General features: G+C 39.4%; 59 protein-coding genes (1 of these 59 running past the window's edge). 56 read left to right on the top strand and 3 right to left on the bottom strand.

The window, feature by feature from the left end:
- From NFR29_RS07400 to NFR29_RS07345, 12 genes are all read left to right on the top strand, one after another.
- Positions 1–1,458, top strand: partial view of a WG repeat-containing protein gene (locus tag NFR29_RS07400; protein ID WP_251425088.1) — the 3' portion only. The gene continues 168 nt to the left of window position 1, outside the view; only the last 1,458 of its 1,626 coding nucleotides appear in the window; its start codon lies beyond the left edge, outside the window; the stop codon is at positions 1,456–1,458.
- A 132-nt stretch (positions 1,459–1,590) separates the two neighbouring features.
- Complete coding sequence (locus NFR29_RS07395) at positions 1,591–2,082, top strand: YajQ family cyclic di-GMP-binding protein (RefSeq protein ID WP_251425085.1); 492 nt, start codon at positions 1,591–1,593, stop codon at positions 2,080–2,082.
- 70 nt (positions 2,083–2,152) lie between these two features.
- Positions 2,153–3,271 carry a cobalt-precorrin-5B (C(1))-methyltransferase CbiD gene (gene cbiD / locus NFR29_RS07390; protein ID WP_251425082.1) on the top strand — a complete coding sequence of 373 codons (1,119 nt, stop codon included), beginning with the start codon at positions 2,153–2,155 and terminating at the stop codon, positions 3,269–3,271.
- The gene (gene cbiE, locus NFR29_RS07385; protein ID WP_251425078.1) at positions 3,247–3,873 is read left to right on the top strand and encodes a precorrin-6y C5,15-methyltransferase (decarboxylating) subunit CbiE; all 627 of its coding nucleotides are present in this window, start codon (positions 3,247–3,249) and stop codon (positions 3,871–3,873) included. The genes cbiD and cbiE overlap by 25 nt, the downstream gene beginning before the upstream one ends.
- Positions 3,870–4,466 carry a precorrin-6Y C5,15-methyltransferase (decarboxylating) subunit CbiT gene (cbiT, locus tag NFR29_RS07380; RefSeq protein ID WP_251425075.1) on the top strand — a complete coding sequence of 199 codons (597 nt, stop codon included), beginning with the start codon at positions 3,870–3,872 and terminating at the stop codon, positions 4,464–4,466. The genes cbiE and cbiT overlap by 4 nt, the downstream gene beginning before the upstream one ends.
- A complete protein-coding gene (gene cobM / locus NFR29_RS07375) occupies positions 4,459–5,220 on the top strand; it encodes a precorrin-4 C(11)-methyltransferase (protein ID WP_251425072.1) in 762 nt (253 codons plus the stop codon). The genes cbiT and cobM overlap by 8 nt, the downstream gene beginning before the upstream one ends.
- Positions 5,220–6,413 carry a cobalt-precorrin 5A hydrolase gene (locus NFR29_RS07370; protein ID WP_251425069.1) on the top strand — a complete coding sequence of 398 codons (1,194 nt, stop codon included), beginning with the start codon at positions 5,220–5,222 and terminating at the stop codon, positions 6,411–6,413. The genes cobM and NFR29_RS07370 overlap by 1 nt, the downstream gene beginning before the upstream one ends.
- Before the next feature lie 29 nt (positions 6,414–6,442).
- A complete protein-coding gene (cobJ, locus tag NFR29_RS07365; RefSeq protein ID WP_338146908.1) occupies positions 6,443–7,132 on the top strand; it encodes a precorrin-3B C(17)-methyltransferase in 690 nt (229 codons plus the stop codon).
- Positions 7,129–7,917, top strand: a complete 789-nt coding sequence (gene cobK / locus NFR29_RS07360) for a precorrin-6A reductase (protein ID WP_251425062.1) — start codon at positions 7,129–7,131, stop codon at positions 7,915–7,917. The genes cobJ and cobK overlap by 4 nt, the downstream gene beginning before the upstream one ends.
- Positions 7,904–8,581 carry a precorrin-8X methylmutase gene (locus tag NFR29_RS07355; protein WP_251425060.1) on the top strand — a complete coding sequence of 226 codons (678 nt, stop codon included), beginning with the start codon at positions 7,904–7,906 and terminating at the stop codon, positions 8,579–8,581. The genes cobK and NFR29_RS07355 overlap by 14 nt, the downstream gene beginning before the upstream one ends.
- On the top strand, positions 8,565–9,560 hold the full coding sequence (locus NFR29_RS07350; RefSeq protein WP_251425057.1) for a FecCD family ABC transporter permease: 996 nt from the start codon (positions 8,565–8,567) through the stop codon (positions 9,558–9,560). The genes NFR29_RS07355 and NFR29_RS07350 overlap by 17 nt, the downstream gene beginning before the upstream one ends.
- Positions 9,560–10,402, top strand: coding sequence for an ABC transporter ATP-binding protein (locus NFR29_RS07345; RefSeq protein WP_251425054.1), 843 nt, complete (start codon positions 9,560–9,562; stop codon positions 10,400–10,402). Before NFR29_RS07350 ends, NFR29_RS07345 begins: the two co-directional genes overlap by 1 nt.
- Before the next feature lie 116 nt (positions 10,403–10,518).
- Here NFR29_RS07345 and NFR29_RS07340 read toward each other — a convergent pair whose 3' ends face one another.
- Together NFR29_RS07340 and NFR29_RS07335 are read right to left on the bottom strand one after the other, a co-directional pair.
- Entirely contained in the window at positions 10,519–11,460 is a 942-nt protein-coding gene (locus NFR29_RS07340) for an ABC transporter substrate-binding protein (protein WP_251425051.1), read from the bottom strand.
- Between the two features lie 38 nt (positions 11,461–11,498).
- Entirely contained in the window at positions 11,499–12,494 is a 996-nt protein-coding gene (locus NFR29_RS07335; protein ID WP_251425048.1) for a sirohydrochlorin cobaltochelatase, read from the bottom strand.
- 287 nt (positions 12,495–12,781) lie between these two features.
- Here NFR29_RS07335 and NFR29_RS07330 point away from each other — a divergent pair, with 287 nt between their 5' ends.
- The 26 genes from NFR29_RS07330 (at position 12,782) to NFR29_RS07205 (ending at position 40,130) form a co-directional block, all read left to right on the top strand.
- Positions 12,782–13,663 (top strand): sirohydrochlorin cobaltochelatase, encoded by an 882-nt coding sequence (locus NFR29_RS07330; protein ID WP_251425045.1) that lies wholly within the window; start codon positions 12,782–12,784, stop codon positions 13,661–13,663.
- Between the two features lie 130 nt (positions 13,664–13,793).
- Positions 13,794–14,648 (top strand): sirohydrochlorin cobaltochelatase, encoded by an 855-nt coding sequence (locus tag NFR29_RS07325; RefSeq protein WP_251425042.1) that lies wholly within the window; start codon positions 13,794–13,796, stop codon positions 14,646–14,648.
- A gap of 218 nt (positions 14,649–14,866) precedes the next feature.
- Positions 14,867–15,574 (top strand): precorrin-2 C(20)-methyltransferase, encoded by a 708-nt coding sequence (cobI, locus tag NFR29_RS07320; RefSeq protein ID WP_251425039.1) that lies wholly within the window; start codon positions 14,867–14,869, stop codon positions 15,572–15,574.
- Positions 15,575–15,654: 80 nt separating this feature from the next.
- Entirely contained in the window at positions 15,655–17,031 is a 1,377-nt protein-coding gene (locus NFR29_RS07315) for a cobyrinic acid a,c-diamide synthase CobB (protein ID WP_251425037.1), read from the top strand.
- A 20-nt stretch (positions 17,032–17,051) separates the two neighbouring features.
- Positions 17,052–17,594 (top strand): cob(I)yrinic acid a,c-diamide adenosyltransferase, encoded by a 543-nt coding sequence (cobO, locus tag NFR29_RS07310; RefSeq protein WP_251425034.1) that lies wholly within the window; start codon positions 17,052–17,054, stop codon positions 17,592–17,594.
- Between the two features lie 113 nt (positions 17,595–17,707).
- A complete protein-coding gene (locus NFR29_RS07305; protein WP_251425031.1) occupies positions 17,708–18,097 on the top strand; it encodes a class II SORL domain-containing protein in 390 nt (129 codons plus the stop codon).
- Between the two features lie 182 nt (positions 18,098–18,279).
- Positions 18,280–19,509: an aspartate kinase gene (locus NFR29_RS07300; protein WP_251425027.1), complete on the top strand. Its 1,230-nt coding sequence runs from the start codon at positions 18,280–18,282 to the stop codon at positions 19,507–19,509.
- An 8-nt stretch (positions 19,510–19,517) separates the two neighbouring features.
- Positions 19,518–19,835: a hypothetical protein gene (locus NFR29_RS07295; protein WP_251425024.1), complete on the top strand. Its 318-nt coding sequence runs from the start codon at positions 19,518–19,520 to the stop codon at positions 19,833–19,835.
- Positions 19,836–20,114: 279 nt separating this feature from the next.
- The gene (locus NFR29_RS07290; RefSeq protein ID WP_251425021.1) at positions 20,115–23,018 is read left to right on the top strand and encodes an insulinase family protein; all 2,904 of its coding nucleotides are present in this window, start codon (positions 20,115–20,117) and stop codon (positions 23,016–23,018) included.
- Between the two features lie 112 nt (positions 23,019–23,130).
- Positions 23,131–24,078, top strand: a complete 948-nt coding sequence (gene gluQRS, locus NFR29_RS07285) for a tRNA glutamyl-Q(34) synthetase GluQRS (RefSeq protein ID WP_251425018.1) — start codon at positions 23,131–23,133, stop codon at positions 24,076–24,078.
- Between the two features lie 82 nt (positions 24,079–24,160).
- Positions 24,161–24,535, top strand: coding sequence for a CoA-binding protein (locus tag NFR29_RS07280; protein ID WP_251425016.1), 375 nt, complete (start codon positions 24,161–24,163; stop codon positions 24,533–24,535).
- An 11-nt stretch (positions 24,536–24,546) separates the two neighbouring features.
- Positions 24,547–24,867 (top strand): thioredoxin, encoded by a 321-nt coding sequence (gene trxA, locus NFR29_RS07275; protein ID WP_251425013.1) that lies wholly within the window; start codon positions 24,547–24,549, stop codon positions 24,865–24,867.
- A gap of 402 nt (positions 24,868–25,269) precedes the next feature.
- The gene (mraZ, locus tag NFR29_RS07270) at positions 25,270–25,701 is read left to right on the top strand and encodes a division/cell wall cluster transcriptional repressor MraZ (RefSeq protein WP_251425010.1); all 432 of its coding nucleotides are present in this window, start codon (positions 25,270–25,272) and stop codon (positions 25,699–25,701) included.
- Between the two features lie 11 nt (positions 25,702–25,712).
- A complete protein-coding gene (gene rsmH / locus NFR29_RS07265) occupies positions 25,713–26,645 on the top strand; it encodes a 16S rRNA (cytosine(1402)-N(4))-methyltransferase RsmH (protein WP_251425007.1) in 933 nt (310 codons plus the stop codon).
- 21 nt (positions 26,646–26,666) lie between these two features.
- A complete protein-coding gene (locus tag NFR29_RS07260) occupies positions 26,667–27,071 on the top strand; it encodes a septum formation initiator family protein (RefSeq protein WP_251425004.1) in 405 nt (134 codons plus the stop codon).
- 59 nt (positions 27,072–27,130) lie between these two features.
- Positions 27,131–28,615, top strand: coding sequence for a UDP-N-acetylmuramoyl-L-alanyl-D-glutamate--2,6-diaminopimelate ligase (locus NFR29_RS07255; RefSeq protein ID WP_251425002.1), 1,485 nt, complete (start codon positions 27,131–27,133; stop codon positions 28,613–28,615).
- Between the two features lies 1 nt (position 28,616).
- On the top strand, positions 28,617–29,975 hold the full coding sequence (locus NFR29_RS07250; protein WP_251424999.1) for a UDP-N-acetylmuramoyl-tripeptide--D-alanyl-D-alanine ligase: 1,359 nt from the start codon (positions 28,617–28,619) through the stop codon (positions 29,973–29,975).
- Positions 29,976–30,040: 65 nt separating this feature from the next.
- Positions 30,041–31,027: a phospho-N-acetylmuramoyl-pentapeptide-transferase gene (gene mraY, locus NFR29_RS07245; protein ID WP_251424996.1), complete on the top strand. Its 987-nt coding sequence runs from the start codon at positions 30,041–30,043 to the stop codon at positions 31,025–31,027.
- An 88-nt stretch (positions 31,028–31,115) separates the two neighbouring features.
- Positions 31,116–32,480 carry a UDP-N-acetylmuramoyl-L-alanine--D-glutamate ligase gene (murD, locus tag NFR29_RS07240; protein ID WP_251424993.1) on the top strand — a complete coding sequence of 455 codons (1,365 nt, stop codon included), beginning with the start codon at positions 31,116–31,118 and terminating at the stop codon, positions 32,478–32,480.
- A gap of 4 nt (positions 32,481–32,484) precedes the next feature.
- Positions 32,485–33,594: an undecaprenyldiphospho-muramoylpentapeptide beta-N-acetylglucosaminyltransferase gene (murG, locus tag NFR29_RS07235; RefSeq protein ID WP_251424990.1), complete on the top strand. Its 1,110-nt coding sequence runs from the start codon at positions 32,485–32,487 to the stop codon at positions 33,592–33,594.
- 13 nt (positions 33,595–33,607) lie between these two features.
- Positions 33,608–34,990 carry a UDP-N-acetylmuramate--L-alanine ligase gene (gene murC, locus NFR29_RS07230; RefSeq protein ID WP_251424987.1) on the top strand — a complete coding sequence of 461 codons (1,383 nt, stop codon included), beginning with the start codon at positions 33,608–33,610 and terminating at the stop codon, positions 34,988–34,990.
- A complete protein-coding gene (locus NFR29_RS07225) occupies positions 34,987–35,919 on the top strand; it encodes a D-alanine--D-alanine ligase family protein (RefSeq protein ID WP_251424984.1) in 933 nt (310 codons plus the stop codon). The genes murC and NFR29_RS07225 overlap by 4 nt, the downstream gene beginning before the upstream one ends.
- 27 nt (positions 35,920–35,946) lie before the next feature.
- Positions 35,947–36,813, top strand: coding sequence for a cell division protein FtsQ/DivIB (locus NFR29_RS07220; RefSeq protein WP_251424981.1), 867 nt, complete (start codon positions 35,947–35,949; stop codon positions 36,811–36,813).
- Between the two features lie 147 nt (positions 36,814–36,960).
- A complete protein-coding gene (gene ftsZ, locus NFR29_RS07215) occupies positions 36,961–37,989 on the top strand; it encodes a cell division protein FtsZ (RefSeq protein ID WP_251424978.1) in 1,029 nt (342 codons plus the stop codon).
- Between the two features lie 149 nt (positions 37,990–38,138).
- Complete coding sequence (locus NFR29_RS07210; protein WP_251424976.1) at positions 38,139–38,711, top strand: porin family protein; 573 nt, start codon at positions 38,139–38,141, stop codon at positions 38,709–38,711.
- A gap of 171 nt (positions 38,712–38,882) precedes the next feature.
- Entirely contained in the window at positions 38,883–40,130 is a 1,248-nt protein-coding gene (locus NFR29_RS07205; RefSeq protein ID WP_251424973.1) for an aminotransferase class I/II-fold pyridoxal phosphate-dependent enzyme, read from the top strand.
- An 88-nt stretch (positions 40,131–40,218) separates the two neighbouring features.
- On the opposite strand, the gene NFR29_RS07200 is transcribed toward NFR29_RS07205, so the two are convergent.
- Complete coding sequence (locus NFR29_RS07200; RefSeq protein ID WP_251424971.1) at positions 40,219–40,488, bottom strand: DUF896 domain-containing protein; 270 nt, start codon at positions 40,486–40,488, stop codon at positions 40,219–40,221.
- A 111-nt stretch (positions 40,489–40,599) separates the two neighbouring features.
- Here NFR29_RS07200 and nth point away from each other — a divergent pair, with 111 nt between their 5' ends.
- From nth to eno, 18 genes are all read left to right on the top strand, one after another.
- Positions 40,600–41,235: an endonuclease III gene (nth, locus tag NFR29_RS07195; protein ID WP_251424969.1), complete on the top strand. Its 636-nt coding sequence runs from the start codon at positions 40,600–40,602 to the stop codon at positions 41,233–41,235.
- A 3-nt stretch (positions 41,236–41,238) separates the two neighbouring features.
- On the top strand, positions 41,239–42,681 hold the full coding sequence (locus NFR29_RS07190; protein WP_251424968.1) for a hypothetical protein: 1,443 nt from the start codon (positions 41,239–41,241) through the stop codon (positions 42,679–42,681).
- Positions 42,682–42,789: 108 nt separating this feature from the next.
- Positions 42,790–43,059 (top strand): YdbC family protein, encoded by a 270-nt coding sequence (locus NFR29_RS07185; RefSeq protein WP_251424966.1) that lies wholly within the window; start codon positions 42,790–42,792, stop codon positions 43,057–43,059.
- A 73-nt stretch (positions 43,060–43,132) separates the two neighbouring features.
- Positions 43,133–43,330, top strand: coding sequence for a 50S ribosomal protein L31 (rpmE, locus tag NFR29_RS07180; RefSeq protein WP_251424964.1), 198 nt, complete (start codon positions 43,133–43,135; stop codon positions 43,328–43,330).
- 56 nt (positions 43,331–43,386) lie between these two features.
- Positions 43,387–44,298 (top strand): DUF1385 domain-containing protein, encoded by a 912-nt coding sequence (locus NFR29_RS07175; protein ID WP_251424962.1) that lies wholly within the window; start codon positions 43,387–43,389, stop codon positions 44,296–44,298.
- A gap of 19 nt (positions 44,299–44,317) precedes the next feature.
- Positions 44,318–45,400, top strand: a complete 1,083-nt coding sequence (gene prfA, locus NFR29_RS07170) for a peptide chain release factor 1 (RefSeq protein ID WP_251424960.1) — start codon at positions 44,318–44,320, stop codon at positions 45,398–45,400.
- A complete protein-coding gene (prmC, locus tag NFR29_RS07165) occupies positions 45,393–46,265 on the top strand; it encodes a peptide chain release factor N(5)-glutamine methyltransferase (protein ID WP_251424958.1) in 873 nt (290 codons plus the stop codon). The genes prfA and prmC overlap by 8 nt, the downstream gene beginning before the upstream one ends.
- Positions 46,266–47,318 (top strand): L-threonylcarbamoyladenylate synthase, encoded by a 1,053-nt coding sequence (locus NFR29_RS07160; RefSeq protein WP_251424956.1) that lies wholly within the window; start codon positions 46,266–46,268, stop codon positions 47,316–47,318. It abuts the gene before it with no gap.
- Positions 47,319–47,424: 106 nt separating this feature from the next.
- A complete protein-coding gene (locus NFR29_RS07155; protein WP_251424954.1) occupies positions 47,425–47,865 on the top strand; it encodes a low molecular weight protein arginine phosphatase in 441 nt (146 codons plus the stop codon).
- Between the two features lie 11 nt (positions 47,866–47,876).
- Positions 47,877–48,314, top strand: coding sequence for a ribose 5-phosphate isomerase B (gene rpiB, locus NFR29_RS07150; protein ID WP_251424952.1), 438 nt, complete (start codon positions 47,877–47,879; stop codon positions 48,312–48,314).
- A gap of 60 nt (positions 48,315–48,374) precedes the next feature.
- Entirely contained in the window at positions 48,375–49,616 is a 1,242-nt protein-coding gene (locus NFR29_RS07145; protein ID WP_251424950.1) for a serine hydroxymethyltransferase, read from the top strand.
- 82 nt (positions 49,617–49,698) lie between these two features.
- A complete protein-coding gene (gene upp, locus NFR29_RS07140; RefSeq protein ID WP_251424948.1) occupies positions 49,699–50,325 on the top strand; it encodes a uracil phosphoribosyltransferase in 627 nt (208 codons plus the stop codon).
- Between the two features lie 288 nt (positions 50,326–50,613).
- A complete protein-coding gene (locus NFR29_RS07135) occupies positions 50,614–51,639 on the top strand; it encodes a sugar-binding transcriptional regulator (protein ID WP_251424947.1) in 1,026 nt (341 codons plus the stop codon).
- A 52-nt stretch (positions 51,640–51,691) separates the two neighbouring features.
- Complete coding sequence (gene gap / locus NFR29_RS07130; RefSeq protein ID WP_251424945.1) at positions 51,692–52,702, top strand: type I glyceraldehyde-3-phosphate dehydrogenase; 1,011 nt, start codon at positions 51,692–51,694, stop codon at positions 52,700–52,702.
- A 13-nt stretch (positions 52,703–52,715) separates the two neighbouring features.
- Positions 52,716–53,894 (top strand): phosphoglycerate kinase, encoded by a 1,179-nt coding sequence (locus tag NFR29_RS07125; RefSeq protein ID WP_251424944.1) that lies wholly within the window; start codon positions 52,716–52,718, stop codon positions 53,892–53,894.
- A gap of 1 nt (position 53,895) precedes the next feature.
- Positions 53,896–54,684, top strand: a complete 789-nt coding sequence (gene tpiA, locus NFR29_RS07120; protein WP_251424942.1) for a triose-phosphate isomerase — start codon at positions 53,896–53,898, stop codon at positions 54,682–54,684.
- A 19-nt stretch (positions 54,685–54,703) separates the two neighbouring features.
- A complete protein-coding gene (gene gpmI / locus NFR29_RS07115; protein ID WP_251424940.1) occupies positions 54,704–56,230 on the top strand; it encodes a 2,3-bisphosphoglycerate-independent phosphoglycerate mutase in 1,527 nt (508 codons plus the stop codon).
- Between the two features lie 20 nt (positions 56,231–56,250).
- On the top strand, positions 56,251–57,540 hold the full coding sequence (eno, locus tag NFR29_RS07110) for a phosphopyruvate hydratase (RefSeq protein ID WP_251424938.1): 1,290 nt from the start codon (positions 56,251–56,253) through the stop codon (positions 57,538–57,540).
- The last annotated feature ends 131 nt before the right edge of the window (positions 57,541–57,671 follow it).

The raw sequence follows: 57,671 nt of genomic DNA, 5'->3' as shown, positions 1-57,671 counted from the left end.
GTATCGACTGAATCTACATCATACTCGACGTCCTCATCTAGCAGCAGTACTCATGTAGGTGTTGGCGTTGGTATAGGCCGCGTTGGATATGGTAGTGCTATAGATGTATTTATGCCTGTTGCAGGAGCTGTAAAAGCGCCACCAGCAGCGGTGAAAAAGACATTGTCTATATTGTCTGATGATACATTGAATAAGCAAGGATATTTAGGTCTTGTTAAAGAAAAAGGTAAATGGGGTATTGTAGGAACGAATGGAGACGTTTTATTGCCGCCGACGTACCAAAGTTTAGAAGCTTCTTTCGATTATGATGGTACATTCTTTGGTAAAGAAGGAAAAAATAAATACGTTCATATTAAAGGTGATGGAACAGTTTTAACATCTGGTCAAGAGGCAGAAGTAGAAGTATATACTAATGTAGCGATGAGAAAAAGCTTAGTTGATGCGACTATGGACTTTGATTCGAAAGGTGTAGCACAAACCTATGATAGTGATAATTATGTAGCCTTTTTAGAAGGTAGTAAATATGGATTTAAAGATCGTTCTGGAGCGGTTGTGATTGCCCCTCAATTTAAAGAGGTATACAATGGCTTTTCAGAAGATAGAGCTTTTGTAAAACTCAATGGTGAAACGGTGGCTATTGACGGTTCTGGAACAGTTCTCTTTAAAGCACCATCTAATGAAGTGTATCCATATCATAATGGTTTGGCTGAGTATCGTCGCAAAGTGAGACGTTTTGGTCTTGGGAATTTAATCGGATTGGTAGGCATTGGATATTGGGGACATCACTATGGTGGTGGTTTATACCTAGGAGAAGGTATTAGCTTTACTGAAGATGGGCAAAAACGTGGGTACATTGACCGTAATGGTGCAATCGTTATAGATAGTAAAAATGACTATGTATATCCAATGGAAAAGCATGGTACATTAGTACGAAATGAGGGAAAACTTGGCTTTGTAAATCGAAAAGGCCAATATATTATTGAACCTGGTAATTATACAGCTAGCACTATTGATATGAATAATGTTTTGCTTACGTTGAAAAATAAAGATACGAACAAGTACGGTATTTTTGATATGGAAACAGGTAAACAAGAAGTGCCGTTTTCCTATGACTCCATCGATTTTGTAGGTCCTCATCATATGGCTGTTACGAAAGATAATAAAGCACATGTTGTAGATATGATCGATGGTCGTGTTATTTATACTGGTCCAGCAGATACAAAAGTGACTGTTTTTGCAGGGGATACGTATTCTTGGATTCACAGTAAAGCCGATGGATACCGTATTTTATCCTTAGACGGCACTGTTGTAACAACTCCGATTATGAAAGATATTAGCGGTATTTCTGCTTTCACTCATGGCTATAGTGGGGTTAAAATTAAAGGTAAATGGGGGATTATTAATACAAAAGGAGAACTTGCAGTGCAACCGTCATATGATGAAGTGAAAGTATTATAAGTTCCTGGAAGTATAGAAAATATCTGTAGTTTACGGTATAATTAAAAAGATATATTCCGATTTAATATATGGAATATAAGGATGATGATAATACACTATTAATGCCCATAGTTCATATATAGGAGGTATACAATGGCTAAAGATTTTTCTTTTGATGTCGTATCTGAAGTAGATATGCAAGAAGTAGATAATGCTGTTAATCAAGCGAAAAAAGAAATCGGCACTCGTTACGATTTTCGCGGTTCTAAAGCAGAAATTAGCCTTGAAGGAGACACCATCAAAATCATCGGTGATGATGAATACAAATTGACCGCTATCATCGATGTGTTGAAAGGCAAAATGGTAAAACGCAATGTAGCAGTAAAAAACTTAGACTACGGTAAAGTGGAACCGGCAGCAGGAGCTACGGTACGCCAAATCATTACTATCAAAAAAGGCATTACTAAAGAAAATGCTAAAGAAGTAGTAAAAGCTATTAAAAATATGAAATTGAAAGTACAGCCTTCCATTCAAGAAGATCAAGTACGCGTTTCTGGCAAAGATAAAGACGATTTGCAAGCTGTTATTCAAATGCTCAAACAATTGGATATTCCTGTAGAATTGCAATTCGTTAACTTCCGTTAATTACATAGGATTATAAAATAGGGTTAGGCAGATGATAATTATCGCTAACCCTATTGGTATAGGAGGCCCTATGAATGTAGAGGACATGAAAGGTGGATATACTACCGGTTCTTGTGCTACGGCAGGTGTGAAAGCAGGTCTCTTAGCTCTTTTGGAGCAGAACATAGTCGATACGGTCATTATTGAAAATCCACAAGGCCAATATATTGAAGTGCCTATCAAAGAGGTGATTCGTATATCTGATGTAGAGGCACAGGTGACGGTGGTCAAAGATGGCGGTGATGACCCTGATGTGACGCATGGTAATGCTGTAGTTACAACGGTAGTGCTGACGGATTCGGGGACTCTGTCTTTCCATGCTGGTCATGGTGTGGGGACGGTGACGAAACCAGGCTTGGCATTGCCTGTAGGGGAGCCGGCTATCAATCCGGGACCAAGAAAAATGATGCAAATTGTTTTCGAAGAATTCTGTGTCAAAGGAGAAGGTGTAGATGTTACTGTTACTGTACCTAACGGCTTAGACTTGGCAAAGAAAACGTTAAATCACACATTAGGTATTGAAGGTGGCATTTCTATCATCGGCACTACAGGCATTGTGAAACCTATGAGTGAAGAGGGGTTTAAGAACTCCTTAGTGCCTCAATTGGAAGTAATGAAAGCAAACGGCATTGAGACCGCTGTTTTAGTTCCTGGCCGCATCGGTCAAGAATTGGCTGAGCAAGTATTAGGCATTCATAAAAACCAGATGGCAGAAACGAGTAATTTCATTGGTTTTATGTTGGAACAAGCTGTACGGATTGGCTTTAAGCAGATTTTGATTATTGGCCATATTGGTAAATTAGTGAAACTCGCTAATGGAAGCTTTCACACTCATAATCGTATGAGTGATGGTCGTATGGAAACTATTGTGGCCTATGCGGCCCTTGAAGGGGCTAGCCAAGCCGTTTGTGAAGAGCTATTTCAGTGTCAAACGACAGAATCTACGTTCCCTATTTTAGAGAGAGAAGGATTGACTGGTGTATACCAACGCATTGTGGATCGAGCGGCGCTTCGCAGTGAACGATACATTGCCAAGGAAGCACAAGTGGGCATTATTATTACGACCTTACAAGGCGATATTCTAGCAATTGACGAGAATGCTAAAGACATAGGAGAACGGGAAACATGGCGCATACCTTATATATCGTAGGCATTGGACCAGGTAATCCAGAGTATGTAGTGCCAAAGGGATTGGATATTATTCGCCAAGCTACTGTATTGGTGGGGAGTGAACGAGCTCTGGAAGATTTCCAAGAACCGCATCAAAAGACTTATGCCATAACGGGTAAATTGAGTTTGTTAGCAGATCAAATTGAAGCTGAATTAGCAGAGCATGATGTAGTCGTTATGGTTAGCGGTGATACTGGTTACTACAGTTTATTGCCTTATTTGAAAAAGAAATTTCCTACTTATCCCATCGAAGTCATTGCAGGCATTAGTTCTATGACTTTTGCTTTTGCGCGCCTCGGCGAAGTATGGCATGATGCGGATTTGATGAGCTTTCACGGCCGCCAACCAGAGCCGGAACAACTCATTTATAAAGAGGGAAAGAAAATGGGATTTTTAACAGATCCTGACTATAATCCAGCTCGTATTGCGAGTATTTTAATAGAAGCAGGATGGCCTAAGGACACTCGAGCGGCTGCGTTGGAACGATTAAGCTATGATGATGAACGCATCGTAGACTCTACGTTAGCGGTCTTAACAGAGTTGGACGGATTTGGTCATTCTGTGATGGTGGTATTAGGATGAGACATTTTTTTGGTATTCCTGATGACGAATTTATTCGCGGCGACGTGCCGATGACGAAATGCGAAATCAGAAAAGCTGTTATGAACGAAGCTCGCATCGATGAAGACAGTGTAGTCCTCGATGTAGGGGCTGGTACAGGGTCTATATCAATCGAAGCTGCATTAGGCGCTCCGAAGGGCCATGTATACGCCATTGAACGCTTTGATAAAGGCATTGAATTGATCTATCAAAATATGGAGAAATTCAATGTGTCGAATATGACTGTCATTAAATCGAAGGCTCCAGAAGGGATGGAGGACTTGCCGCCTCTCGATGCTGTCATCATTGGTGGTAGCGCCGGTGGTATGGGGGCTATTGTTGACGAAGCGCAGCGTCTCTTGAAAGTGGGAGGTCGCCTCGTTGTAACAGCAGTTACGATGGAAACGGGATACACAATTTTGAAAGAATTAAAAGGTCGCCCTTTTAGTTATGATGGCTATCAAATGTCTATCAGTCGGTATCGCAAAGCGGGCCCCTATCATTTGTTAGATCCATTGAGTCCTATTTTTATCGTAGCAGCAACGAAATTAGAAGAAGGAGAGCAGCATGGTTAATGTACATATTGTAGGAGCCGGTCCTGGTGATCCAGAGTTGATTACGCGTAAAGGCTATCGTCTTGTGGAAGAAGCAGACGTAGTTATTTATGCTGGTTCTTTAGTGAATCCTGCTATTTTGGAAGCTTGTAAAGCAGGATGTGAAATTCACAATAGTGCCACTATGAATTTAGATGAAGTATTGGCAGTAATGAAGAAAGCTGTTGAAGAAGGTAAGTCGGTAGTTCGCCTTCATACAGGGGACCCTGCGATTTACGGCGCCATTCAAGAACAAATGGATGCTCTAGATACAATGGGCATTACTTATGATGTAGTGCCTGGCGTTAGTTCCTTCCTCGCTACAGCAGCGGCGTTGAAACAAGAATATACATTGCCGAATGTATCGCAAACGGTAATTATCACTCGTATGGAAGGGCGTACACCGATGCCGCCAAAAGAAAAATTGCGCATGCTCGCTGCACATGAAGCGACGATGTGTATTTTCCTTAGCGTACAAATGCTTGATAAGGTGGTAGAAGAGCTTATTGAAGGTGGTTACGACAAAACGACGCCAGTAGCTATCGTTGTGAAAGCATCTTGGCCGGATCAACGCATTATTCGTGGCACCTTGGAAACCATTGCTGATATGGTGGCTAAAGAAGGTGTGTTGCGACAAGCTATGATTGTCGTAAGCCATGTATTAGATAGTGAATATGAACTATCTAAACTATATGATAAAGGATTTGCGCACATGTATCGTAGCGCGAAGGACTAATGATGGATAGCCGTACTATGTATCAAACGATAGATAATGGTAGTACTGATCATAATAAAGTTATAGATACTAGTATTGCCAATAGCATTGAAACCGCTAGGGAGGCTGAGCCAACATCGGTAAGAACAGCTATTATTTCTGTGTCTACCAAGGGAGCTCGATTGGGGCAACGCGTAAAAGCCTTAGTAGTGCCTCATGGTGAGTGCTATGAAAAAATAGGTCGTCAATCAGGTGGAGAGGCGATGTATTTTGAATCTCTTAAGCCTCATATAGAACGTATCATGCGAGAGTATGACCAAGTGCTCTTCATTATGGCTATAGGCATTGTAGTACGCATGATTGCCCCTTATATTGAACATAAATCGAAAGATCCAGCCATCGTTGTTATGGACGAAGCTGGTTACCATACGATTAGCTTATTATCCGGTCACTTAGGGGGGGCCAATGAATGGACCCAAACTATCGCCTTAGCCATTGATTCTGACCCAGTGATTACGACAGCTACCGATGTGAACGGCTTGCCAGCGCCTGATGTGTGGGCCCGTAAAGAAGGCTTTGTAGTGGATGATTTTCAAACGCTCATTGCTGTGAATGCCGCTATCGTAGCTGGTGAAAGGGTTACGTATTACATCGATGATAGTTTGCCTCATTGGGAGCGACTGGTAGCATCTGGAAAAGACCATGTAGGGGGATATAGTGATGTGCGAACTTTTAATAGTTCTAACGCTATTGATAATGAAGCCCCTCGTGTGGTCGTAACCGATACAGTTATTGCTACAGCGCCAAATCAGCTCATATTACGTCCTAAAACATATACTGTGGGTATCGGTTGTCGCCGAGACACGCCGAAAGAGTTGATTTTAGATGCCATTATACAATCTTTGGACCGATGGAAACTTTCACCTAAAAGTGTATTAACGGCTGCGTCAGTGGTAGTTAAATCAGATGAAGTAGGATTGTTAGGGGCTGTCCAAGAATTAGGTTGGCCTATCGTATTTTTTGAACAAGAAGAATTGGCTCAGGTCATTGAAACATATCATTTAAAAGAATCTACATTTGTAAAAGGAACTATAGGAGTAGGAAACGTATGCGAAACAACAGCGTTACTAGCGGCCAAGAGCCACACATTAATACAGGAGAAAACAGTGTATCCCAAAACAACAATCGCCATAGCGCAGGTTACATCAAAGTAATCGGCATTGGCCCTGGCGACGAAGAGTTTATGACGCCGCAAGCTCGTGAAGCCATTCTCGACGCGGATCGTGTAGTAGGATATTTGACATATCTTGATTTGATTAAAGATCTCATTGATGGTAAAGAAACAGTAGGAACGGCTATGATGCAAGAAGTTGAGCGGTGTCAAAAAGCCGTTGACCTCGCGGTAGAAGGTCATAAAGTGGTTGTCGTATCTTCCGGTGATTCTGGCATTTATGGCATGGCTGGTCTCGTGTTGGAGTTGGCCAACAAAGTGCCTGCAGAACAGAGACCACAAGTAGATATCATCCCTGGCTTAAGTGCTGTTAATGTGGCGGCTGCTGTATTGGGCGCACCATTGATGCACGATTTTGCCGTCATTTCTTTAAGCGATTTGATGACGCCATGGGATCTTATTAAAAAGAGAGCTGATTTCTGTGCCCAAGGGGATATGGTTATTTCTTTATATAACCCAAGAAGTAAAAAACGTGTTACACACCTTGATGAAGTGAGAGACATTGTATTGAAATACAGGGACCCTAAAACGCCAGTAGGCATTGTGCAAAAGGCGGGGCGCCCAGGTCAGCATATGATAATTTCTGATTTAGAAAATTTTACAAAAGAAGAAGTAGACATGCAAACATTAGTAATCATCGGAAATAGCCAAACGTATGTAGAAAATGGTCGCATGATTACACCACGCGGTTACAAACTATGATTTGGGTCATTGCAGGCACCCTTGATGGACGTACCTTAGCTGTAGATATTCAAGAACGAACTGGTGAAGAAGTTCTCGTTACTGTTGTTAGTCAATATGGTGCACAGCTAGCTGCTCATGAAGGGATTACTGTCCATACAGGGCGCCTTGATGCAGAGGCTATGAAAGACTTAGTGCAAGAGTATGATGTACGAGCTTTGATTGATGCTAGTCATCCTTATGCGGCTGTCGTCACTGCTACAGCGCAAGAAGTAGCACAAGCTATGGAGATTCCTTTCGTTCGTTTTGAACGGAAGGAAGTGCCTTTGCCAGCCTATGATAAATTGCATATTGTAGCTGATGAAGTAGAAGCAGCAATTTTGGCAGGTCAACTGGCAAAAGAACAGAATGGTCATGTATATCTCACAACGGGGAGTAAGACCATGCATATCTTTGCTCGTGCAGAGGCTTTGCAAGATTGTGATGTATGGACTCGCATCTTACCTACTGCTGAAGTGTTGACTATGATGGAAGACCTTAAAATCAGTCCAAAGCGTATTGTCGCCGTACAGGGCCCTTTTTCTTACGATATGAATCGCATTATGTTTAAAGATACAGATGCTAGCGTTGTGGTGATGAAAAACTCTGGCCTCGTAGGCGGCGCTGATACTAAATTACAAGCTGCTATGGATTTAGGTATTCATATTGTTGTTATCGATCGACCACGGGTATCTATTGCAGGCCCTATGGTTTCGTCGAATGACGAATTTTTTGCATTATGGGAGGAAACAAATGGATTACATTAAAAATCCGAAAGCCATTGAAGATAAAAGTATGGAAATCATTTATGATTACGTAAAAGATTTAGGTCTTACAGATGATGAAGTACGCGTTGTATCTCGTACTATTCACGCTTCTGGGGACGTTGAATATGCTCAATTAGTGCGCATGAGTCCAGAGGCTGTACAGAAAGGTATTGAAGCTTTAGATGCAGGGGCTCATATCTATACTGATGTGGAAATGGTGCGCACTGGCATTAGTAAGCCAGCCTTAGCCATTCGTGGCAATGAAGTCCATTGCTTAATTAAAGATGAAAATGTAGCAAAAATGGCTAAAGAAGAAGGCATCACTCGTTCTATTGCAGCGATGCGCACCTTCGGCAAACAATTGGAAGGACAAATCGTAGCTATCGGCAATGCGCCAACAGCTTTATATGAAGTATTGCGCCTCGCTTTTGAAGAAGGTATCAAACCAGCTTTGATCATCGGTATTCCAGTAGGTTTCGTGGGGGCAGCAGAATCAAAAGATTATTTAATGGAAGTATCGCCAGTACCTTATATTACTGTAAAAGGCAATAAAGGGGGCAGCCCAATTGCTGCATCTGTTTGTAACGCATTGCTTTACACTGATGTAAAACGCAATGATATGCTATTTGTAGAAGGTAAATCTTCTAATGAAACAAGTAAGTAATAGAAAGGTATATCGTTTTTCTGTTCTTATCATCTTATGTGCCCTCTTGTTAGGGAGTATGATTATATCTCTTGTCTTTGGTTCTACCTCGGTATCGTTAGTTGATATTTGGCATACCTTGTGGAGTGATGAACTGACTGATGCAGGGGCACAAATCATATGGAATATTAGACTGCCTCGTAATATTGTAGCTGCTTTAGTAGGGGCGTGTCTTGCCGTATCAGGGGCTATTTTGCAGGCAGTTATGAAAAATCCTCTTGCAGATCCTCAAATTGTCGGCGTTTCTTCAGGGGCTGGTTTAATGGGAGTTATCATTTTAATCCTCTTTCCAGGATACGACTATTTAGTGCCTATGGTCGCCTTTTTAGGAGCTATGGGAGCGGCCCTTATGGTGTATGCGTTGGCCTGGAAAAATGGCATTCGACCGAGTCGCATTATTTTAGCTGGTGTCGCTGTATCCGCTTTTCTAGGTTCAGGTATTTCGGCTCTTCTCGTCTTCTTTGGGGATCGTGTGCAAGGCGCTCTCTTGTGGATGGTAGGAGGCTTGGCAGCGCGTAGTTGGCCACAAGTAGAAGTGCTTTTCCCCTATGCGATGGTAGGGCTCGCATTAGCTTGCTTGGGGGCGAAACGTCTTACCATCCTCAGCCTTGGCGATGAAACGGCAAAAGGGCTAGGTCTTAACGTGGAACAAACGCGTTTTAGTATGACTGCCGTAGCTGCTTTGTTAGCTGCTGGTGCTGTTAGTATTGCTGGACTCATCGGTTTTGTTGGGCTCGTTATTCCTCACATTTTGCGTCTCATTATTGGAAATGATTATGCGTATTTATTGCCTGGCTCAGCTTTGTTAGGTGCCTTTGTACTCGTCATTAGCGATACAGTTGGTCGGGTAGCGATGAGTCCTATCGAAATTCCAGTAGGTATCATTATGGCTTTCTTTGGGGCGCCATTCTTTTTATACTTGTTAAGGAGGGATGGATAATGGATCAACATAATTCGTCGCCCTTAACGCATAGTAGCGAGAATCGTTCTACTATTTCTGAAAGCCCTGCTGTAACAGTGAAACATGTATCGATTACTTTAGGGGAACGTCAAATTCTTCACGACATTTCCTTAGCTATTCCGAAAGGAAAGATTACTACTCTTATTGGTCCTAATGGATGTGGTAAAAGTACATTATTGCGGACTATGATTGGTCATATTTGGGCACATGGTAGAGATAATATATCTATTTTTGATAAATCCTTAAACAGATATAAAGCTGATGATTTAGCTAAGGTGATGGCCTTTTTACCTCAGTCTCCAGATATACCGAAAGACATGACTGTAGAGGAATTAGTTTACTGTGGCCGTTATCCGTACCAACGATGGTGGCAAAATACGGCTGAAGAAGATAGAACCGTGGTAGATCGTGTCTTAGATATTACGAAGACGAACCATTTACGAGACCAATTAATTCCATCTTTGTCAGGCGGTGAACGGCAGCGTGTATGGATTGCGATGGCTCTTGCGCAAGAACCAAAATTACTTGTCCTAGACGAGCCTACTACATATTTAGATATTAATCATCAGTTGGAGATTATGGAATTATTGAAGAGGCTCAACGAAGAAGAAGGGCTAACGGTTCTTATGGTGCTTCACGATTTGACACAAGCCTTGCAATATTCTGATTATATGGCTGTTTTGCAAGATGGCCGTCTTATTACAAGTGGTTATCCGCAAGATGTCATGACAGAAGATTTATTACAAGACGTCTTCCGAGTTCATGGCTCTGTAGACGTGTCAGACAAAAAAGGATATGTAAAGATTACGGGTTTACTATAATCATTAGAATATAAAAATAACCGATACCCTTAGGGTATCGGTTATTTTTATTCTTTAGCATATCTCACATCGCGTTAAGTAATACTACATTGTTTCATTAACTAGATGATGAGTCATTACAATGCGACATCTATGTTGTACGTCTCTTTTACTAATCGAGCCATCGCTTCTGGCGTTTGTAATCCTGGATTGAGCAAGAAGAGTTTAGACGGTAAATAGACGACGCGATTGTTAGTGACCGCTTGCAAATGACTCCACGCAGGATTATCTGTCATAGCTTGTTTCATAGCTCTTGTAATTTCTTCTTCTTTGCCCATAGTAACGATAAAAATAATGTCTGGATCATCCGCTGCTAATGTCTCAAGGGAATAAGGAATTGTTTTATCTGTTGTAGTATCCGTCAAATGAGCAGTGACTACATTAGTCATACCTAATTCTTTTATCATAGAAGCAGTGATGGCATTTTCTGTTTCTGCCGTTACACCTTTACCGGTCGCTCGTAAAACGGCTACACGAGCTGGTTTCTGATTAGCAACGGCATCTTTTACAGTTTGCACTTTTCTTTTATATGTAGCTACTACGTCTTTAGCTTTGTCTTCGTGGTTTGTGAGAGAACCTAAAAATGTGAGTAACGGTACATTGTCGTTGATGCCATCATAGGTGATAAATATGTTTGGAATTTTGCTAGATTGCAGTTGTGGCTCATATTTTTTGTGTTGATTTTCAAGGCCTAACACTACATCTGGTTGTAAGCCAATCAGCTCTTCCATATTAATATTGGTGGTATGTCCTAAAGAGGGGAGTGATTCCATTGCTTCTGGCAAGGTGTCGTTTGTAGTAACTCGGCTTATAGCCGTTCCATCGACTGCGTAGAGCATAGCTAACAGCGAATTAGAGAGTACAGCTATGCGTTGTGGATCCTTCGGCACTGTATAGGTTGCACCATCAAAGGTAATATCTTTTGTTGTTGATGAAGAGGTGGATATGGATTTAGTACATCCTGCTACAATAATGAGGATTAAGACTAATAGAAGTGACGTTATATATCCTTTTTTCACAATAACTCCTTATTACTATTTATTGCTTAGGTAGTACATTATTTTTGCAATGCATCCCATGCTTCATTAGCACGTTCTACAAAGATTTGACGAATTTGCTCATTTTCACCGAGACCGCGTAAATATGTGTTGACTTTGAAGCCTTCCGCCATGAGCATCGATTTATGGGAATCTTCTTCGTCACCAGCCATATCATTAGTAGCATGATCGCCGGCTACCATCATAAATGGCATTAATGTTACTTCTTTGATGCCTTTTGCTTTTAATTGACCTAATACATCTTCAAAGTTTGGTGTGCCCTCTACAGTGTAGATAAAAACATTGTTCAAACCAGCTGCATCAATGCGGTCTTGAATGACAGCGTAGTACGCATTGGATGGATCTGGTGTACCGTGAGCCATTACGAGGATGGCGTGGTCCTTGCTTTGGTTAGGGAATTGAGAGGAAAGGGCTTTCACCGTTTCCATCACTTCATCAGTTTGCCCTTCTTGGCCCATCCAGTACATCAATGGTGTGCCAAGAGACATAGCTTTAAATTCGTTTTTATATAGATTATATACGCCTACATTATAATTGTATTCCATACCAGGAATGATGTTCAATGTAGTGAGGGCTACGCGCGTATAACCATCTGCTTTCAATTGCTCTAGCGCTTCTTCTGGCGTAGGATAGGTAATGCCTTCATTTTCTTGGATGCGATCACGAATAATATGACTTGTGAAAGCTGTTACTACTTTTGTATTGGGATGGGCTGCTTGGATAGCTTTTACAGTGGCGTCAATTGTTTTTTTGCGAGTCTCTTTGAAGGTTGTACCAAAGCTCATGACTACGATAGCATCTTTATTCTCTAATTGTTGCAACGCTGCTGTATGATGACTACGAACGCCAATAGTAGAGGCTTCTTTCAAAGCTTGCGTAGGATTTTTAACGTCTTCGCTCAATTGGAAGGCCGCATCGCTCACTGTAGGAGCACCTACGCAGAATAGACAAGCTAATGTAGCAGATAGGGCTAATGATTTTTTTACGCTGTACATAGGGATCACCTCATATAATCTACAGAGAAAATTGATAGCTACAGATGTAAATATATCTGTATATAAATTCATCCTAGCAAAGGGGCATAGGTATGTCAATAAACCCTATACCCGTAGGTGTATAGAAATATTGGTATTTCATGCAAATATGATAATATTTCTCATTGACTTATACAAATGGGTCATGTATGATTATTACAACTAGTATTTGATAATAATTTTCATTTATAGAAGGCGATACGTACTGTATATGAGGTCTTGCGTATGAGACGCCATGGAGGTCACTTATGAAAGGTATAATCATTGCATCCTTTGGATCAATTTATAAAGAAGCAGTAGATACGTCGATTTCCGTTATTGAAAGAAAAGTGCGGGAATTGTACAAAGGTTTTGAAGTGCGCCGCGTATTTTTATCTGATGCATTAGTAGAGAAGTGGAATGGCAAATACGATGAGCCAGTATCTTCTTTAGCGGAGGTTATGAAAGAATTCCAAAAGCTAGGTATTACCGAAGTATACATTCAGCCGATTACATTAGTGGCCGATCAATGTTATCAACAAATGCGTAAACAAGCGTTGAAATATTTACATAGCAATGACTATAACTTTACTCATATTAATATTGGCAAACCATTGCTCACATCATTAGGGGTAAAAAATTATTCTGACGATTACGAAGCTACTTTAGATGGCATCCTCCGCCATTTAAATACAAAAGCATTGAATAAATCTATCCTTTTAATGGCTAATGGTCAAAATCAATTGGAATATTCTACATTACAATTGAAAGCTATTTATGGTTCTACACCGAATGTGGTTGTATTCACTACCAATGGCTTCCCCACATTTAAACAAGCCCTTACATTAGTGGAGCACATGGGCCACAAAGATGTTATCGTAGTACCGCTTGCTTTGATTGGATCCACACACTTAATGGATTATCTCGGTGGAGACCGCTCCGATTCCATTTATACACTGCTAGTGGAAGAGGGCTATAATGTGAGGATTTGGAACGAAGGCTTAGGGGAAAACCCATATATTCAAGATTTATTCTTGAAACATTTAAGCCAAGCTATCCGTATGGCAGAGAGAAAACGAGTATCTCCACAAGACTCCATAAAGCCAGCTCCTGCAGCAGTTCGCGTAGGGATTAGTAAAATGATTTCTTAATAATAGGACGTACCTTCTAATCTAATACAGAGGGTACGTTTTTTGTGTTTATATACCTATAGAGGTATCCTCATTGGTTAATCTCTATGGTATGATAAGAATAATCATGTATTAATAGAAGGAGTTTTATATGAAACAAGCCATTTTAGTAGTAGCCTTTGGGTCTACTGTAGATATAGCTCGAGAGAAACATATTGAACCTGTTGTGGCTCGCATTAAAGAACAGTTTGCAGATTATGAAGTTCGCTTAGCCTTTTCTTCTCGTATCGTCGTGAAACGATTGCGCGATCGAGGCCTCGATTATCCAACCGAAGCGGGTGCTTTAGAATCATTAGTAGCAGATGGTTACACACATGTGTATGTCCAAACCCTTCACTTCACTGGTGGAGAAGAGTTTGATAAATTGAAGCGCAATATTTTAGAACACGAAGTAGCCCATAAGCTAGAAGTGCTCCGTGTAGGTCGCCCACTAGTATACTATATGGGTCAAGACGAACATCCTAATGATTACCAAATCTTTATCGATGAATTTATCAAACCATTAGGGGTTAAAGAAAGTGATGGTATGCTCTTCGTTGGTCATGGTGGATTAAGTTCTGGCAATTCTAGTTATGGTCATTTACAGTATCAATTAATTCGGAATGGCTTAGGTCATATACGAGTAGCTACGCTAGAAAATGCTCCTTTTGTGGAAGACGTAGCTCTTCCATGGGAATGGTTTGATGGGAAGAAACCAAATACGATTTACGTACATCCTTTATTATTAGTATTGGGCGACCATGCGCAAAATGATTTGCTCGGTGATGAAGAGGACAGTGTAGTGAATGTATTGCAAGACGCTGGCTATACAGTAGAGGGCGTTCATAAAGCACTCGGTGAATACGAGTCAGTTCAAGCTATTTTCTGCCAACACCTGCAAGACTGCATCGACGATATATATGGCAAACGGAGCCATGAGCGTCCAGCCATTCCTAATATTAAATAGATCTATTATCTTTTGAATAGACTAAAGAATAATTCTATCATATCGAACTATTGCAGAGTTTATAAAGATTAGAAAAGAAGATTTATAATAAATCCTTTTGTATATAGTGTATAAAAGACCGTTAGTTTGGTATAATAGAGATGTTTGTATCGTATGTATAGATAATTACGTATGTATTGATGAAACTGTAATACGTACGCGTAGATAGGAGTATGACCATGAAAGGTAAATTATACGGCATCGGCGTAGGCCCAGGAGACCCAGAATTAATGACTGTGAAAGCAGCACGTATTGTAGGAGAAGCAGATATCATTATTACTCCTAAAACAGAAAAGAAAGACGGATCCGTGGCACTAGATATTGCCCGTCCTTATATTCAAGACCATACAGAAATCGTACCTGTTGTGTTTCCTATGGTTCTCGATGAATCGACACAACAAGAAGGTTGGAATGAAGCGAAACAAATCATTCTATCTTATTTAGAAGCAGGTAAAAACGTTGTGTTCCTTACTTTAGGAGATCCAATGTTCTACAGTACTTATATGTATGTATATCGCCTCATCGAAAATAGCGGCTTCGATATTGAAACGATTCCTGGTATTACTGCCTTCTGCGCTATTGGTTCTCATTTGGGCTATCCGATTGTAGAAAAAGAAGAAGTACTAGCTATCGTTCCTGCTACAGCACCAAAAGAAAAAATCGATGCTGTTTTGGCTGTGGCTGATGATGCGGTTATTATGAAAGTGTATAAAAACTTCGACGAAGTACAAGAAACGTTGATGAAACATAATATGGCAGATGATGCAGTTATGATTAGTCGCGTTGGCTTACCTGATGAACAAGTATTTAGAGGATTAGATACGATTCCAAAAGATACGAAATTAAATTATCTATCTACGATTTTAGCAAAACGTAAAGATCGGTAATGAAGAACAATATAAAGATTGTTAAGCTATACATAAGGATTCTCTAGCGTAACACAGTACACCCTAAATGGAGATTATATATGAATACTATACCTATTCCACGCGTTGTCATTGGTGGCACTAATTCTGGTGTGGGGAAGACCACAATTGTTGCAGGTCTTCTTGCAGCATATCGCGCAAGTGGTCATGAGGTGCAATCTTTTAAAGTCGGCCCGGATTATATTGATCCGGGCTTTCATAAAATTGCCTCTGGCCGCGATAGTTATAATTTAGATACTTGGCTCGTACCACCTAGTACGATGCCATCATTTTTTGCATCTACTGCAGAAGGAGCTGATTTGGCAATCATTGAAGGTGTTATGGGCCTTTATGATGGAGGTCGAGAAGGCGTGAGTAGCACTGCAGAAGTGGCGAAACAATTAGGTGCCCCTGTAGTCCTCGTTATTGACTGCAAGGCGATGGGTGAAAGTGCAGCTGCCATTGCGCTTGGTTTTAGAGAGTATGATAAAGACGTCGATTTCAGAGGTGTTATTTTAAATCGACTAGGTTCTGATAATCATGAACGAATGGTTCGAGAAGGAATGGCAAAAATCGGTGTACCTGTGCTTGGTGCTATCCGCCGAGACGATCGCATGCATTCTCCTGAACGTCACTTAGGTTTGACGCCTGTTACAGAAGTAGACCCTACAAAGTCTATTGCAACTATTCAAGCTGCTGTAGAATCTATGGTGGATTTACAAGGATTATTAGAGCTGGCGATAAGTGCACAACCTCTTACATTGCCATTGGAAGAAGATATAGAATCCACTGAAAAAATTGCTAAAATCGGCGTTGCTTATGATGAAGCGTTTTCTTTTTACTATCCTGCTAGTTTACATGCCTTAGAAAAAGCTGGTGCTGAATTAGTCTATTTTAGTCCTTTACGAGACAAAGCAATCCCCGATGTGGATGGCTTAGTGTTCGGAGGTGGATTCCCAGAAATGTTTTTGGAACAACTGAGCCAGAACAAGACGATGAGAGACTCTATTGGCGTCGCTAATAAAATGGGTATGCCTATTTACGCAGAGTGCGGCGGACTTATGTATTTATGTGAACATATCCGCGACTTTGAAGGCAAGGATTACGAAACTGTAGGTATCGTTCCTGCTAATTGTATTATGCAACAGTCCTTGCAAAAGGTAGGCTATGTGACCGCTACGGCTCATCGTGAAACTCTGTTAGGTGATACGGGGACAGTTTTACGGGGCCATGAGTTTCATTTCTCTACTATGGAACCAACAGTAAAAGACTTCCCTTGGGCGTTCCATTTAGAAGGAGGCCGTACTCCTCAATCCTATGATGGTGGTTATGCATCGGATAATGTGTTGGCATCGTATTTACATTTGAATTTTGCCGGATCTATCGAAGGGGCTCAACACTTTGTGAATCGTTGTGCCTCTTATGAGAGACAACGTTAAACATAAGAGGAAAGAATACTATGAGTGAACGAGGACTGATTCTCGTCAATACGGGAAATGGAAAAGGAAAAACTACCGCTGCCTTAGGCGTTGTGTTGCGTGCTGTAGGTCAAGGGTTAAAGGTATTGGTGTTACAGTTTATTAAAAGCGGTCATGGTTATGGAGAACTCAAAGGCTTAGAAGCATTAGGGGAAGCAGTTACAATTCGGTCCATGGGAAAAGGTTTTATTTATTATAAAAAAGATGAAGTGTCTCCTGAAGAATTTGATAGGCATAAAGCGGCTGCCCAGGAAGGATGGCATACATTACTCGAGGAAGTCAATTCTGACAAATGGGATCTCATCGTTATGGACGAAATTAATAATGCTATTCACTATGATTTGATTAGTGTCCACGATGTAGTCCATATGCTCGCCCATAAGCCAGAGCGACTTCATCTTATATTGACGGGTCGATACGCTAAGCCTGAAATTATCGATATGGCAGATACAGTGACGGAAATGAATGTAGTGAAGCATGCTTATGAGAAGGGCATTAAGGCAGCGAAAGGGATTGAATTTTAAATCTAAAAGTTTCGAAAACACCTTGCGCAAACTATATCGAAAATGTATAATATAGTTAGAAAATATGTTTTTAACATACATAGGTATATATGATTTTAACCAGGAGGTTAACTATGGCTATTCATGATTACATTAAATCTGGCGACTTCGCTAGTGAAAAACACGTTCCAGTTATTGAAACTGTAGACACTGTAAAAGCAGGTGAAACATTCCACGTTACTTTGTCCGTAGGTAAAGATATTGCACATCCAAACACTGTAGAACATCACATTGATTGGATTAAATTGTACTTCGTAGCAGAAGGTACTCAATTGCCTTACGAAATCGGCGCTGTAAACTTCAATATCCATGGCGATGGTGCTACAGCTAACGAAGGCCCTGCACATGCTATCTCCGAAGGTACATTGGCAGTGTCCTTGAAAAAATCTGGCAAATTGATTGCTGTATCTCTTTGCAATATCCACGGCTTGTGGGAATCTGAAAAAGAAATCACTGTTCAATAATGAACGATATAAAGCCAGCCTTAGGGTTGGCTTTTTTTCTTGTAAATTTGTCTTTTACAAATGGAATTTTGTTTTTCTTAACTGGATGTTCACCGCTATATCCCTTTACAGTGCTGTTTATTTTATGGTAAAGTATATGCAGATTATTTTTTAGTTTATTGTGGTGAAAATGAGGGATTATTGTGGCCTTAATCGTTAAGAAATTTGGTGGTAGTTCTGTTGCTACTCCAGAAAAAATATTTAATATCGTCGATCGCGTCCTTCGTGAAAAGAAAGAAGACGATCGAGTGGTCATAGTTGTATCTGCGATGGGGGATACAACAGATGATCTAGTAGATTTAGCAAAACAAGTAACGTCTAAGCCATATGGTCGCGAAATGGACCGCTTGTTGTCTACTGGTGAACAAGTAACGATTGCATTAATGGCAATGGCTTTTAATGAACGTGGTCAAAAATCGATTTCTTTAACTGGCGACCAAGCAGGGATTACAAGTAGTGATAATTTTAATAAAGGTCGTATTTTAGGTGTAGATCCGAATCGTGTATTCCAAGCCTTAGAAGACGGAAATGTAGTAGTCGTAGCTGGTTTCCAAGGTATTACTGAATACGGTGATATGGTAACATTGGGCCGTGGTGGTTCCGATACGACAGCAGTTGCCTTAGCAGGCGCTATGAAAGCTGATGTGTGCGAAATCTTCACAGACGTAGAAGGTGTATATTCTACTGACCCTCGCGTAGCGAAGGAAGCTTTCAAATTAGAAGAAGTAACGTATGGTGAAATGTTAGAAATGGCGAGACTCGGTGCTGGTGTTATGCAACCGCGTGCTGTTGAAATGGGGTTCCGTTATGGCGTGCCAATTCACGTACGTTCTACTTTCAGCGACAACACGGGCACTATTATTCGGGAGGATTACACAGTGGAAGCAAATAAACATGTCATTACAGGCGTAGCAGATGATACGAATACAGCAAAAGTAGCCCTTGTAGGGGTTGAAAATAAACCAGGTATTGCAGCAACAGTATTTAAAGCGTTAGCAGAGAAAAACGTTGACGTTGATATGATCGTTCAATCCATTCGCGCTAAAGGGGAGCCTAAAACTGACCTTATTTTCACAGTAGCTATGGACGATGTTGTATTGACTCGCGAAGTATTAGGTCAATTGCAACAATCCATTGATATTGAAGCGGTTAATATTGATGAAAAAATGGCGAAAGTATCTATCATCGGTGCTGGTATGTTAGGTCAACCTGGTGTAGCGGCTCAAATGTTTGATATTCTCAGCAAAGAAGGCATTAATATTGAAATCATCAGTACTTCTGAAATCAGTATTTCTTGCTTAGTTTCAGAAGACCGCGTGAAAGATGCTGTTCGTGTAATTCACAATGGGTTGTTATTAAACGAACGAGGTTAATCTAATTTATGGATAGTCTACGTACCTTTATGGATGAAATGCTCAATGATCAAGGCCGTAAAGAAGGTTTTATTGGAGATTTATTGACAAATCTTAAAAACCAGCCTATCCCTACATTAGAGCAAGCCCAAACAGGGTATACAACGGTCAGTAATTTACATGGTATTTTTTATGATTATGATACGTCTGAAGTGACCATCTCTTATAAAGTTATACCTGATATGTATGAACCGTATACGATGAGCTTTGCCCATTTTGAAGTCGTCTTAGAGGGTTTATTGACGAGTCGACGTAATCAAAAGTGGCAAGTTAAACAAGAAAAATAATTTAGAAAGAGCACCTTCCGTACATGTGTATTTTGACTGCTAATGATAGCAGAATAGGAGACACATGAGGGGGTGTTCTTTTTTGTTTATAAATTGAGATGATAACATCATCGATTTATAAGAATATAACTGAGTTATGTATTCAGTATTATTTCTATATATATTCTTATAAATTAGATTTAAAATATTCAATATGATATAATTAAAAATAAACACTAGCATTAAACTTATGTATATAGTAAGTTGTGCAGTGTCATTTAATAAGAAAGAAGGGACGAAATGGAATTAAATAAAATCTATTCTGGTTTTAGACTACATCGAGTAGAGCGAATTGATGAAATCAATGGCACTGCTTATGAAATGAAACATGAAAAATCCGGTGCCCGTCTTATTTATATAGATTCACCAGATTCAAATAAAGTATTTAACATTGCCTTTAGAACGACACCAAAAGATAGTACTGGTGTAGCACATATTATGGAACACTCCGTATTGTGCGGTTCTCGCAAATTTCCTTTGAAAGAGCCTTTTGTAGAGCTTGTTAAAGGTTCTCTCAACACATTTTTAAATGCCATGACATATCCTGACAAAACGATGTATCCTGTGGCTAGTAAAAATGATAAAGATTTCCGCAATTTAATGGATGTCTATTTAGATGCCGTTCTATATCCACGCGCTGCTAATGATCCAGAAATTCTCATGCAGGAAGGCTGGCACTATGAGCTTGACAATGTAGAGGATGAATTGACTTACAAAGGGGTCGTATTTAATGAAATGAAAGGCGTGTATTCGTCTCCTGATTCCGTTCTCGAACGTGAATTGATGCATGAATTATTCCCAAATACGACGTATGGGGTCGATTCTGGAGGTAATCCTGATGTCATTCCTGAATTGACTTATGAAGGATTCCAAGAATTCTATCGCGTTCATTACCATCCATCAAATAGTTATATTTTCTTGTATGGCGCTATGGATATTGAAGAGCAATTACGCTTTATCAATGATGAATATTTGAGCCATTTTGATGCTATTGATGTAGATACAGAAGTGACGTTACAAGAGCCTTTTAAAGAAGGTAAAGTCGTATCGTATCCATATGGCGTTGGTTCTGATGAAAGCTTAGATAATCGTACATTGCACGCTTTATCTTATGTGCTACCAGAGGTAACGCCAGAACAAAGCTTAGCTTTTGAAGTATTGACTCACGCTTTGTTGACGTCTCCAGCAGCGCCATTGAAACAAGCGTTGGTGAAAGCAGGTATCGGTTCTGATGTAAGCGGTTACTATTTAGATAGTATTCGTCAACCCATGTGGGCTGTCCATGCTTCTGGCTCTACTATGGAAAAACAAATGGAATTACAATCCATCGTAGAATCTACATTGGCGAAACTTTGTGAAGAAGGTATCGATAAAGAGCTTTTAGAAGCGTCTTTGAATAGCATTGAGTTTGCTCTTCGGGAAAATGATTTTGGCGGTCGTCCTATTGGCCTTGCCTATGTCATTCGCATGATGGACAACTGGTTATATGGTAATGATCCATTAGAATTGTTGCACTATGAAGAGTGCTTAGTGAATATTCGAAATGGTCTTAAAACGACGTATTTTGAAGACTTAATCCGTCATTTTATTTTAGAAAACCACCATAAAGCAATTGTCTCTATGTATCCAGAACAAGGATTACAAGAGAAAAAAGAAGCCGAAGAAAAAGCTAAGTTAGCTGCTATTAAAGCCTCTATGTCCCAAGAAGAATTGGAAGCTATTGTAGAGCAAACGAAACGGCTTAAAGAGCGTCAAGAAATGCCAGATAGCGAAGAAGCATTGGCATCGATTCCTCTTTTAGAATTAAGCGATCTTAATCCAAATATTGAGGCTGTAGAGCGTCGTGAAAGTACGATTGGAGCAGCAAAACTTCATTTTGTGCCGACTTTTACAAAAGGCATTAACTATGTAGCGTACTATTTTGGACTTGATTGCCTCACTGAAGATGAACTATTCTACGCCGATATTATTAGTAATATTATTGGTCGTGTTGATACAACTCGTCCTTACGCAGATTTGGCAAAAGATATTAATTTAAATCTCGGTGGTCTTAGTGCCGATATTACGGCGATTGCAAAAGACGGCAAACGCGATGAATTTGCACCGCTTATGATTGTGCGCAGTAAATCCTTGCATTCTAAATTGCCTGATTTATGCCGCATTATGGACGAAGTCGTTCAAGCTGCAGATTTTAGCGATGTAAGCCGTTTGACTGAATTAGTACAAGAAAGTAAAGTCATTTGGGATAATGAAGCCTTCCGCCGAGGCAATACTATCGTGAGTCAACGTGTTCTTGCAAAAGTGTCTAAAGTTGGTAAATTCCGAGATGATGGCAATTTAGGGTTCTATCAAAAAATTAGTGAACTAGCGAATAACCCAGCAGCATTGCCACTATTACCTGATAAGTTAAAAGAAGTGAGCCGCAAAATTTTCCGCGCTAATAATGTAGATATTATGTTTGTTGGAGAAGAAGGAGAACTCAATTCCTTTACTGATTTAGTAACACCAGCACTGGCTAAATGGAATACAGAAGAATTACCACGCAATGTATTAGACTTAACGAAAGGCAGCACTAATGACGGGATTGCTACAGCTGGTAAAGTGCAGTATGTAGCACAAGGTGGTAATTTCATCGATCATGGATTTAAACATGTAGGTCCAATGAGTGTATTGGAAACGATTTTACGTTATGAATACCTTTGGATTCGCATTCGTGTACAAGGCGGTGCTTATGGGGCCTTTGCTAATTTCTTTGATGATGGCAATATGATTTTCTGCAGTTATCGAGATCCAAATCTTGTAGAGACGTATAATGTATATAAAGAGTTACCAGAGTATTTGCGTAACTTTACATTGTCTGACCGAGAAATGCGCAAATATATTATCGGTACTATGAGTGGTTTAGATTTGCCGATGACACCATCTTTGCGAGGTCCTCGCGCTATGGGAATCTATTTTAGCGGTGTAAATTTAGATGATAAAATCGAATTCCGCAAACAAGTGATTGCCTGTCAACCAGAAGATATTGCAGCCCTTGCAGATGTAGTAGAAGCGGTATTACAGGATAACAATATTTGCTCCATGGGTAATGAAAGCAAAATCAAAGACTCTGGTCTATTCGACAACATTGTTTCTTTGGGATAATATAGTCATTAGAGAATTATTGTCATATCATCTTGGTATAGATGATTTCATTACTATTACATTATCAGTTGAGTGACGATTCATCATGAATTGGTGTCATTAAGGAGTTATTATGAAAGGACGATTCGCGCCGAGCCCTACGGGATATATTCACTTAGGCAACGTGTGGATTGTCCTTTTATCGTATCTATCGACGAGACAGCAACAAGGTACATATGTAGTCCGTATAGAAGATATCGATTTGCAACGATCGAAACGAGACTATGGAGAAGCATTGTTAGATGATTTGGAGTGGCTTGGCTTTGATTGGGATGAAGGTCCACGAGTAGGCGGTCCTCAGTTATCTTATTGGCAAAGTGAACGACTCCATCTATATGATGAAGTTTTACAATCTTTAGGGGATAGAGCTTTAACGTATCCTTGTTTCTGTAATCGTACAAGAGTGCAATCTATTGCGTCTGCGCCGCATCGGGGGGAAATAGTTCATCATTATGACGGTCATTGTCGCCACTTAACTATTTCTGAAGTAGAGAAGCGAATGGAAGAAAAAGTGCCATCCTATCGTGTGAAGGTAGAAACAGGGACTTTTTATTTTGATGATATATATCAAGGTGAACAGTGTTATACATTGCAAGGTGGTATAGATGATTTCGTTCTGCGCCGTGGTGATGGCATGTATGCTTATAATTTAGCCGTCGTCATCGATGATATACAGATGGGCATTACTGAAGTTGTGAGAGGGCAAGATTTATTAGATACGACACCGCAACAATTATATTTGTATAATCTCTTAGGAGCTGTTTCTCCACGATACAGTCATGCTCCTCTTTTAATCGATAGTGATGGTCATCGATTGTCAAAACGACAGCAGAGTATCACGATACGAGAATTAAGAGCTTTGCAGTGGGAACCCAATCGTATACTTGGAGAATTAGCTATGTTGGCAGGCTTGATTCAACCTAGTAGTAATCCTCGTATATCTTTAGATGAATTACTAGAACGTTCAATTAATACAGAGCTATTGAAGCAGAAGAGTATTATCGTTGATGGTGTCTTCTGATATGTTGGATACTTTGAAAATATTCAATGCGTAATATTGACTTTTTTCGATGTTTTATTATAATAGTATAAGAGGTGATAGCATGACTGTTAGAGATGCTTTAGCTGAAAAGATTTGGGCCGTTATTGGGGCTACTCATAAAACCGATAAGTTTGGGTATAAGATTTATAAATGCTTAAAAGATCATGGATATGAAGTCTATCCGGTAAATCCCAATGTAGCTAGCATTGATGGTGATACATGTTATCCGAGTCTATCTGATCTTCCGGTGGTACCGTCTGTAGTAGACTTTGTTGTGCCTGAATCAGCTGGTTTAGCAGCTATTGATGAATGTGTTACATTAGGTATTCCCACTGTATGGTTGCAACCAGGTGCGGATAAACCATCAGTACTAAAAAAAGCAAATCAGGCGGGATTACATGTGATTCAAGATTGCGTATTAATTCAATTACCTTAGGAGGGTATGTCATGAGCGAATTAAAAGAACTAAAAACAGCAGAATATCAAGGTTTATTGGAACAAGGTGGCGTAGCTGTCATTGATTTCTGGGCTCCTTGGTGTGGTTATTGCATCCGTATGATGCCAGTTGTTGAAGAGATTGCTGGTGAATTAGAAGGCAAAGCGACTATTGTGAAAGTGAATGCTGACGAAGAACCAGATTTGGCTCGTGAATTACAAGTAGAAGTATTACCTACATTTGTAATTATTAAAGATGGTAAAGTAGTAGATCGTAAAATTGGTTTCTTACCAAAAGGTGATTTACAAGGCGCTATTGAAGCCCAATTCTAATTAGCCATTATAGATAATCACTAGTCTATTGAACTTACTGTCTCATAGAGATATGTGGTGAATTATGAGATAAACTAGTTCGATTGTTATAATTATATACATATATAAGACCCATTGGTGTAATAATATGCACCAATGGGTCTTTTTTGTATGCCTAAAAGTGGTGAAAGGTGGAGAACGGATATAGGGATTTTATAAAACTGAGGTACACCACTATTTTTTTAGGCTATAAAATAGAACGTACGTTTGCGAAAATTGGAGAAAAAAGAAGAAAATAAAAAAATAATTATAAAAAAAATATAAATTTGTCATATTTTAGGGAAATTTTGTTGTACATAGTGGGGGAATGTGGTAGAATTTACCATATAGTGGTGGATAGTGATGAAAGGGCGGTGATACAAGATGTTCATAGGAGAATATAACCACACTATTGATACAAAAGGGCGGTTGATTATACCTGCTAAAATACGTGAACAGCTAGGCGATCATTGTATTCTTGCCAATGGACTAGATAATTGTATTACCATCTACACCGAAGAATCATGGGACAAATTGTGCCAGAAACTAAATTCACTACCATCAACAAAGGTCAATGCAAGGGCCATTAAACGCTTCTATTTTGGTAGCGCTGTGGAACTTGAATTTGATAAACAAGGGCGTATTCTCGTATCAAAGCCGTTACGAGAACATGCAAAATTGCAAAAAGACGTTGTCATTATCGGCGCTGGTGATCATGTAGAAATTTGGGGTCGCGAACATTACGACGATTATAGCAATGATGTATATGGCAGTATCGAAGCTTTTGCAGAAGGCTTAGATGATTTAAATCTGTAAGGAGGACTATCGTGGAATTTAATCATGTCAGTGTATTATTGCATGAAACGGTAGATTCTGTGCTTACTGATCCAAATGGAATATATGTGGATTGCACTTTGGGTGGTGCAGGTCATGCTCATGCTTTAGGGGAACGATTAACTCCGGAAGGCATGATTGTAGGTCTAGATCAAGACGAAGATGCCTTAGCCGTGGCAAGAGAACGATTGTCTAATTTGCCTTGCAAAGTGCTGACGATACCGACAAATTTTGCGAACTTGAAAGAAGCTCTTCAATCTCATGGTATTCATGAGGTAGATGGTTTTATATTTGATTTAGGGGTTTCTAGTTATCAATTAGATACGCCAGAGAGAGGGTTTTCCTATATGAATGACGGACCTCTCGATATGCGTATGGACAAAGACGCGCCATTAACTGCTGAAATAGTAGTGAATGAATATAGCTATGAAGACTTAGTTAGAATTATTAAAGACTACGGTGAAGAACGATGGGCAAAACGTATTGTTGATTTTATCGTAGATGCTCGTAATACACAAAGAATTATAACAACCGGTGAGCTCGTAAGTATTATCAAAAAAGCAATACCTGCGAAAGCTCGACAAGATGGACCACATCCGGCAAAACGTACATTTCAAGCGATTCGTATTGAAGTGAACCGCGAATTAGCTATTTTACACGATAGCTTTGTAGATGCTGTGGAACTGTTGAAACCGAATGGGAGAATCGGCGTTATTACATTTCATTCTTTAGAAGATCGAATTACAAAACAAACTTTTAAAGAGTTGAGTACAGCTTGTGTATGTCCGCCAAACTTACCGGTATGTGTATGTAATAATAAAGCCGTTATTAAGGCTAAAAATAAGGCCATCGAGCCAAGTGAAAGGGAAATAGAGATAAATCCAAGATCGAGAAGCGCTAAACTTAGAGTGGGGATTAAATTGTAGTGTTGGAAGGGGTTAGATTTAATGTTAGCGAGAAAGGCTGCTGTAGGCCGCGTTAAAAGCGATGTGTTAGTTGGGGTACAAGGGAAACGAGAAAGCAAAAGTATTGTTTTCGATTTAAGTCCTACGCTGAAAACTATAGTACAGTGGATAGCTGTAGTAGTAGGCTTTTTATTCGTTGCTATGATTATGAACGCTTATATTACTAAATTAGGTTATGAAGTAGTTAAAACACAGGCAGCTATAGTACAATTAACTAAAGATAACGATACTCTTAGTGTAGAAGTAGCATCATTAAAATCTCCAGTGCGAGTTCAAAAAATTGCAGCTGAAACATTGGGAATGGTTTTGCCTGATTCTTTTGTATATAGCACAAAAAGTACGACTACAGAACGCAATGTGCAAACGAAACAGCAAATTATAGACTAGCCAGGCAAAGCAGCTCTCGTAGGAGCTGCTTTCATTTGCGTATATAGAGGAGAATAGACATGAAATCTTTACAAGATATCATTACGGTTATAGATAGCCAGTCTGTGACGGGTCATCAAAAGGTATCTATTGCAGATATTACGGCGGACTCGAGAGCAGTGAAAGAGAATAGTTTATTTATTGCCCTTGATGGGGCTACTGTAGATGGTCATGATTACATTGATCAAGCTATTGCAGCAGGGGCTATTGCAGTCGTTGTATCTAAACCAGTGAAGGTGAGAGGTGATGTATGCGTTATCACTGTAGCAGATACGCGTCAAGCAATGATGGATGCAGTACCGTATTTCTTTGATTACCCTGCTAATGAAATGCGCATGATCGGTGTGACAGGAACAAATGGGAAAACGACGACCACTCATATGATTCGTCATATTTTGAAAGCTCAAGGTCACAAAGTAGGTGTTATCGGCACTGTTCATATTATGATTGGAGATACTACTTATCCTATTAATAATACGACGCCAGATGTAGTTGATTTGCAACATATTCTCCATCAAATGGTAGAAGAAGGGGTCTCCCACTGCGTTATGGAAGTGTCTTCTCATGCATTAGATTTAGGTCGAGTAGCTGGTGTTGAATTTGATACGGCAGTATTTACTAATTTGACACAAGACCATTTGGACTTTCATAAAACATTTGATAATTATTTAGCCGCTAAATGCAAGTTGTTTGAACAAGTGAGCTATGAAGGCCAACATAAACTTCGAAAAGGGGCCGTTATAAATATTGATGATCCATATGGGGAAAAAGTGGTAGAAAAAACGACAGCCCCTATTATTACGTATAGTACTCGTGGAGCTGGTTCCCTCAATGCTAATCACATTGAAATGTCTACTAAATCTAGTGAATATGTAGTGCAATATAATAATCAAGCCTATCCTGTATCGATGAATACAACGGGATTATTTAATGTGTATAATACTTTAGCAGCTATTGGCGCTTGTATCCATGAAGGCATTTCTATGGAATCCATCGAAGAAGCGTTGAAAACATTTACTTCTGTACCGGGCCGATTTGAGCTCGTTGAAGAAGGACAAGATTTTGCTGTTGTTGTTGATTATGCACATACACCAGATGGGTTGGAAAATATTTTAGAGACAGCGGAAGCGATTAAAGAAAATCGCATTATCGTTGTATTTGGTTGCGGTGGCGACCGAGATGCTACAAAACGTCCGATTATGGGACGCATTGCAGCTGAACATGGGGATGTTATTTATGTGACTTCTGACAATCCTCGCACAGAAGATCCAGTGCAAATCGTAAAAGATGTAGAAGTAGGTGTGAAAGAAGGATTACGAGAAGGAACGTCTTACGAGGTTATCATCGATCGCCGCGAAGCGATTCAACATGCAATTGGAGAAGCTAAAACCGGCGATATGGTCATCATTGCTGGTAAAGGGCATGAAACTTATCAAATCTTAAAAGATAAAACGATTCACTTTGATGATCGAGAAGAGGCGCGACAAGCTCTTAAGGAGATCTAATATGGCAAAATTTACAGTCCATGATGTTGTAAAAGCTACAAAGGGCTTTTGCAATAATGAAGTTCATATAGAATTCCAAGATGTATCTACTGATACGAGAACGATAGAGAAAGGTTTTCTCTTTGTCGCTTTGCGTGGCGATACCTTTGATGGGCATGATTTTATTTCTACAGCCATTGAAAAAGGTGCTACTGGTGCGATTGTAGAAAAAGGTCGTTCTGTAGAAGGTATCGTATGTATCGAAGTTGATAATACATTGAAGGCTTATCAAGATTTGGCGAACTTTCATAGACGTCGGTTCTCTATTCCTGTAGTGGCCATTACAGGTTCGTCGGGAAAAACGACGACTAAAGAAATGGTAGCAGCCGTACTAGGTACGGAATTTAATGTGTTAAAAACAGAAAAAAACTTTAACAATGAAATTGGTTTACCGAAAACATTGTTGCAACTTACGGAAGCTCACGAAGCGTGCGTGGTGGAGATGGGGATGCGAGGTCTCGGTCAAATCGAAGAACTAGCATTAATTGCAGAACCTACTATTGGTATGATTACTAATGTGGGGACGAGTCACATTGAATTGTTAGGTTCCCAAGAAGCGGTAGCAGAAGCAAAAGGCGAATTGATTCGCTGTCTTGGGGACGATAGCATTGCAGTGCTTAATGAAGATGATTCTTTTGTAAGTGCTATGAGCGAATTTGCCAAAGGCAAAACGATGACCTATGGTATTCATAGTAATGCGACGATTCGGGGGAGTCATTTAGGTTATAAAAAAGATGGTATTAAGTTTACTTGCAAAGCCTATGATGATGTATTTGATGTATTCCTTCCTATGATTGGGGAATACAATGTGTACAATGCATTAGCAGCTATTGCGGTAGGTCGTGCATTGGGCGTGAAGGTGTCGAAAATAAAAAAAGGACTCGGTGAATTTGCGGGAACGCCAATGCGTCAAGAAATCATTTCTTTCCCTAACATCGTTATTCTTAACGATGCTTATAATGCGAATCCTTCTTCTATGAGTGAAGCCATCAAAGCACTCGGTCAATTAGAAGGAAAACGAAAAATTGCTATGCTTGGTGATATGCTTGAGTTAGGTAGTTTTACAGAAGAAGAGCATCGTAAAGTAGGTAAATTACTAGGTGAAGAAGGTTATAGCGTAGTATTTACTTTTGGCGATGCAGCTGAATATATTGCGAAAGAAGCAAATTTGGCTGGATTGGAAGTACATCGCTGTAATAGTCATTTAGAAATGGCTAATGCTTATCATGATATTTGTGAAAAAGGGGATGTCATTTTAGTAAAAGGTTCTCGCGGCCTTCGTATGGAGCGCGTCGTAGAAGAACTAAAAGAGTTTCAATAATAGTAGATGAACAGGCTAGATTTCTCTAGCCCTATTAGTCTTTATAAGGGAGTAGGGAACTAAAGATGATCTATCACATTCTAGTAGCCTTTATTGCTACTTTTGTTATTACCTTTATACTAGGAAAAATCGGTATTCCTGTGCTTAAATCCTTACATGCACAACAAAGTATCCGTGAAGAAGGCCCAGAAAGCCATCAAGCAAAAGCTGGTACACCAACGATGGGTGGCGCTTTTATGATGCTTGCCCTCACCATAGGGATAGTACTATTTGCACCGTGGAATGTAGCTACAGGAATGCTCTTATTTTTGACGTTAGGACATTGTTTATTAGGATTTTTTGATGATTTTGTAAAAGCTGTTAAGAAACGTAACTTAGGGTTAACAGCTAAGCAGAAATTGCTAGGTCAATTTATTTTGGCTGCCTTATTTTGCTACGGCTTAACAGAAGTTACAACATTATCAACGTCTTTATGGATTCCTATTGTTAATACGTATATCGATTTAGGTTGGGCTTACTATGGTTTAGTGTTCCTTATTATCGTAGGCGCAACGAATGCAGTAAATCTTACAGATGGTCTCGATGGTTTAGCTGCAGGCACGTCTGCTATTGCGGCTATTGCGTTTACTGTTATCGGTTTAATGCTAAGCTCTTCGACAAACGCATTAGCAGCTGAAAGCGTAGCTTATTTTGGAGCCATTGTAACGGCTGTATCGTTAGGGTTCCTGATTTTTAATATTAACCCTGCTAAAGTATTTATGGGCGATACTGGATCGTTAGCATTAGGCGCTGCTTTTGCAGGCATGGCGATTTTAACGAAAACAGAATTATTACTCGTTGTTATTGGTGGTATTTTCGTTATGGAGGCATTGTCTGTTATTATTCAAGTTATTTCTTTCAAAACCCGTGGTGTGAGGGTCTTTAAAATGAGTCCTATCCATCATCATTTTGAATTATCTGGTTGGTCTGAGCAAACTGTGGTCAATCGATTCTGGTTCGGCGGCGCTCTATTAGCAATTGTTGGTGTACTTATTGCGACTGTATCGATGTAATTTATAATAGAAAGTCTTAACTTGAAGAAGATTTAATGGTATTCTTATAAGATAAGATATTTTTAGTGATTATAATTGGGTGGTATACATGGAGTACGGAGATAAGTGCATACTTGTGCTCGGTGCAGGGGCTAGTGGCATCGGAGCAGCATGGGTGTTAGGACAATTAAAAGCAAATGTAATTTTGAACGATTATAAGGTTGTCGATTTTGATGACGAAACTCGTAAACGTCTAGAAGCGGCTGGGGTTACCATCATTACAGGTCGACAAGATAATGATTTGCTAGACGGTGTTGATCGTATTATTATTTCCCCTGGTATTTCCTTATCTATACCCATTGTTCAAGCTGCTATGGAACGACATATTGAAATTGTTAGTGAAGTTGAATTGGCTTATGATATTTGCAAATCTCCTATTCTTGGTGTTACTGGTACAAATGGTAAGACCACAACTACCACATTACTCACCAATGTGATGACCGCTACAGGTTTACCTGTGAAAGTAGGTGGCAATATTGGCGACTCTTTAAGTGAAGTGGCTTACTCTATGCCTGAAGGCGGTTATGTAGTAGCAGAATTGTCTAGTTATCAGCTGGAAACAATCAAAGATTTTCGTGCATTAGGCGCCATAGTTCTGAATGTTTCACCAGATCATTTAGCTCGTCATAAGACGATGGAGAATTACATTGCTGCAAAGAAACGTATCTTTAGTAATCAATTGAGTGCAGATTTCGTTGTTCTCAATGGGGATGATTCAATCGTTGCAGCCATGGCTGAAGGAACGCCTAGTCAAGTATTGATGATCAGTCAACATGGAGAAGTACATTGTGGTGCGTATTATAAGAGTGGTACTTGTTATGCTGTAAAAGACGGTGTATCTCGAGCTATTATTAGCGACGATGATATTCACGTACAAGGCAGCCACAATATTGAAAACATATTAGCCGTCATTGCTCTTACTTATGCGTTAGGGGTGGATGTAGCGCTTATTGGTAAAGTCATTAGCGATTTCCGGGGCGTAGAACATCGCTTGGAAGACGTAACAACGATTCATGGTGTACGATTTTACAATGATTCGAAAGCGACAAATACAGATTCTGTAATTAAAGCCTTAGAAGCCTTTACAGAACCCGTTATTTTACTAGCAGGAGGTCATGATAAAATGACACCTTTAGATGATTTCATGGCTTTTGTTAAAGAGCATACCAAAGAAGTCATCTTCATGGGAGAGGCAGCGGAGCGCTTTGAAGTAGCTGCTAAAGAAGTAGGTATGAGTCGTATTCATAGAGTGACATCTATGAAAGAGGCAGTAGAGTTAGGTTATTCATTAGCCACACCAGGTGATATTGTGTTGTTATCGCCGGCTTGTGCTAGTTTTGATTGGTATGGCTCCTTCGAAGAACGGGGAGATGCTTTTAAACATTGGGTACACACGTTAGAAGAGAGGAGCTAAGGCTGTGAAACGGATCATTATTTCTGGTGGTGGCACTGGTGGACATATTTACCCTGCTATTACTATTTATAAGGAAATTATGAAAATGGAGCCTGACGCGCAAGTTCTCTATGTAGGTACAGAACATGGATTAGAAGCTGATTTAGTACCAAAAGAAGGTATTGATTTTGTTACACTTCCTGTACAAGGTTTACAGAGAAAATTATCCTTAGGAACCTTGGTGACATTAGGAAAAACAGCTTGGTCATTGGTGAAAGCTAATTCTATTATTTCCGATTTTAAACCTGATGTTGTAATCGGTACTGGTGGTTACGTGTGTGGTCCTATTTTATTGGCTGCTGCATTACGTAAAATTCCTACTATTATTCAAGAACAAAATGTCATTGCTGGTATTACTAATAAAATCCTCAGTCGATTTGTGGATGTAGTAGCCGTTGGCTATGAAGAAGCTAGTAAGTCCTTTGATAAAGCAAAGCGTATCGTCTATACTGGAAATCCAGTACGCCCAGAAGTACTAGTCGATTCTAGAGGTGATGGGCGGTCGTATTTCAATTTAGACGATACTATATTTACGGTTTTAATTGCTGGTGGTTCTCGTGGTGCCCGTACGATTAATCGGGCTATGGTAGATGTGCATAAGCACTTTAAAGATCGGAATGATATCAAGCTCATTCATATTACTGGTAATGGGGAATATCAATCTGTATTAGATCAATTGGGGATTGATAATGGGGAAGCATTAGGATCATCCTCTTTGATTTTGCCTTATTTACACGATATGCCAAAGGCTTTATCAGCAGCTGATTTAGCAGTTTTTCGAGCGGGCGCTATCGGTTTAGCGGAATTGGCTGTTAGAGGGATTCCCTCTGTTTTGATTCCGTATCCCTATGCAGCAGAAGACCATCAAACATATAATGCCCACATTTTTGTTCAACAAGGGGCTGCGCATATGATTGTTGATAAAGTATTAAGTGGACATGATTTAATTGGGGAAATTGAAATGTTCATGGATAATCGTGCATTATTGGCTCAAATGGGAGAACGAGCTTTGCAATTAGGTAGACCCAATGCAGCTCGTCATATAGGAGAAATTGCATTATCCATGGCGAAGTAAGGAGAGTTATATTATGTTAGAAGGTATTCATAAAATCCATCTCATTGGTATTGGTGGCTCTGGAATGCGCGCCATTGCCAATATATTGATTCAAAAAGGATTTGATGTATCTGGCTCTGACGTAATGGAATCAGATATTATTAAACGCTTTAGAGATATGGGTGCTACTATTCATATTGGTCATAATAGTGCCTATGTAAATGGCGTAGATGCAGTAGTTCGATCCACAGCTATACATGAGAATAATCCAGAAATCGTAGCTGCTAAAGAGGCAGGCATTACGATTTTACATCGCTCTGATATTGTGAAAGCTGTGTTAGATGTAACAGATGGTATTGCTGTAGCTGGTGCTCATGGTAAAACATCAACTACGTCTATGATTGGTCAAATTTTAATCGAAGGTGACCTAGATCCTACTGTTATTATCGGCGGTGAAGTGGATTATTTAAAAGGCAGTAGTTGTTTAGGAGGAGGCCGTTATTCTGTGGTAGAAGCGGATGAAAGTGACGGTTCTTTCTTAAAATTGAAGCCTCGCACTATTGTGATTACTAATATTGAAGATGACCATATGGACTACTACAAAACGATGGACAATTTACTCAATGCCTTTTGTCAATTTGTAGAGACCTTAAGGCCTGAAGATAAAGCTATCGTTTGCGGCGATAATGAAGATATTAGAACCGTTATGGCTAAGGTAAATCGACAATTTGTTACTTATGGATTAGACGAGTCCAATGATTATATGGCTAAAAATATTCACTATGAAGATAGTTCCTTAGTGTACGATGTGTTTCATAAAGGAAGTAATTTAGGCAGAATTCATTTGCGCGTTCCAGGGAATCACAATGTATTGAATTCCTTAGCTGCGTTTATTGTAGCTTACGAAGTGTGTGGTGTACCGGTGGCGACTATTGCAAAAGGTTTAGGTAAATTTATCGGCGCTAAACGGAGATTTGAAACGAAAGGTCACGTGGCTGGTGTATGGGTTGTAGATGATTATGCGCATCACCCAACAGAAATCAAAGCCACTTTGAAAGCTGCTAAAGAGCTAGAAAAACATCGTGTTATCTGTGTATTCCAACCGCATAGATTTTCTCGAACCCAATTGTTGAAAGATGAATTTGCTACAGCTTTCACTAACGCAGATGAAGTCTATATGACTGATATTTATAGTTCTGGTGAAGCGCCTATTGAAGGAATTAATGGAGACACGATTCCTTCCGCTATTGAAGCGGCTACAGGTCGTAGTGTTAATTATGTAGCAGACGTTAATGATTTACCGCAAGTATTATCCAAAGTTGTGCGCCCTAATGATTTAGTCATCACGATGGGTGCTGGGTCGATTAATCAATATGGACCTAAGTTATTAGCACTATTGGAAGAAGGTTTACAATGAAAGATAAACATATTGTCGTATTAATGGGTGGCCCTTCGGCAGAAGCAGAAGTATCTCGCCGTACCGGTGCTGCCATTGCAGAAGCGTTGGCAAGTAAAGGGTATACAGTATCTCCTTTGGAGCTCAACCCACGAACTGTGTTACAAGACATTGAAACACTCGGTGGAGAAGTTGTATTTAATGCTATCCATGGGCGTTATGGTGAAGATGGTGCCTTACAAGGCCTTTTGGAAATGGCTGAAATTCCTTACACGGGATCGGGCATTATGGCTCATTCTGTAGGGATGAATAAAAAAGTAAGTAAAGACGTATTTAAAGGCGCTCATATTCCAACGGCGGAATCTCGTTCTTATAATGCCACAGTAGAAAGCAAAGATGATATTATCGCCTCTATTAAAGATAATTTCTCTTTCCCTGTAGTCGTTAAAGCGGCTACACAAGGATCGAGTATCGGTGTGGCCATTGTCAAAGAAGAAACTGCTTTAGTAGAAGCTGTAACAGAAGCGTTGCGATATGACTCCGTTTTGGTGGCTGAACAATTTTTAAATGGTCGTGAATTTACTGTGTCTATTTTAAATGGTAAAGCCTTACCAGTTATCGAAATTCGTCCTCATTCGGGGGAATACGATTATGAAAGTAAATATACGGTAGGAGCCACTGAATATTTAGTGCCTGCTCCAATCGACGAAGAGATGACAAAAGCAATGCAAGCTATTGGTGAATTAGTGTATGCTGAAGTGCAAGGTAGCGGTGTCATCCGTGTAGATATTATGACGGATGACAACAACAATATGTATGTATTGGAATACAATACTGTACCAGGCATGACAGCGACTTCCTTAGTGCCAAAAGCGGCACGAGAAGTAGGCATTGAATTCCCTGAACTATGCGAGAAAATTTTATTAACAGCAGGCTACGGTAAATTTTAAGGCCTTTACTATGTGAGGAGTTATGTTATGGATGATATGAATCACCATCCATCCAACTCTGGGGAGATGGATCATGTAAAGGACGCTAATGGGACGGCCCCTGTGGCTAGTTCCGAACCAAGACTTGTTAATACAGAGGAAAGGGAGCGTCTATTATTTAGAAAAAAAGTATTAAAAATAGGCCTTGTAGTGGCTGTTATTTTAATCGCTTTATTTACATTACCAATACCATTGGGTTCACTAAAGGTAACAGGAACGCAGAAGGTAACCCTTCAAGATGTAGAAATCGCTGGTAATATAGAGGAACCGATTAATATATTGCACATTAATACAGATACCTTGAAACGTCGTTTAGCTAATGATCTTCGTATCGAAGAAGCTCATATTAGTTATGAGTTGCCTTTAACTATGGTTGTTCAAATCGTTGAGCGTAAAGCTATGGTAACAGTGCCGGCACAGTTTGGTTATTTGGCGTTAGATCAGAATGGTCAAGTTATCGTTTCTGAAGATGCTATTGAAGATACATCGGTGCCTATTATTTCTGGTGTTAAAGGCGGTAATATTTTATTAGGTGATTTCGTAAAGGATGAACCTATATTGCAGACTTTGACATATTTACAAAACTTAGATGAAGAAACATTTAAGCAAATTGCAGAGATTAACGTAGGAGATCCAAACCATATATTAGCTTATACGGTATCGGGTATACAAATTCGGATTGGCAATGGTAATAACTTGAAAGAAAAAGCAGAACTAACGCAATCTATGCTTAAAGATTTAATCAAGAGCCAAGGTATTGTCGAATATATTGATGTAAATCCGGCAGCCCCTTATATTAAGACGGATACAGGGCTGCAGGGATCTATATCAACAGGGAATACAAAAGCGAATTAATTATTACATATCTCATTATAGAGATAGTGGAAAGTTTTTAAATTATAGTGTAAAATATATATGATTGTTATAATTTAATCTGCATATAAATTGAAAGCATTGCATTTATATTGACGATGATAGATAACGATAAGAGGAGGAAGTTCAATGTCAGATTTTGCTAATATTAAAGTTATCGGTGTAGGTGGCGGCGGTAACAATGCTGTAAACCGTATGGTTGATAGCGATTTGAAAGGTGTTCAATTTTTATCTGCTAACACAGAGAGCCAAGTATTAGAATTGTCCAAAGCAGACGTTACAATTCAACTTGGTGAAAAAGTAACTAAAGGCTTAGGTGCTGGTGCAAATCCTCAAATCGGTGAAGAAGCAGCTCAAGAAAGCCGCGAAGATATCATCAAAGCTCTTGACGGTGCTGACATGGTATTCGTAACTGCTGGCATGGGTGGCGGTACTGGTACTGGTGCAGCTCCAATCGTAGCAGAATGTGCAAAAGAAGTTGGCGCATTAACTGTAGGTGTTGTGACTAAACCATTTTCCTTCGAAGGTAAACGTCGTCGTGCGCAAGCTGAAAAAGGTATTGAGTTCTTAACTCAAAAAGTTGACACTATCATCGTAATTCCTAATGATAAATTGTTACAAGTTGTTGATAAAAAATGTTCTTTAAGCGATGCATTCCGCACAGCTGACGATGTACTTCGTCAAGGTATTAAAGGCATTTCCGACTTGATTCAAGTTCCTGGTTTGATCAATCTTGACTTTGCAGACGTAAAAACGATTATGACTGAGCAAGGCGAAGCATTGATGGGGATCGGTGTTGGCGAAGGTGAAAACCGTGCTGCTGATGCTGCTAAAATGGCTATTAACAGCCCATTATTGGAAACTTCTATTGATGGTGCAAAAGGCATCTTGTTAAATATTTCTGGTAGTGAAAACCTCAGTTTATTCGAAATTAACGAAGCTGCTGAAATCATTGCTGATGCAGCAGATCCAGATGCAAATATCATCTTCGGTTCCGTTATTGATGACAGCTTAGGTGATAAAGTTCAAATCACTGTTGTTGCTACTGGCTTTAGTGGTAGTCCTAAAGCAGTGCCTGAATTTGGAAAATCTACTGGTGCTCGCTCTACTGCAACGTCTAGCAGTATGCCAGAAATTCCAGCATTTATGAGAAAATAATATGTTTATGAGTGCACATCTTATATGAGATGTGCCTCTATATTCATATAAGCCTTATATAATATATGTACTATATATGTATAACTATAGAAAGACACAAACGTAACTTATTAAGACACATGAAGTATATGTGTGTATAGGAGGTACCAATGAAAAAGTTAGTATTATTGACATTGGCAGCTACAGTAATTTCTACTAGTGCTTTTGCAGCAGCTGTACCAGTAACAAAAATCAGCGATGGATCTACAAAAGTACAAGCTGATTATGCATTTAATCAAAAGGTTTCTAATGGGGGCGGCAGCAATAACGATGGTTTTGGTGTGTCCTTAGAACATGATTTAAGCGATAAAACTGCTGTGCAATACTCTTACGATAAAGTAAATGCCGATAATGGTGATATTAAAAACCACCAATTCGGATTAGTGTACAAAGTACATCCTAATGTAAATTTATATGGTGCTGGTACTGCTATTCGTACACATGACACTGAGCTTGGCGTACAAGCAGGTGTAATTGGCCACATGCCTTTAACAGATAAAATCAACGGTTTCGCTAAGGCTGGCTGGGGTAATGATGTGAAACAAACTTACCAAGTTGGTGCTCAATATGAATTGAAACCTAATGTTGATTTAAACGTGTATTACGCATATGATAAGTTCAGTGTAGATAGTGAAGAAAAATCTTCTAAAGGCTTACATGCTGGTGTAGGTTACACATTCTAATCCAATAGTTTAAAACTAAAGCCGATGCATTTAGATTGTCTAGATGCATCGGCTTTTTATATATTCATGCATGTATACAATATTTTCGTTGAATATACATTGTCACGAGAAGAAACATTTTGTATTATAAATATGTAATCTTTCTTTTTTAGATAGGGTGGTGTGTTCACAATGATTAGTGTGGCAGCAAAACATGCAAAAGGCAAAAAATTAAAAGATGTCATTTTCGTTACTGCAGGACAGGCAGCAGAAGATACGCGACAAAATGGCCGCGATGTAGTTATTAATGGCACATTAGGGGCTATTTATGATGAAGAAGGTCGATTAGTATTCTTAGAAACTGTAAAGCAGGAATATTTGGGTTTAGGTGATGCAGAGCACATCGGCTATGCACCTATTGCAGGGATTCCGGAGTTTTTAGCCGCCGCAGAACAAGCTTGCTTTAGCGAGTCGCGCCCTGATGCGCATATTCGTAGCATTGCCACTGCTGGTGGTACAGGTGGCATTCACCATATTATTCATAATTATACTGATCCTGGTGACGAAGTATTGACTGCTGATTGGTATTGGGGTTCTTATCGAACAATTTGCAGCGATACAGGCCGTACTCTCGTAACGTATACTTTATTTGATGAGCAAAACCGTTTCAATCATGATGCGTTTCAAAATCGCGTTAATGAATTGGCTGCTAAACAAACAAATGTTGTAGTCATTTTCAATAGTCCTGGAAATAATCCAACAGGTTATTCTGTAGAAGATAATGATTGGGATAGTATTTTGCAATTCTTAAAAGACTTAGTCGCTATTGGCCGTAATAATGTAATTCTTGGCATCGATGTAGCGTATCTCGATTTCTCTGGAGAAAAAGAAGAGGTGAGAGGCTTCTTCAAAAAATTTGGTAATTTACCAAAAGAAATCCTCACATGTGTATGTTATAGCTTGTCTAAAGGCTTCACTATGTACGGTCAACGGGTAGGGGCTTTAATTGGTATTTCTTCAAATGAAGAGATTGCTGAGGAATTTTTAGACATTAATAAATGTACGAGCCGCGCTACGTGGTCAAATATTTGTCGTCCAGCAATGCGGACAATGGCCAATATTATGGCAGACCCAGAAAAAGTAAAAGCCTATGAAGCAGAACGTAATTGTTATTATCAATTGATTTGCGATCGGGCGGAAATCTTTAAACGAGAAGCTGCTGAAGTAGGATTGCCAATGTTGCCATATCGCGGTGGTTTCTTTATTACTATTCCTACGGAATCTGCTACGGCTATTTGTGAAGAGCTTAAAAAAGATCACATTTATGTTATTGCCTTGACCAATGGTATTCGTATTGCTGCCTGTGGGATCCCTAAATTCCAAATGACTGGTTTGGCGGAAAAAATCTATAATACTATGAAAGCATTAGGTAAATTATAAATACATAAGGCTATGATTTTTGTAGTAGCGAATTAATAAAATATTAAAAGGCTAGCCCTAATTTGACTAGGGCTAGCCTTTTGGTATGTTAGTGGATAGGTTTATTTTGTTCGATATCTTTATCGGCTTCTAAAGCCAAATTTTCAAGAGCTTTTTTAGGGGCTGTCACTTCACCTGTTTCAGGATCTACAAATTGTACTCGGTCTAAAGTACTTGTAATCTGACCTCGAATAAAGCTTAAATATACTTCATAGAGTTCTTTTTTTTCAGCTAATTCGTCGGCAGTTAACTCTTCACCAGCTTTCTTTTTAGCTGCTAACTCGTTAATTCGTTTTAATGTTTCATTAATATTGCTCATGGTACACCTCATTTCTAATATTATCTATTATATCATAGAATCGAATTTGCTCTATGTGGTATGATAATATATGTACGCATTTATCTTTCACAAGTGAGAAAGGAGAACACTATGCGTGTTACTAAAGCGATTAAGGCAGAGCAATTGAAATTACTAGAAGAACATTATTTCGATGCAAAACCGGCCTTAGAATATAATAATGATTTTGAATTGCTCGTTGCAGTTGTATTGTCTGCACAATGTACGGACGAACGAGTAAATATTGTGACAAAACGGTTGTTCCCAGAATTAAATACGCCAGAAGCGATGTTGTCGATTGGGGTAAAACGATTAGAAACACTTATTAAAGATTGTGGTCTCTATAAATCGAAAGCAAAAAATCTCATCGATACTTGTCAGATTTTGATTGAGAAATATAAAGGTGAACTGCCTCGCACTATTGATGAATTAATAGAGCTCCCTGGAGTAGGTCGCAAAACGGCAAATGTAGTGGTTTCTGTGTTGTGGGGCATTCCTGCAATAGCTGTAGATACACACGTATTTCGCGTGTCTAATCGATTAAAATTAGGCATTGCTAAAACGCCAGAAGAAATGGAGTTAAAATTACAAAAAGCTATTCCTAAAGAAGATTGGGCTGCTGCTCATCACTGGTTGATTTACCATGGGCGTCAACTATGTAAGGCTCGTAAGCCATTATGTGAAGAATGCTTTTTAAATCATATTTGTCCTTCAGCAGGAAAGGTTTAACCTATGAAATCTAATCATATTGAGTTAATAGAACTCTTTGGAAAACATCAATTAGAAGGTATCGATGTTGTGAATGAATTGATGCGTTTTAATGTATTAGATCAGCTTGTATCGTCTAATGCTAGCTCTCGGGAATGGGGGATAACACCAGAAGATTTATATGCTTTAGCAGAAACATCTACAGTAGAAGCTTTTGGCCCAGTCCCGTATGATGTAGACACATTCCGTCAACTCTATGGACCTTCTTTTAAAGTAGAACTCTTTGAATTTATCAGTGATACGGGCTATTTAGAAGGTATTAATAGTGGGGAAGAATGGTCAAATCCTGTTGAGCGTAGCATCGAGGCACACAGTAAGACTGGTGAACTCGTTCTATATGCGTATGTTGAAGAATATGCGTCTAAAATTGATGATATTTTACAGGCATATCCTGATAAAAAAGTAGTTCTTTATACTGATTCTGATGTGTGTTATAGCATGCTCACTCGCTTATACCCGATGGCTCAAATTATTAATCATTGGCCTCATCGCAGCTATTTTGATCATATCTTTGTAGGTACAACAGGTATGTTCCAATCTAGTGAAGATATTGTAGAAGAAGTCGCAAACGGTCTTCATAATCTCGTTCCAGAAGGTACGGCACAATTATTTTTACCAGCTACTATGGTGCAAAATCCAGTTGGACTAAATAATATGGCATTACAATTTTTCTTACACCAAAAACGAGTAGAATCTATTTATGAATGGGCACCGCTGGGAGTGTATGAAATTGTGTATGGCAAAGCAGATGTAAAAAAAATGCGCATTGGCATCCGAGAATTCGTTACTGGTGAATGGAAGGAGATTTCCTATATTCCGTTGCCACACGGCGTATTTACAGAATTGCCAGTATTTTCTGTTTTAAATTATGCGTTATCACTTCGTTCTATCTTTTTGCCAGGTCGCCAATTAGATCGTGCTCTTGGGCAAGATGGCATTTATTGTAAGGATAGCCGTCTGTCCCCAGCAGCGCGAGAAGAATTAGCCTCTACAGGGAATGCCTGTTTCTTGGCTATCGTTGGTCCTCAAGGGAATAAGTCGGTTGCTATTAGTGCGATAGAGCCAGTGAGCGGTGTATATTGGATGTTTCCAGACAAAGAGATTGCCTATATGTGGTATACCTATTTCTCTAGTACTATAGGATCTACTATAATAAATGAAATCTCTATGCTCGTAAAAGGGGAAGAAGCCTTTGGCTATATGTTAAGTTCTGTTCGTCGTCAAGTATTATCGGCAGAGGCGGAAGCACATTTAATTAATGAAGTGGATACGGCACAATCTAGTTTTGATGAAGCGATGCGTTCTGCACAAGAGGCGTGGACTGCGAATATTGATGATGCAGCTAAAGCCGTTATACCTCCTGCAGAATCAATTGATTTAGAAGATTATAGTGACTTTAAAAAATAATTGTCAATCACTATGATTTAGTTTAAAATAAATCGTATGCTTTAGATATACAATGTATAATTGACATCTAGTGTATGATACATATAAAGGCGAGAAAGGAGGGTTTACATGGCAGTTATTAATTTTGAAATTTTTAAAGTAATTGGTACTTTATCAGAAGATAAAGATGGTTGGAAAAAACAACTCACTTGTACAAGTTGGGGAAAATACAATCCAAAATTTGACCTTCGCGCTTGGGATAGCGAATATACAAGCATGAAAAAAGGCATTACCCTTTCTTTAGAAGAATTAATCGCATTGCGCGATATTTTAAATGAAAGCGATTTAGAAACTATATTAGCAGAATCCATTGAGGAAAAGAAGGCATCCAAAGAGTAGTGTCTTGCATTTGTCTATTCCTCATGCTATAATCTATGAGAATAATATTGATTGCTGAAAAGAGGTGTTTAGAATGAAACAAGGTATTCATCCAGACTATAAAGAAGCTACAGTTACTTGCGGTTGTGGCAACACATTCAAAACTGGCTCTGTAAAAGAAGATCTTCGTGTAGACGTTTGCTCCAATTGCCATCCGTTCTTCACAGGACAACAACGTGCGGCTCAAGCTCGTGGTCGTATTGAACAATTTAACAAACGTTACGGTAAATAATTTGTTAGTAGCGTAACAACTATTGGCAGGGCTTAAGGCTCTGCCTCTATTTGTTTATGAGAGGATTATGTGTGAATACGAAACGCATTAAAAAGTTCGTCGGCGGACAAGCTGTTATAGAAGGTGTCATGATGCGCGGGCCTATTTATACTGCTACGGCAGTGCGCGAACCAGAAGGTACCATTGTCGTACAACGTGGAGCAACGACGTCTATACAAGATAAATATCCTATATTAAAGAAACCATTTCTTCGAGGCTGTGTAGCTCTCTATGAATCTCTCGTCATCGGTATGAAGGCATTAACTTTTTCTGCCAAAGCAGCAGGCGAGGAAGAAGAGGAAATGTCGAATAGTGAAATTGCCATTACAATGGTACTTTCAACGATATTTGCGATTGCTGTATTTTTAGCCCTTCCTACATATGCTGTGAAATTTATCCCCGGCATAGAGAATAACCATGTTATACTTAATTTATTGGAAGGCGTTATTCGGTTAGCTCTATTTTTGCTCTATATTTGGGCCATTGGTCGCACAAAAGATATTCAACGAGTTTTTCAATATCATGGGGCAGAGCATAAAGCCATTCATGCTTATGAAAATAATCTACCTTTAACAGTAGAAAATGTGCGGGCTCAAACAAGGTTACATGCTCGTTGTGGCACTAATTTTCTCCTAGTCGTGATGGTAGTGAGTATATTTGTATTTGCCTTTTTAGGCTGGCCTAATGTGTGGGAACGCATTATATCTAGAGTTCTCCTTATGCCTGTGGTAGCAGGTATTGCTTATGAGTTTATTCGTCTTGCTGGGCGCAGTGAAAATGGCTTTGTGAAAGCTTTGGTTAAACCGGGGTTATTATTACAATATATGACGACCCGTGAACCAGAAGACGATCAAATCGAAGTGGCTATCCGTGCTTTAGAAGAAGTACGGCCTCCTGAAGAAGTAGCCTATGAAGATAGTACAGTGTAAATAAGATTGAGGTTTATCCATGTTAGTAAATAAACTGCAAGTTATAGAAGACAAATTTATGGATTTAGAGCAACGCATCAGTGACCCTGAAGTGATTGCTCGCCAACAAGAATGGCAAAAATTGACACGCCAACATTCCCAGCTGTCTGAAACAGTAGAAACCTTTAGAACATACAAAAAAGTGTTACAAGGGTTAGAGGAAGCGATGGAAGTCTTAGAAGATAAAACATTAGACGAAGAATTCCGCGCTATGGCACAAGAGGAATTAAAGGAATTAAAATTACAAAAAGAAGAATTAGAAGAGAAACTTCAAATTCTTTTATTGCCAAAAGATCCTAATGATGATAAAAATGTTATCATCGAAATTCGCGGCGGTGCTGGTGGTGATGAAGCAGCTTTGTTTGCAGGGGACTTATTCCGTATGTACACAAAATATGCGGAAGGCCAGGGGTGGCGTTGCGAAGTTATCGATGCTAATGAACCTGAATTGGGGGGGTTCAAAGAAGTTGTTTTCTCCATTGATGGAGTCAATGCCTATTCTAAAATGAAGTTTGAGTCTGGTGTACATCGCGTACAACGGGTTCCGACTACAGAAACACAAGGTCGCGTACATACGTCAACAGTAACGGTAGCTGTATTACCAGAGATGGAAGATGTAGACATTGAAATTAACGAAAAAGATTTAAAAATAGATACATATCGTGCTAGTGGTGCCGGTGGACAGCATATTAATAAAACGGAATCAGCTGTTCGCATTACTCATTTGCCAACAGGCATCGTAGTAGCTTGTCAAGATCAACGTTCTCAATTGCAAAACAGAGAAAAAGCTATGCGTGTATTGCGCGCTAAATTACAAGATGAAGCAGACCAAGCAGCTATTGCTAGTCAAGCAGCAGATCGAAAAAGCCAAGTTGGTACTGGTGACCGCAGTGAGCGCATTCGCACTTATAATTTCCCACAAGGTCGCGTTACAGACCATCGTATCAATTTAACATTATATAAATTGGATGCTATTTTAAATGGCGATTTAGAAGAAGTGATTCAAGCCTTGAATGCAGCCGACCAGGCGGCAAAAATGCAGGAGGCTAATGCGAATGTATAAGGAGATATGGACAATTGGTCGCATTCTCCAGTGGACGGAGCAGTACTTTCAAAACAAGGAGGTCGATACACCTCGCCTTGATGGGGAAGTACTGCTTTCTCACGTTTTGGGGAAAGAGCGTATTTATTTATATACTCATTATGATCAGCCTTTAGAACAAGAAGAATTAGATGCTTTCAGACCACTCGTTATCGAACGTGCTAAAGGGCATAGTGTGGCGAGTTTGACAGGGCAGAAAGACTTTATGGGACTTACTTTCACAGTGAATGATAAAGTGCTCATACCTAGACCAGATACGGAAACGCTAGTAGAATATATCCTCAGCCAATACGGTGGGAATGAAGAGATATCGATTCTCGATGTATGTACTGGGCCAGGAACAATCTTATTAAGTTTGCTCCATTATTTAAAAGGCGCTAACGGTGTGGGGCTAGATATTTCAGCTGATGCCCTTGATGTGGCGGCGACAAATCAAACGAAATTTAACTTAGGAGAACGGAGTGATTTTTATCAATCTGATATGTTTGATTACTTATCTAGTGGGAAGTATACCTTTGATGTAATCGTATCAAATCCCCCTTATATCCGTCTTAGTGATAAAAATATGCTTTCCGAAGATGTATTGAATGAACCTCATATTGCCCTTTTTGGTGGTCATGATGGACTCCATTTTTATCGCATCTTAGCCACACAATGCCATACCTATTTGAAAGTAGGTGGTCGCATCGCCTTTGAGGTGGGCTATGATCAAGGGGATGCGGTGAGTCAGCTATTAGAAGAGACGCAACAGTATAAGGATATTACGATTCTTCCTGATTTAGCTGGTATTGGACGGGTCGTTACAGCTGTGTATAAGGGGGCTTAAATGGAAACGAAAATTATCCGTAATCCTAGTGATGCTGATCTGAGCATTGTTGCAGAAGCTTTAAGAAATGGTGAATTAGTAGCTATTCCTACAGAAACTGTCTATGGATTAGGTGCTAATGGACTCGATGTAGAAGCGATGGATAAGATTTATGCTGCAAAAGGTCGTCCTTCTGATAATCCGCTCATTTTGCATGTTCCCTCTATTGAAAGTATTTGGCCTTTGGTGAAAGCCGTACCAGAAACGGCGATGAAATTGATGACTGTTTTTTGGCCTGGATCACTGACAATTACTTTAGAGAAATCCGATTTGGTGCCGTATCGTGCAACAGGTGGATTAGAACGAGTGGCTTTGCGCTGTCCTGATCACGAAGTGGGGCGCAGATTGTTAGAATTAGCTGGCGTTCCTATCGCTGCACCGAGTGCCAATATTTCGGGACGACCTAGTCCTACTACGGCAGAAGCAGTATTTCGCGATATGAATGGACGCATTCCTTATATTGTTGATGCAGGGCCTTCTAACGTTGGTGTTGAATCTACTGTAGTAGAAGTACATGACGATGCAGTTATTATTTTGCGTCCCGGTAGCATTACTAAAGAAATGCTTGAAACCGTTGTATCAACAGTTACCTATGATAAGGCATTAAGTACTGATGCAAAACCGAAAGCGCCAGGTATGAAATATAAACATTATGCTCCTGATGCACCGATGAAGACGTTTGTAGGATCACCTAAGGATATGGCCCTAGCTATCATGGATTATGTAAGATCCGGTGATATGGATCAGGGTGGAAAAATAGGTTTTTTATTAAGTTACGAAGTACAAGAAGAACTAGGCCGATTAGGCTATCCTTTAGATAAGCAGAGTGTACATATCTTTGGACATCATGGAGATGGTCTATCGTTAGCTCATGACTTTTATAGAAGTTTGATTGCCTTTAATGAAGATAAGGTCCATTATATTATTGCTGAAGGCGTCCCTTTAGAAGGCATTGGCGTAGCTGTTATGAATCGCATGGAAAAAGCGACTAATGGGGATATTGTTTATTTATAAATTAGTATGAGTTCTACCTATATAGCATAGAATACTATCTTTACATATAGGGAGAATTGTTATAATGTATAATTAGCCATTCTATTATGGCAGTAAGGATATGATTATGAATATTTTATTTGTATGCACTGGTAATACTTGCCGTAGTCCTATGGCGGAAGGTATTACGCAGGCTTTAGCTAAAGACATGGGACTAGATATTAAGGTCCAATCAGCTGGTCTCTTTGCAGCCTACGGAGCAAAAGCAACAGAAGCAGCTATCCTAGCTGTTCAGTCTATAGCCGATATTTCTAATCATGAATCGCAGCCTTTGTCTATGAAATTAGTCAATGAAGCTGATATAGTGATTGGCATGACTGAGGATCACAAATCTGTATTACTTCGTCAGTTTCCCTTTGAAGAAGCGAAAATTAAAACCCTTTCCCAATGGGGCGGTGGCAACGGTGATGTAGTTGATCCTTTTGGTGGGACTCAAGAAGTCTATAATGCCTGTGCACAACAAATCTATGATTTGGTAAAAAATGGTTTACAATCTATCAAAGAATAGGAGATACACAAATGAAAGTAGCGATTGGATGCGATCATGGTGGCTTACATTTAAAAGAAGAGATTAAAGCATTACTCTTAACATTAGGCCATGAAGTAGAAGATTTTGGTACTTATAGTACAGAATCTTGTGATTATCCTGATATTGCTGTACCTGTTTCTCGTGCTGTCGTCGATGGACAAGCAGAGCGAGGCATTTTGATTTGCGGTACTGGCATTGGTATTGGGATAGCAGCTAATAAAATTGATGGTATTCGAGCTGCTTTGTGCCATGATACGTTTTCTGCTCATGCAAGCCGTGAACATAACGATGCCAATGTGTTGACCTTAGGTGAGCGCGTTATTGGCGTAGGCTTAGCAAAAGATATCGTTACGATTTGGATGGCTACTGAATTTGAAGGTGGTCGTCATGAGCGTCGAGTAGAAAAAATTATGACTTTAGAAAAATAATCGTTAACACATTGCAATGAGCAATATGTATATATAGGTACTAGAATAAGGAGGATTCCTATGAGTTTCTTAGCAAAACAAGATCCAAATGTACAAGCTGTTATCAATCAAGAATTAATGCGTCAACGCGATAAATTGGAAATGATTGCTTCTGAAAATATCGTTTCTGAAGCAGTAATGGAAGCTCAAGGTAGTGTATTGACTAATAAATACGCTGAAGGTTATCCTGGCAAACGTTATTATGGCGGTTGCGAACATGTAGACGTTATCGAAACGCTTGCTATTGAGCGAGCAAAACGCTTATTCGGCGCTGAACATGCTAATGTACAACCACACTCTGGTTCTCAAGCTAACTTTGGTGTTTATTTTGCTTTATTACAACCAGGCGATACTATTGTGGGAATGAATTTATCCCATGGTGGACATTTGACTCATGGTTCTCCTGTCAATGTATCTGGCACATACTTTAATGTTGTACCGTATGGTGTTAATGCAGAAACACAACAAATCGATTACGATGAGTTCCGGAATATTGTATTAGAGGCAAAACCTAAATTGATCATTGCTGGTGGTAGTGCATATAGCCGTCATATCGATTTTGCAAAAATGGCTGAAGTAGCTCGCGAAGTAGATGCTATTTTCATGGTTGATATGGCTCACTTTGCAGGCCTTGTAGCAGCTGGTTTACATCCAAATCCAGTAGAACATGCTGATATTGTAACTACAACAACACATAAAACATTGCGCGGTCCTCGTGGTGGGTTGATTTTGTGCAAAGAAAAATATGCTAAAGCTATTGATAAAGCGATTTTCCCTGGTATCCAAGGTGGTCCATTGATGCATGTTATCGCTGCTAAAGCAGTAGCTTTCGGTGAAGCATTGCAACCGGAATTCAAAGTCTATGCTGAGCAAGTTATTAAAAATGCTAAAGTATTGGCTGAAGAATTACAAAATAAAGGCTTAACTATCGTATCTGGCGGTACTGATACACATGTTATGCTTGTGGATGTACGTAGTACTGGCTTAACTGGTAAAGTAGCAGAAGCGTTGCTTGATGAAATTGGTATTACAGCTAACAAAAATACAATTCCATTCGATCCAGAAAGTCCATTTGTAACGAGTGGTATTCGCTTAGGTACGCCAGCGTTGACTACGCGCGGTCTTGTAGAAGAAGATATGAAAGAAATTGCAGATATTATTGCTGCTGTTCTGAATAACCCAGAAGATAAAGAGGTACATGCAGATGCAATGAAACGAGTTACTGCATTGTGCGAAAAATATCCATTGTACCCCAATTTATAATCTATGTTAGGGTAGAGTAATAAGTGATATAGAAAGATTATTTTATAAAGAGCATCTCTTAATACGTATAGGGGGTATAGTGATGAATGTTAATGTAATGACACATCCGTTAATTCAACATAAAGTAACTTTGATGCGCGATGTAAATACTGGGTCTAAAGATTTCCGACAACTATTAGATGAAATTACGATGTTAATGGGCTATGAAATTACACGTACGCTCCCATTGGAAGATGTAGAAGTAGAAACGCCGCTTGTTAAAATGACTGGAAAACAAATTGCAGGCAAAAAATTAGGCATTATTCCTATTTTGCGAGCTGGTCTTGGCATGGTAAATGGTATGCTTAGCTTGATTCCAACAGCTAAAGTAGGACATGTAGGGATGTATCGTGATCCAGAAACATTGCAACCTGTAGAATATTACAGTAAATTACCTAGTGATATTGAAGAACGCGATTTTATCGTTACTGATCCGATGCTTGCTACTGGTGGTAGTGCATCTGCAGCTATTACGTTGCTAAAAGAGAAAGGTGCTAAACATATTAAATTGATGTGTTTAGTAGCTGCTCCAGAAGGGGTAGAAGTAGTCAATCGAGATCATCCTGATGTACCTATTTATGTGGCTGCACTGGATGAAAAATTAAATGATCATGGCTATATCTTGCCTGGCTTAGGCGATGCAGGGGATCGCATTTTCGGTACTAAATAAGGGCGTTCTTGCATTGATTTGATAGAATGAAGGCTATTTGAAAAGGATAGATTAATAATAAAGATAGTCATATGATTATGTATGTACATAGTCGATATGTAATAGGATTTCACATATGTGAAATCCTATTTTTTTGATTCTAGAGTTCTTTTGAAGCGCTAAATAAAATAACTTGAATAAATTTCAACTACAGTATAAAATATAAATAGAAATTGTTTTTTTATTTTAGGTGGGGTGAAAAATGACCACCTGGGATAAAATATCCTCATTGAGGGATGGAGGAGCCCTATGAATGAGTTGTTAATGATCTATGAGCGTATAGCACCTGAATTGATGACTATCATGAAGGAGCGCTATAAATTAATGAACTTATTGGCTTATGAAGCTCCTTTAGGTCGCAGAAGTTTGGCAATAGCTACTGATTTATCAGAAGGAACTGTACGTAACCATATTGATGTATTGCGTAAAAATGGTTTGATTGAAATTTCAAAGCCTGGCATCGTATTAACTGAAGAAGGGCAGGAATTAGTACCAAAGTTACGGAATACTTTATATGAGCTAGAAAAATTTGGCGATTTAGAAGTGCATCTGCAACAAGCATTAGGCGTTGATCGTGTTATCATTACCCCTACAGAAGGGGCTTTAATGTTAAAGAAAATAGGCTTTACTGCTGCTAAAGTGGTACAGCAAGTGGTGAAACCCGATTCTATTGTGGCTGTCAGTGGCGGTAGTACGATGGCGGCAATGGCAGAAGAAATGCCACATAGTGTGTTGAGACCAACTGTAGTACCTGCTCGTGGGGGTGTTGGTGAAGTGGTAGCTTATCAAGCTAATGTAATTGCTTCTGTATTGGCGGAACGATGGCAAGGTCATTATAAAATGCTTCATTTGCCAGATGGATTATCTAAAGATTCCCTGCATATGCTAGTTACATTGGAGCCTCAAATTAAGGAAATTAGTGAACTCATACATAGTACAGATGTATTAGTGTTTGGTATTGGGCAAGCTCTTCATATGGCAGATGTGAGACATTTGCCGGAATCAACACGACATATGTTAGTTGATGGCGGAGCTGTCGGCGAAGCATTAGGACAGTATTGCTCTATAGATGGTTCCGTCGTATATGCGACGAACAATATAGGGCTTTCATTAGGGGACATTCAACATATACCACATGTCATTGCTGTAGCAGGAGGCTATGAAAAAGCAGAAGCCATTATTAGTATCATGAGAGCTTGTAAAAAGGCTACATTGATTATTGATGAACAAGCAGCGGAAGGGATGAAGGATGTGTTGAATTTATCTCATTTATAATTGTTTTATTAGTTTGTTTATATACTATTTCATCTATTAGGAGGGTCTAACGATGGCAGTAAAAGTAGGTATTAATGGTTTTGGTCGTATTGGTAAATGTGTAGTTCGTGCAGCAATTAATAATCCTGATATTGAAGTCGTAGCTATCAATGCTACTGGGGATAATGAAGGTACTGCATTATTGTTAAAATACGACTCTGTTCACGGCACAATTCCTAACGAAGTGGTAGCAGAAGAAAATCATATCGTTGTAGATGGTAAAAAGATTCGCGTATTCCATGACCGTGATGCAGCTAATTTGCCTTGGTCTGAAGAAGGCGTTGAAATCGTTATTGAATGTACTGGTAAATACCGCGATGCAGAAGAAGCTAAAGTACATTTAAATCAACCAACTGTAAAAAAAGTATTGATTTCTGCACCTGGTAAAAATGAAGATTTAACTATGGTTATGGGCGTAAACCAAGATATGTACGATCCAGCTAAACACCATATTATTTCCAATGCATCTTGTACAACAAACTGTTTAGCACCATTTGCTAAAGTATTGAGCGATGAATTTGGTATCAAACGAGGCATGATGACAACTATCCATTCCTATACAAATGACCAAAAAATCTTAGATGCTCGTCATAAAGATCCTCGTCGTGCACGTGCTGCTGCTATGTCTATCATTCCTACTACAACAGGAGCAGCTAAAGCAGTAGCTAAAGTATTACCTCAATTACAAGGTAAATTAGATGGCTTTGCGTTGCGCGTTCCTACTCCAGATGTATCTGCTACGGATTTTGTTTGCGAATTAGAAAAACCAGCTACAAAAGAAGAAATCAATGATGCATTCCGAAAAGCAGCTGATGGCGAATTAAAAGGTATTCTTGGCGTATCTGATGTGCCATTAGTATCCTGCGATTTCAGCTCTGATTCCCGTAGCTCTATTGTTGATGCTGATTTGACTATGGTTATGGATGGTAACATGGTGAAAGTAGTAGCTTGGTACGATAATGAGTGGGGCTATTCTGAACGCCTTATCGACATGGCTATTTTCGTAGCTAATAAAGGCTTATAAGGAGAGAACCTTTATGAAACAAACCATTTTAGATATGAACGTAGATCATAAACGCGTATTTGTCCGTGTTGACTTCAATGTGCCTATGAAAGACGGTATCATCACTGATGACACTCGTATTCGCGGAGCTTTAGAAACGATTAAATACTTGGTAGATCACAATGCTAAAGTCATTCTTGCGTCTCACTTTGGTCGTCCTAAAGGGGAGCGTAAAGCAGATATGACATTAGCACCTTGTGCAGCACATTTATCTAAACTATTAAACAAAGAAGTAGCCTTTGTAGATGACTGTGTAGGAGATCAAGTGAAAAAGGCTGTAGAAACGATGAATGAAGGCGATATTATTATGCTTGAAAACCTTCGTTTCCACAGTGGAGAAGAAAAAAATGCTCCTCAATTTGCAAAAGAATTAGGAAGTTTAGCAGATATTGCTATTAACGATGCATTTGGCGTATCTCATCGAAATGCTGCTTCTGTAGTGGGCATTGCAGACTATATTCCAATGGGAGCAGGTTTCTTGATGAAAAAAGAAATTGAAGCACTCAGTACAGCTGTAAATAGTCCAGAAAAACCAGTAGCTGCTATTATTGGAGGCGCTAAAGTAACAGATAAAATTTCTGTTATTTCCAATTTGTTGCCTAAAGTAAATGTTATGATCATTGGCGGCGGTATGGCCAATGCTTTTATCAAAGCGCAAGGTTGTAATATTGGAAGCTCTTTATTTGAAGCAGGTCAAGAACAAATCGCTACCGATCTTGTTATGGAAGCACGCGTAGCAGGTACTCGTTTGTTGACACCTATCGATGTTGTCGTAGCCGATGCTTTCAGCAATGAAGCAAATACAAAAATCGTAGATGTAGAACATATTGAAGATGGATGGATGGTTCTCGATATTGGTCCTAAAACGAGAGAGCTTTATACAGATGCGTTAAAAATGATGAAAACAATCATTTGGAATGGGCCTATGGGTGTTTTCGAAATGGAAGCCTTTGCAGCGGGTACTAATGCCGTAGCGGAAGCTGTTGCTAACGCAGATGCTATGACAATTGTAGGCGGTGGAGATTCTGTAGCAGCTATTGAAAAAAGTGGATTAGCCCATAAAATTAGCCATATTTCCACTGGCGGTGGCGCTTCTTTAGAATTATTAGAAGGTAAAATATTACCTGGTATTGCGGCCTTAACAGAGGTTTAATATGAGACGCCAAATTATTGCAGGTAACTGGAAAATGAATGGAACCATTGCATCTGGATCTATTTTAATTGAAGGCATCAATGGTACTTTGAAAGAAGACGAACTGTCGGTAGATGTCGTAGTATGTCCTCCTTTTACGGCTCTTGAACGAGCTGTTACGATGACTCGCAATACGTCTATTGTAGTGGGTGCTCAAACTATGGACTACCACGATGCTGGTGCCTACACTGGTGAAATTTCACCGCTCATGCTCACTGAATTGGGTGTGCGTTACGTTATTTTAGGTCATTCTGAACGTCGCGATTATTATGGCGAAACAGATGCAACAGTGAATGAGAAAATAAAGAGAGCTTTTCATCACAATTTGCAGCCTATCGTATGCGTTGGTGAAAGCTTGGCGCAACGAGAATCAAATGAAACGATGACTTTCATTGAATCTCAATTACAGGGTGCCTTACAACATATCCCTAAAGAGCAAGTACAACAATTAATTGTTGCTTATGAACCAATTTGGGCTATTGGTACGGGCAAGACAGCCACTGCAGAACAGGCAGAAGAAGTGTGTGCTGGTATCCGCCAATATATTAGTAAGCTTTATGATAAGGCAACAGCTGCTGATGTACGCATTCAATATGGCGGTAGTGTAAAAGCAGAGAATGCCTATGAAATTTTGAGTCAACCTAATATTGATGGTGCCCTTGTAGGCGGCGCCTCTCTAGTGGCTGATGATTTTACAAGTATTATTATGAGTGCTCAACAAGTAGCAACAGATATGTTGCATTCCAATTAATATAAGACATGAGGTAAAAATGGCAAAATTACAAGCTCCAGTCATGTTGGTTGTATTAGATGGATTCGCATTAGGTGATATGTCGGATCCTACAAATGCTGTTGTACAAGCAAAGCCGAAAACATTTGATTATTTATGGGAAGAATATCCTCATACGATGCTAGAAGCCTCTGGTCTTGCCGTAGGTTTGCCAGAAGGGCAAATGGGGAATTCCGAAGTAGGTCATTTAAATCTTGGTTCTGGACGCATCGTTTATCAAGACTTGACGCGTATTACAAAAGATATTGAAGAAACTAGCTTTTACAAAAAGCCAGTTATAGAAGAATTATATGCCAGAGGTAAAGAGAGTCGATTACAAATTATTGGGCTTGTATCAGACGGTAATGTACATTGTTCATTAGATCATATAATTGCAGTTATACAAGGTGCCAAAGACTCTGGCATTACAGAAGTATATGTTCATGCTTTATTAGATGGTCGCGATGTGCCACCGAGAAGTGCAGAAACATATATTAAAGAATTAGAAGCCGCTATGACGAATATTGGTTGTGGTAAGATCGCCACTATTAGTGGCCGATATTACGGTATGGACAGGGATAATCGATGGGATCGCGTAAAATTAGCTTATAATGCAATAGTTCGAGGTGAAGGTCCTACAGCAGATACCGCTATTGCGGCCATTCAGTCATCCTATGCTAATGATATTAGTGATGAATTTGTAGTGCCTACTGTGATTGATCGTAACGGCTGTATTGTGGATGGTGATGCAGTTCTATTCTGTAATTTCCGACCTGACCGAGGTCGAGAATTAACGAAAGCATTAGTAGCTCCTGCATTTGATGGTTTTCAACGAGAACCATTATATATTTACATGGCTACGATGACAAAATATGAAGACGGTTTACCTGTTCATATTGTGTATGAAAAAGAAACGTTAGCCTCCACATTAGGGGAGATAATCAGTAACCATGGATATAAACAATTGCGCATTGCAGAAACAGAAAAATATGCTCATGTAACATATTTCTTTAACGGTGGTATTGAAACGCCATTTGACGGGGAAGATCGTATTCTTGTGCCATCACCATCGGTAGCGACTTATGATTTGCAACCAGAAATGAGCGCTTATGAAGTGACTGATAAAGTGGTAGAAGCCATTCAAAGTAAAGCGTATGACTTTATTATTTTAAACTATGCTAACCCAGATATGGTGGGGCATACGGGTAATTTTGAAGCTGCTGTAAAAGCGGTACGAGCCGTAGATAGTAATTTACAACGTGTTGTAGATGCTATGAAAGCTGTAGGTGGTCATCTGTTGGTGACTGCAGACCATGGTAATGCAGAAATGATGGTCAATCCTAATACAGGAAAACCACATACAGCACATACCACAAATTTAGTACCATGTATATTAGTGAGCGATGCTTTCAAAGAGAATGGGGCTTTAACAAGTGGTAAATTATGTGATATTGGGCCTACAATGTTGGCCCTTGCACAAATAGAACAACCTTCTGAAATGACAGGTACAAGCTTATTAAAAGAATAATTAATTGATGAGGTGTAATTATGGCGGTAATTGAACAAGTTGTAGCTCGCGAAATTTTAGACTCCCGTGGGAATCCTACCATCGAAGTAGAAGTATGTTTAGAAGATGGTACTATTGCTACGGCAGCCGTTCCTTCTGGCGCCTCTACAGGCATGTTTGAAGCTGTAGAGTTACGTGATGGCGATACAAACAGATATAATGGAAAAGGCGTATTGCAAGCTGTTGATAACGTAAATGCCAAAATCGGTCCTGCTATTATTGGTTACGATGCTACGGAACAAGTAGCTATCGATAACTTAATGTTGAAATTAGATGGGACGGACAATAAATCTAATTTAGGGGCTAATGCTATTTTAGGCGTATCTATGGCGGTAGCAAGAGCAGCAGCAGAATCCTTAGACTTACCTTTATTCTTATATTTAGGAGGCTTTAATGCTAAGGAATTGCCAGTGCCAATGATGAATATCTTAAATGGCGGTGCCCATGCAGATAATAACGTAGATTTACAAGAATTTATGATTATGCCTGTTGGGGCAGAAAACTTTAGCGAAGCTTTACGTAGCTGTGCTGAAGTATACCAAACATTAAAATCTGTATTACAATCTAAAGGCCTTAGTACTGCCGTAGGTGATGAAGGCGGTTTCGCACCAAATTTAGCTTCTAATGAAGAAGCTTTAGAAGTCATTGCAGAAGCTATTACAAAAGCCGGTTATCAATTAGGTACAGATTTTAAATTGGCCTTAGACGTAGCGTCTAGTGAAATCTATAAAGATGGTAAATACCATTTAGAAGGAGAAGACAAAGTATTAACTGCGTCTGAAATGGTTGATTTCTATGAGTACTTAGTGGGCAAATATCCTATCGTATCTATCGAAGACGGATTAGCTGAAGAAGATTGGGATGGTTGGAAACTTCTTACTGATCGTTTAGGCAACAAAGTACAATTAGTAGGAGACGATTTGTTCGTTACTAATACGAAACGCTTAGAAAAAGGTATTGAACTAGGTGTAGGTAACTCCATCCTTGTAAAAGTAAATCAAATTGGTACTTTAACAGAAGCTTTTGATGCTATGGAACGGGCTAAACGAGCTGGTTATACTTGCGTCGTATCCCATCGCTCAGGAGAAACGGAAGATACATTCATTGCTGATATTGCAGTGGCTGTTAATGCTGGTCAAATCAAAACTGGTGCTCCTGCCCGTTCTGAACGTGTAGCTAAATATAATCAATTACTTCGCATTGAAGAAATGTTGTACGAAACTGCTCAATATAAAGGTGATGCAGTATTCTATAACTTAAAAGAAAAATAATAGTGTCTATTAATCCCTCATTGTTATATATGGTGTATAACGATGAGGGATTTTTTAGGCTCTCTGTCAAATGTTGGGGTGCTTATCCCTAATCATTTGTTTGGCACCAATCACTTATGTGGTTGGTGCCA

This window comes from Veillonella agrestimuris (genome assembly GCF_943193065.1).
GTDB lineage: Bacteria > Bacillota > Negativicutes > Veillonellales > Veillonellaceae > Veillonella > Veillonella agrestimuris.
This window is presented reverse-complemented; position numbering and strand designations above follow the sequence as displayed.

Excerpts from the sequence above, each read along its gene's own strand:
- NFR29_RS07395 (WP_251425085.1), top strand. The coding sequence starts at position 1,591 with ATGGCTAAAGATTTTTCTTTTGATGTCGTATCTGAAGTAGATATGCAA.
- cbiD (WP_251425082.1), top strand. The coding sequence starts at position 2,153 with ATGAATGTAGAGGACATGAAAGGTGGATATACTACCGGTTCTTGTGCT.
- cbiE (WP_251425078.1), top strand. The coding sequence starts at position 3,247 with ATGGCGCATACCTTATATATCGTAGGCATTGGACCAGGTAATCCAGAG.
- cbiT (WP_251425075.1), top strand. The coding sequence starts at position 3,870 with ATGAGACATTTTTTTGGTATTCCTGATGACGAATTTATTCGCGGCGAC.
- cobM (WP_251425072.1), top strand. The coding sequence starts at position 4,459 with ATGGTTAATGTACATATTGTAGGAGCCGGTCCTGGTGATCCAGAGTTG.
- NFR29_RS07370 (WP_251425069.1), top strand. The coding sequence starts at position 5,220 with ATGATGGATAGCCGTACTATGTATCAAACGATAGATAATGGTAGTACT.
- cobJ (WP_338146908.1), top strand. The coding sequence starts at position 6,443 with ATGACGCCGCAAGCTCGTGAAGCCATTCTCGACGCGGATCGTGTAGTA.
- cobK (WP_251425062.1), top strand. The coding sequence starts at position 7,129 with ATGATTTGGGTCATTGCAGGCACCCTTGATGGACGTACCTTAGCTGTA.
- NFR29_RS07355 (WP_251425060.1), top strand. The coding sequence starts at position 7,904 with ATGGATTACATTAAAAATCCGAAAGCCATTGAAGATAAAAGTATGGAA.
- NFR29_RS07350 (WP_251425057.1), top strand. The coding sequence starts at position 8,565 with ATGAAACAAGTAAGTAATAGAAAGGTATATCGTTTTTCTGTTCTTATC.
- NFR29_RS07345 (WP_251425054.1), top strand. The coding sequence starts at position 9,560 with ATGGATCAACATAATTCGTCGCCCTTAACGCATAGTAGCGAGAATCGT.
- NFR29_RS07335 (WP_251425048.1), bottom strand. The coding sequence starts at position 12,494 with ATGTACAGCGTAAAAAAATCATTAGCCCTATCTGCTACATTAGCTTGT.
- NFR29_RS07330 (WP_251425045.1), top strand. The coding sequence starts at position 12,782 with ATGAAAGGTATAATCATTGCATCCTTTGGATCAATTTATAAAGAAGCA.
- NFR29_RS07325 (WP_251425042.1), top strand. The coding sequence starts at position 13,794 with ATGAAACAAGCCATTTTAGTAGTAGCCTTTGGGTCTACTGTAGATATA.
- cobI (WP_251425039.1), top strand. The coding sequence starts at position 14,867 with ATGAAAGGTAAATTATACGGCATCGGCGTAGGCCCAGGAGACCCAGAA.
- NFR29_RS07315 (WP_251425037.1), top strand. The coding sequence starts at position 15,655 with ATGAATACTATACCTATTCCACGCGTTGTCATTGGTGGCACTAATTCT.
- cobO (WP_251425034.1), top strand. The coding sequence starts at position 17,052 with ATGAGTGAACGAGGACTGATTCTCGTCAATACGGGAAATGGAAAAGGA.
- NFR29_RS07305 (WP_251425031.1), top strand. The coding sequence starts at position 17,708 with ATGGCTATTCATGATTACATTAAATCTGGCGACTTCGCTAGTGAAAAA.
- NFR29_RS07295 (WP_251425024.1), top strand. The coding sequence starts at position 19,518 with ATGGATAGTCTACGTACCTTTATGGATGAAATGCTCAATGATCAAGGC.
- NFR29_RS07290 (WP_251425021.1), top strand. The coding sequence starts at position 20,115 with ATGGAATTAAATAAAATCTATTCTGGTTTTAGACTACATCGAGTAGAG.
- gluQRS (WP_251425018.1), top strand. The coding sequence starts at position 23,131 with ATGAAAGGACGATTCGCGCCGAGCCCTACGGGATATATTCACTTAGGC.
- NFR29_RS07280 (WP_251425016.1), top strand. The coding sequence starts at position 24,161 with ATGACTGTTAGAGATGCTTTAGCTGAAAAGATTTGGGCCGTTATTGGG.
- trxA (WP_251425013.1), top strand. The coding sequence starts at position 24,547 with ATGAGCGAATTAAAAGAACTAAAAACAGCAGAATATCAAGGTTTATTG.
- mraZ (WP_251425010.1), top strand. The coding sequence starts at position 25,270 with ATGTTCATAGGAGAATATAACCACACTATTGATACAAAAGGGCGGTTG.
- NFR29_RS07260 (WP_251425004.1), top strand. The coding sequence starts at position 26,667 with ATGTTAGCGAGAAAGGCTGCTGTAGGCCGCGTTAAAAGCGATGTGTTA.
- NFR29_RS07255 (WP_251425002.1), top strand. The coding sequence starts at position 27,131 with ATGAAATCTTTACAAGATATCATTACGGTTATAGATAGCCAGTCTGTG.
- NFR29_RS07250 (WP_251424999.1), top strand. The coding sequence starts at position 28,617 with ATGGCAAAATTTACAGTCCATGATGTTGTAAAAGCTACAAAGGGCTTT.
- mraY (WP_251424996.1), top strand. The coding sequence starts at position 30,041 with ATGATCTATCACATTCTAGTAGCCTTTATTGCTACTTTTGTTATTACC.
- murD (WP_251424993.1), top strand. The coding sequence starts at position 31,116 with ATGGAGTACGGAGATAAGTGCATACTTGTGCTCGGTGCAGGGGCTAGT.
- murC (WP_251424987.1), top strand. The coding sequence starts at position 33,608 with ATGTTAGAAGGTATTCATAAAATCCATCTCATTGGTATTGGTGGCTCT.
- NFR29_RS07225 (WP_251424984.1), top strand. The coding sequence starts at position 34,987 with ATGAAAGATAAACATATTGTCGTATTAATGGGTGGCCCTTCGGCAGAA.
- NFR29_RS07220 (WP_251424981.1), top strand. The coding sequence starts at position 35,947 with ATGGATGATATGAATCACCATCCATCCAACTCTGGGGAGATGGATCAT.
- ftsZ (WP_251424978.1), top strand. The coding sequence starts at position 36,961 with ATGTCAGATTTTGCTAATATTAAAGTTATCGGTGTAGGTGGCGGCGGT.
- NFR29_RS07210 (WP_251424976.1), top strand. The coding sequence starts at position 38,139 with ATGAAAAAGTTAGTATTATTGACATTGGCAGCTACAGTAATTTCTACT.
- NFR29_RS07205 (WP_251424973.1), top strand. The coding sequence starts at position 38,883 with ATGATTAGTGTGGCAGCAAAACATGCAAAAGGCAAAAAATTAAAAGAT.
- NFR29_RS07200 (WP_251424971.1), bottom strand. The coding sequence starts at position 40,488 with ATGAGCAATATTAATGAAACATTAAAACGAATTAACGAGTTAGCAGCT.
- nth (WP_251424969.1), top strand. The coding sequence starts at position 40,600 with ATGCGTGTTACTAAAGCGATTAAGGCAGAGCAATTGAAATTACTAGAA.
- NFR29_RS07190 (WP_251424968.1), top strand. The coding sequence starts at position 41,239 with ATGAAATCTAATCATATTGAGTTAATAGAACTCTTTGGAAAACATCAA.
- NFR29_RS07185 (WP_251424966.1), top strand. The coding sequence starts at position 42,790 with ATGGCAGTTATTAATTTTGAAATTTTTAAAGTAATTGGTACTTTATCA.
- rpmE (WP_251424964.1), top strand. The coding sequence starts at position 43,133 with ATGAAACAAGGTATTCATCCAGACTATAAAGAAGCTACAGTTACTTGC.
- NFR29_RS07175 (WP_251424962.1), top strand. The coding sequence starts at position 43,387 with ATGAGAGGATTATGTGTGAATACGAAACGCATTAAAAAGTTCGTCGGC.
- prfA (WP_251424960.1), top strand. The coding sequence starts at position 44,318 with ATGTTAGTAAATAAACTGCAAGTTATAGAAGACAAATTTATGGATTTA.
- prmC (WP_251424958.1), top strand. The coding sequence starts at position 45,393 with ATGTATAAGGAGATATGGACAATTGGTCGCATTCTCCAGTGGACGGAG.
- NFR29_RS07160 (WP_251424956.1), top strand. The coding sequence starts at position 46,266 with ATGGAAACGAAAATTATCCGTAATCCTAGTGATGCTGATCTGAGCATT.
- NFR29_RS07155 (WP_251424954.1), top strand. The coding sequence starts at position 47,425 with ATGAATATTTTATTTGTATGCACTGGTAATACTTGCCGTAGTCCTATG.
- rpiB (WP_251424952.1), top strand. The coding sequence starts at position 47,877 with ATGAAAGTAGCGATTGGATGCGATCATGGTGGCTTACATTTAAAAGAA.
- NFR29_RS07145 (WP_251424950.1), top strand. The coding sequence starts at position 48,375 with ATGAGTTTCTTAGCAAAACAAGATCCAAATGTACAAGCTGTTATCAAT.
- upp (WP_251424948.1), top strand. The coding sequence starts at position 49,699 with ATGAATGTTAATGTAATGACACATCCGTTAATTCAACATAAAGTAACT.
- NFR29_RS07135 (WP_251424947.1), top strand. The coding sequence starts at position 50,614 with ATGAATGAGTTGTTAATGATCTATGAGCGTATAGCACCTGAATTGATG.
- gap (WP_251424945.1), top strand. The coding sequence starts at position 51,692 with ATGGCAGTAAAAGTAGGTATTAATGGTTTTGGTCGTATTGGTAAATGT.
- NFR29_RS07125 (WP_251424944.1), top strand. The coding sequence starts at position 52,716 with ATGAAACAAACCATTTTAGATATGAACGTAGATCATAAACGCGTATTT.
- tpiA (WP_251424942.1), top strand. The coding sequence starts at position 53,896 with ATGAGACGCCAAATTATTGCAGGTAACTGGAAAATGAATGGAACCATT.
- gpmI (WP_251424940.1), top strand. The coding sequence starts at position 54,704 with ATGGCAAAATTACAAGCTCCAGTCATGTTGGTTGTATTAGATGGATTC.
- eno (WP_251424938.1), top strand. The coding sequence starts at position 56,251 with ATGGCGGTAATTGAACAAGTTGTAGCTCGCGAAATTTTAGACTCCCGT.